Genomic DNA, 56,701 nt, shown 5'->3' on the forward strand with positions numbered 1-56,701 from the left:
CCTCGGGGTCGAGCGAGCAGGGCGGTAGCCCGGCGGCACCTCGGGTGCATCAGCAGTCTCTCAACTGCCGACAAGAGGATGGTGCACCAGTGAGCGAGACGCCGGGAGACGTACGGACCCTGGCGGGTGACGGCCACCGCGGCGGCACCGCCCGCCGGGGTGGGCTCGACGAGAGCTCGGGGGCGCCGGAGGGGGCGCCCCCGCCCTTCGTCCGCGACATCGGGATCGACACCGGGATCGGCGCCGAGATCGGGCCGTCCGCGCCGGAGGGCCGCCCGCCCTCCGGATCCGCCGGAGGCCGTTCGATCGTCACCCGCGGCCTGACCAAGCGGTTCCGCGGCGGCCAGGTGGCGGTGGACGGTCTTGACCTGGCCGTGCCCATCGGAGCGGTCTTCGGTTTCCTCGGGCCGAACGGCTCGGGCAAGACCACGACCATCCGCATGCTGCTCGGCCTGGTCGCGCCCACGGCGGGTACCTGGGAGCTGTTAGGCGCGCCGATGCCGGCCGGGCTGCCCGCCGTGCTGTCGCGGGTCGGCGCGCTGGTCGAGGGGCCGTCGTTCTACCCCTACCTGTCGGGTGAGGCCAATCTGCGCCGCTACGACGCGGCCGACCCCGCCGCCGACCCCCGCACCGTCACCGCCCGCGTCGGGCTCGCCCTGGACCGGGTGGGGCTGGCCGCCGCCGCCCGCAAGCGCTACCGCGCCTACTCGCTGGGCATGCGCCAGCGGCTGGCGATCGCCGCCGCGCTGCTGGGGCCGAGGGAACTGCTGATCCTCGATGAGCCGACCAACGGCCTGGACCCGCAGGGCACCCGCGAGGTCCGCGGGCTGGTCAAGGAGATCGCCGCCGAGGGGACCACCGTGTTCGTCTCCTCCCATCTGCTGGCCGAGGTGGAGCAGATGTGCTCCCACGTCGCCGTCATGCGGTCCGGGAGGCTGGTGGCCCAGGGGCCCATCGCCGAGCTCCGGGCGGGGGAGGCGGTCAGGGTCCGGGTGGAGACGCCGGACGTCGCGGAGGCGGCGGCCGTACTGGCCGGTCTGGGGCTCGCGGGGATCCGCGCCGACGGCGGCGGGGTCGGTGCCGAACTGGGCGCGGACGTCCCGGAACGGATCTGCGCGGCGCTGGTGACCGCGGGCGTCGCGGTGCGCGGCCTGGCCGTGCAGCGGCCGAGCCTGGAGGACGTGTTCGTGGGCCTGACCGGGGAGGGGTTCGATGTCGGCTGAGGTCCTGATCGCCCGGGGACGGGCGGTGAGCGCCCCCCGGGCGCTGCTCCGGCTGTTCGGATCGGAGACGGGGCTGACCTTCCGGCGCCCCAGGAACATCGCCATGCTGGCCGTGCTCGCCGCGGTTCCGGTGCTGATCGGTGTCGTGCTGCGGACGTTCGGCGGGCCGGGCGAGGACGAGGGCGCCCCCGCGATCTTCACCCAGGTCACCGGCAACGGGCTGTTCCTCACCTTCGCCGCGCTCTCGGTCCTGGTGCAGCTCATGCTGCCCGTCACCGTCGCGGTGGTCGCCGGGGACTCGGTGGCGGGGGAGGCCGGGGCCGGCACCCTGCGCTACCTGCTGACCGCTCCGGCCGGCCGGACCCGGCTGCTGGCCGTCAAGTACGCCAACGCGGTCGCCTTCTGCCTGGCGGCCGTCACCGCGGTCGCGCTGTCGGCGCTGCTCACCGGGCTGGTGCTGTTCCCGGCCGGGCCGATCACCCTGCTGTCGGGGGCGACGGTTCCTCTGCTCGACGGCCTGCTCAGGATCGGCCTCGTCGTGCTGTACGTCACGGCGGGCATGGCCGCCCTGGCGGCCCTCGCGCTGGCGCTCTCGACGCTGACCGAGGTGGCCGTCGGCGCCATCGCCACGACCGTGGTGCTGGTGATCGTCGCTCAGGTGCTCGGGGTCATCCCGCAGCTGTCCGAGCTCCGGCCGTACCTGCTGACGCACTGGTGGAACGGCTTCGACGGGGTGCTGCGCGACCCGGTCGCCGCCGGCGACATGGGACAGGGCCTGCTGGTCTTCGCCGCCTACACGGTGATCTGCGGCTCGTTCGCCTGGGCCCGCTTCACCGGAAAGGACGTCACCTGCTGACCCCGGGCCGGTGATCCGCGCGCCCTCACCAGCCGCGCCCGGCCGGCCGGGGGAGCGTCACGCGGGCGCCGTACCCGGTCGGCCGGTCCGAGGCCGTCCCTCGATTCTCTGCTGAGCCGTTTTACATAGGTTTCCGTAAGAGATACCTGAGTAGTGGCTTATTCATTAGGAAAATCCCCATATGTCCGCACCTTGCGTGCTTCGCGCAAGCGGCGAAGCGCCTGCTCCATGTGCTCCGCCCGGTCTCCCGTCTCACGCTGCCGGTAGGCCGATCCGGGGAAGTCGGGCGTGCGGGCGCGCTGCCGCACCTCGTTCGTCTCGGCGGGCGCCGGGACGGCGGATCGGGGCCGGGGCGCCCCGGCCTCCCGGCGGAGCTTGAGAATGGTCTCGGCGATGTGGTCGAGCAGGTCGTGTTCCCGCCTTCTCCGGAAACCCTCGGGGTGCATGCCGTACACCTCGGCGGCTCTTCTGCGGCGGCTCCGTCCCGGCCAGTGCCGGGTTCCCTCGACGAGTCCGAGGCTGTAGGCGACGGCGGTGGCGAGGTCGCCGTCGAGACGGGCGAGGACACGTTCCAGCAGCCTGGTGATGGAGGCCGGCAGCAGGGCCGGGTCGGCCGGCAGTCCCACCGCCTCGACCGACGCGCCCAGGGTCGGCAGCGGGACGTCGCGGAGCCTGAGCAGCCCGTTCTTTCGAACCACCTGCAGTTCGCGCACCAGGGCGTCGTGGCTTGGTTCCAAGGACTTTGGCATGTGATTATCGTTACATCTGATTAGCTCGATAGAAGCCTGTTTTGCGACCATTTGAGGTATGACTGGATCCAGTCTTGGACTGAAAGAATTAAGCGTCAGCGTTACTGGTTAATGTTTCTTGTGTATGACGCAGCAAAAACCATTTTGTTACCGCATGTCCGGTGCAATCCGGTACGAAAGTGGGCAGGATTTGGAACAGGACGATCCGGCGCCGCCGGGGGAGCCGGGCGGCGGGCGGTCGCCGGAGGGCGGCCCGGCTCCGGCGGACGGCCGGGATCGTTCCGGCGGCGGCCGGCTCGCCGCGCGGGCCGCCGGACGGGGCGGTGGTGGAGTCGGGGGGAAACGTCGGTGCCGCTGGAGACGATGGAGCCGTGAACACGATGTGAACGACCAACGGGGTGCCACCGGAGTCCCTCAGACCTCGGAGGACCCCGGGAGAGAGGCAAGCGATGCCGACCACGATGAGCGTGTCAGACCTGGCGCAGGTCCTCTTCGCCTCCGAGTTGCAGGCATCCGACGATCCCTCGCCGGATCGGGTGCGCGCGGCCATCGAAGACCGGCTGCGCGCCTGTCACGCGGACCTCACCGAGTGCGCGGCCTGCGTGGCGCAGGAGGCCGGTGACCACCCCGAGACATACGAGACCCGGATGCGCTGGGCGCTGAGCGCGGCCCACCGGGTCAACCCCGCCACCCTGGCCACGGCCTGACCGGCGAGGCGCGGCCCGCGGGGCGGCCACCCACGCCGGGCCCGGTGACGGAGAGGGCGGACCGCCGGACGGGACGGTCTCGCGGAAGCGCTTCCGCGAGACCGTCCCGTCCGTGTCCGGGGATCCGTTCAGGCGACGCTCCGGATATCGCGTCCCAAGCGGTCCCGGCAGGCCTCTCAGGAGGTACGGCCACCGCGGCGCAGACCGAGCACGCCGACCGCGACGCCGACGATCCCGGCCAGCAGTCCCGCGCCGCCGAGCAGGCGGGCGGTGCCGTCGGAGGCGCTCTCCCCGGCGGCGACCGGGGTCACCGACGGCGCGGCGTCGGTGGTCGAGGTGGCCGGGCCGTCGGAGGTGGCGGTGTCGTGTCCGTGGCCCTCGGCCGAGGCGGGCGTGAGCTTCAGGACCGGGGCCGGGTGCTCGGCCTCGGAGCCGTCGGCCCTGGGCTCGTCGGCCCACTTGACGACCTCCCCGCCGGTGTAGGTCTGGGCCGTGGGGAAGACGAGACGGTCGGTGTCCTTGGGCAGCATCCCCATGGACACCTCGAACTCCTGGAACTGACCCGGCTCGATCTTCCCGCCCGACCAGGTGACCTTCGTGACGGCCTCGGTGATCTCGCCGTACTCGGTGGTGATCGGCTTGGGCAGCTTGCTCTCGACCACCTTCACGTCCCAGCCGGGCACCGGCTTGACGGAGACGAACGGCAGCGGGTGGTCGACGGGAAAGGCCACCTCGACCTTGCTGGTCGAGGCGTTGTCGCGCTCGTTCGGAACGCGGAAGGCGACCTTGGTGAAGCCGCCCTGCTCGGCACTGCCGGGGTTGACGGTGACGTGCGCGAGGGCGGGAACGGCCAGCCCGAGGGTGAGCGCGGCGGCGCCGGCGGTGACGGCCACGGCGCGGCGGAGGGTTGAGGAGGCAGGGGAAAGGGACACGGGGGTTCTCCACTTCGAGTTCTGGGACCTGCGGTGACGGGGACGGCTCAGATGGCGGGAAGTGGAGGACCACGCCGGCTGACGGTATGACGGAGCAGACGCGCCGCCGGGATGACCATGACGGGGGGAAACGCCGTAGCCGGGGGAGCGAGGGGGAGCGCGGCGGGCAGGAGCAGGCAAAACAGTGCGCCCAGCCGTTCTCCCGCCGCCTGGAGGAGCGCCCACAGGGCCGCCTCGCCGCGAGCCAGCCACCAGCCGGTGATCAGCGTGGCGGTGAGGTGGGCGATGAGCATCCCCAGGCTCTCGCCCAGCCCCTGGCCGTGGGTGTGCACGGTCAGGGAGATCCCCGAGGGGTCGTCGAAGGCGAACAGCTCGTGCAGGAACAGCTGCATGGCCGCGAGTCCGACGCCGATCGTCACGGTGGACCGCTCGCGCCCGGCGAGCACCGCCGTCACGGCCATGACCGCCGCGCCACCGGCCGCCACCGCCCACGGCGCGGGCCCGGAGCCTCCGGCCCCCAGATGGCCGAGGGTGGCGAGCGTCACGCAGACGGCCGAGAAGGCGGCCGCGCGCGTGAGGCGTAACGGGAGACGGGCACGCATGACGCCCAACATGGTCTCACGCCCGCCCGACGGCTGTCCTGCCGGGTTTTTCGCGGCGGGAGGCGGCCGGGAAGATGTGGGGGCGGGCTCTTTACACGCCCGTGACTTTAACTGTACGTTGTTGATTAATCACCCTACGCATTCAAGGGATAGAGGTGAGCCATGCCCGACAACAGCGCAGAGCACGTGCCTGACCCCCGGGTGGCCTTCGCGGACACCGTGGTGGCCAACACCGGGGAGAGCGACGCGCGCCCCGGCACCGCCGACCGGATCGCCGCCGCGGCAAGCGCCGACGACCACCTGCCCCCGCTGGCGGACCAGCCGATCGACGCCCGTCCGCTGGTCCAGCGTTTCGCGGAATCGGAGGAGTAGACCATGCAGCTGCACTTCCGTAACCGCTACACCTCCAAGGTGTGGGTCGCGATCATGTTCTACAGCCCCGACGGCTGCCGTGACTACGGCCAGTGGGGCACCCGCGGCTGGTGGGCCATCGATCCGGGTGGTGAGGCGTATGTCCTCAACACCAACAACCGTTACGCGGCCTTCTACGCCGAGGCCGCCAACGGCGCCGTCTGGACCGGTCCCTACGGCCCGATCTACGTGTACCAGAACGCCTTCGACTCCTGCCTCAACATCGGCAGCACCGCGGCCAGGCTCGTCGGCACCCGGCTGGTCGACATGAACGGCTACTCCAAGTACTACGTCAATTTGGTCGCCTGACACCCGCTCTTTCTGTCCCCCGCATTTTCCCATGCGGCCCATGCCGGGGCCGCAGCCTCCGCGCCCGGTTCTGCGTTCCCTGACCGAGTAAACGGGTGAATCGGGCGCCATCCATCCAGGCCGGTGCCCTCGATTGACGAGGACAGACGGTGGTCCGTCCCCGCGACGTCCACCCCATCCCGCCACGCCCATCCGCGCGCACGATCCCCGCCCCCGGACGTGCGCCTCCCGCCGCCGACAATCGGAGTGCCCTCCGCCTGTCGCAGGACTCCCGGAGCGGTGCGTCCGTACCGTGCCCCGGGTCGGCGGCGGGAGAGGGTGAGATGGTGACGGGGCGGCGAAAAGGGCGTTCTGCTCAGAGGAGCGTGGCCCTTTGAGAGGCGTGACTCCTCCGGCGTGTCAGAGGGGCGTGCTTCCCCCGGTGTAGAGGCGGGCGACCACGTCCTCGATGGAGTCCTCGCCTGGGGCGGTGGCGCGCAGGTCGTCGAGGGTGCCGTCGAAGGTCAGACTCCCGTGGTCGATGACCATCACGCGGCGGCAGAGCTTCTCGATGTCCCCCAGATCGTGGGTGGTGAGCAGGACCGTGGTGCCCCGATCGGCGTTGAGGAGGCGGAGAAACTCGCGCATGGCGGCCTTGCTGACCACGTCCAGGCCGATGGTGGGCTCGTCGAGCACCAGTACGGCGGGGTCGTGCAGCAGGGCGGCGGTGATGTCGCCGCGCATCCGCTGACCGAGGCTGAGCTGCCGGACCGGGGTGTTCATGAACTCGGCCAGGCCGAGCAGGTCCGACAGTTCCTCCAGCCTCCGGTGGAAAACAACTCGATCTACTTTGTAAAGGTGCCGGACCAGTGTGAAACTGTCCCGGAGCGGCAGATCCCACCACAGGGTCGTCCGCTGACCGAAGACCACACCGATTCGGCGGGCGAGGGCCGTACGGCGCCGTGTCGGATCGAGCCCGGCCACCTGAATGCGGCCCGAGGTCGGGGCGAGGATGCCGGTGAGCATCTTTATGGTGGTGGACTTGCCCGCGCCGTTGGGGCCGAGATATCCGACGAACTCCCCGGCCTCGACGGTGAACGACAGATCCCGTACGGCATGCACCGTCGTGCGTGCGCGCCGGCGCCCCACGGTGAACGAACGGCCGACCCGGTCGACTTCGATCATGTCGTCAACTCCCCGTTGAGCGGTAGCGGCGGATCCCCGCCCGCCAGGCGAGCACGGCGACGGCGGTGAGGCCCAGAGCCGCGAGCGGCCCGGCGAAACGGAACCAGTACGGCAGGCCTATGGGGTCCGGCCGATCCAGCACGAACAGGCCGGGTTGCCAGTTGACGAACGCCAGTGGCACGACGAATGTGACGCCCCGGACGAGTTCGTCGCCGTAGACGCTCAGCGGATACTGGGTGAGCGTGCCGCCGCCGTAGGTGAAGGCGTTGGCCACCTCGGGCGCGTCGGTCAGCAGAAACTGCAGCGCGCCGCCGAGGGTGAAGATCGCGGTGAAGATGACGATCCCGCACAGGACCATCAGCGGGATCATCCACACCCTGCTCCAGGGCAGGTCGAGCCGGGACAGGGCGATGGCGAGCACGACCGTGGCCTGGGCGGCCCGGCCGAGGCGGTGCACGCCGAACCGGTCCACGGCCATCTGGACGAACGCGCTGACCGGGCGGATGAGCATGGTGTCGAAGGTGCCCGCCTTGATGTGCTGGCTGAGCCGGTCCACGTTCCCGAAGAGCATGTCGCTCAGCGCGAACGACAGGCCCGCGGTGCCGTAGAGGAACATCACCTCGGCCAGGCCGAACCCGGCCAGTGACCGGGTGTGCTCGAAGATGACCCAGATCGCCGCCACGTCCAGCGCGTTGACGGTGAACGACCCGATCGCCATCGTGATCATCGGTCCGGGATACTGTGCCGAGGCCCTCAGCCAGGTCCAGGCGAGCAGGAGATATGTTCTGATCATCGCTGGAGGTCCGCCCTACCTCCGGCCGGGACGTCCGTGCCGTCAGCCACCCTGGATCACGACCTTGCGGCGGGCGGCGAGGGTGACGAGGGCGCCCAGGGCCAGCAGCGCCGCCGCCCACGCGGCCTGGAAGCCCAGCGCGTCGAGCACGTCCCGCTTGCCGAGGTAGAGGTCGGCGGGGACCTGGACCATCGCCGACCAGGGGAGCACCTCGGCCAGGGCGCCGAGCCAGCCGGGGAACAGGTGCAGGGGCAGGACCATGCCGCTGAAGAAGAACGTCATCACCAGGGAGAGTGACTGCGTGCCCCTGTCGTCGACGACCCAGCAGGCGGACAGCGCCACGAGGTAGCGCCAGCCGAAGCTGACGATCACCCCGAGCGCGAAGCCGGCGGTGAAGGAGATCCAGGTCATCGGGTCGGCGGGGACGATGATGCCGAACAGCGCCGCGCCGATGGCCGTCGGCGGCAGGCTGCGCAGCAGAAACAGGTAGGCTGCCCGGCCGAGATCGTCGGCCAGACTCCACAGTTGCAGTGACGCCGGGCGGAGGAGGTCCACGGCGATGTTTCCGGTCCGTACCCGCCCGGACAGTTCCAGGCCACCGCCGAAGACCTGCATGGGGCCGATGAAGGCCTGGCTGAGGAAGCAGAAGGTCACGGCGTCGGTGATGTCGTAGCCGCCGAGCCCGGGGCGGGCCTCCCAGAGGGCGATCAGTATGTAGGCCCGGAGAACGCCGAAGACGGTGTTGGTGAAGGCGCCGGCGAGGGCGGCGGCACGGTAGGCGGAGTGGCGGCGGAAGCCGTACCCGGCGATGCGCGCGTAGAGCAGGAAGACGGCCTCCTGGGGGTGTTGGGGAGATTTTCTCATCGTGGTCGCCGGGCCGGGTCACGGCAACGGCTTTTCGGTGATCGGCCTGCCGGGGTCTCGCCGGTGGCGGGGTTCCGGACATCCGGTGATAGCGCAGGTGGCGTGGGGGAGGGGGCGTCATGGTCCCACGATCCCCACCGGAGGGCCATCCCATGAATGGAAGGATATTCTGTGGGAATCCTCCTATTTGGAGGCCCGCATGCACGATGAGATCGATGTGGACGTTTGCCCCGGTTACCCGGTGAGCTGGCAGGCCGCGGCGCTGAACACGGTGATGCGCGGCACCCTGAAACCGGTCTCCGGCCTGCTGCTGAGAACCGACACCGGTGTCCTGGCGGCCTCCCAACTCGTCGCGCTGGCCACCAGAGTGCCGTTCCGGCTGCCCGATCACGTCCGCCTGGCGCAGGATCGGGTGGGGGAGTGCTCCGGCGAGTGGATCCGCGCCGGTCAGGGGCTCGACGGAGAGGACGCCTCGGGGTTCGCCGGCGCGGCCGGGGACGGGGGCGGCGGGCGGGGGCCCGCTGGGCGCGGGGTGGTCGAGCAGGAAGTCGCCGGGCAGGGGGGCGCCGGTCGCGGGGCGGTTGAGCGGGGGACCGCCGGATACGGGGTGGCCGGGCAGGGGGGCGCCGGGAGCGGAGTCGCCGGGGGCGAGACCGCCGGGGGCGGGGCGGAGGAGTTCGACGAGAGCCGGGTGGTGCTCTACTTCCACGGCGGCGGTTACTTCATCTGCTCGCCGGCGACCCACCGGCCGATCACCTGGCGTCTGTCGGCCGCCGCAGGGTGCCCGGTGCTGGCCCTCGACTACCGGCAGGGCCCGGTTCACACGCCGGTCGAGTCTCTTCAGGACGCGATCGCGGCCTACCTGTGCCTGTTGGAGCGTGGTTACGACCCCGCCAGGATCGTGTTCGCGGGCGACTCCGCCGGCGGTCACCTCACCTTGGCCACGCTCCTGGCGCTCCGCGACCGGAACCTGCCCCGCCCCTCGGCCGCCGTCTGCCTGTCACCGTGGGCCGACCTCACCGACGGGCCGCGCAGGGTCAACCGCCTGCTCGACCCGCTGATCCCGGCGGGTCGCGTCGGCTGGCTGGCCCGCCGCTGGACCATCGGCCTTGACGCCCGCGACCCGCTGGTCTCCCCGGTTTTCGGCGACTACACCGGCCTGCCGCCGCTGATGGTCGTCACGGGCTCGACCGAGGTCCTGCGCGACGAGGGGCGCCGCGTCGCCGAGCGGGCCCGTGCCGGCGGGGTTCCGGTCAGGTACGAGGAGTGGCGCCGCATGCCCCACGTCTTCGCCCTCCTCGCCGACCTGGTTCCCGAGGCGCGCCAGGTCTTCTGGCACATAGCCCGGTTCCTCACGGCCACCCGTGCCCTGGCCGCGAGCGCCGGGCAGGGCCGTCCCGAGCGCTCCGAACGGGCGGCGGGGGAGCCGCTCACCGGACCCGGGTCTGCCGCCGCCTGACCAAAAGGGTTTTCATCATCGGATCCCTATATTTCTTACCAAAAGGCCCGCGGCCAGAGATTACTTACTCTACGGAACCATTCGCCTTACCTGCCATACCCCTTCTGACAGGTGGGGTGCGAAAGCCTGCCGAATCCCGCCACAGTGTGCTTCCCGTAATGTGTACACGAGAGGCTCAACCAGGATGGCGCGTGGCGGAACCGGTCCCGTGAACGGCCTGCCGCCCGGGGTGCGGCCACTGAGCACCGGAGACCCGGTCAGCATCGGCCGTTACCCGCTGCTCGGTCGGCTCGGCGTCGGCGGGATGGGGGTGGTTTACCTGGCCGAACATCCCCGGGGAGGTCTGGTAGCCCTCAAAACCCCGCATCCGTTACATCTTCACGATGCCACGCTTCGCACCCGTTTCGCGGAAGAAGTGGAATTTTCCCGGCGAGTGATTCCTTTCTGTACCGCTGCGGTGATCGAGGACGGCGTCGACAGGGACCAGCCCTACCTCGTCTCCGAATACATTCCCGGCCCCGAACTGTCGCAGGTCATGGCCGCGCGGGGTCCGCTCCCCCCCGGCCTCGCCTACGGCGTCGCCCTCGGCGTGGCCGCCGCGATGATGGCGGTGCACGAGGCCGGGCTGGTCCACCGCGATCTCAAGCCCGCCAACGTGCTGCTGTCCGACGCCGGACCCCGGCTGATCGACTTCGGTATCGCCAGGGACGTGGACACCCTCGTCGCGCACACCCGGGCCGGGCACGTCATGGGCAGCCCGGGCTGGGTCGCCCCGGAGCGGCTCACCGGCGATCCCGCGCTGCCCTCCTCCGACATCTTCTCCTGGGGCTGCCTGGTCGCCTACGCGGCCACCGGCCACCACCCCTTCGGCACGGGCGAGCTGGACGTGCTGACCCGGCGCATCCTGCTGGAGCCACCGCACGTCGCCTCGGTGCCCCCCCTGCTCCGCCCGGCGGTCGAAGCCTCCCTGGCCAAGGACCCCACCCTGCGGCCAGGGGCCGCCGATCTGCTCCGCGCCCTTCTCGCCGCCGGTGGCGTGGGTAACCCGCGAGACCTTCGCCAGGCGGTCGCCGACGTGCTGGCGAAGATCTGGACGCCGGTGCCCCACCCCCCGGAGACCGGCGGGGCGGGGCTCGCGGTGCCCTCGGCCCCGGCGAGCGGCCGGTATCCCGCACCCTTTCCCGCCCCCCTTCCGGGTTCCACCCCCGCGAAGGTCTCCCGAAGGACGCCGCGCAGGGGCGTTCATCTGTCACAGGCGAGCTTCGCGGCCCTCGCCACGGTCTCCATGGCGGCCGTCACGGTGGTCGCCGCCGCGAACGGCGGGGTCGGGGGGGACACCGGGCCCGGCACTCCCAACCGGGCGCCGACGGTGGCCCCGACCCCTGAGACCACCGGCGGTTCCCTCTTACGAGGCCCCCTTCCGCCGGCCGGCGGCCGGCGTACGGCGTCCCCGGTCGTGGCACCGTCGATCACGCCCGGCGCGGTGCGCAACCCCCCGCCCCGAACCGTTCCGCTGCCTCCGGTGAACGGCGAGCACGAGGAGCCTCAGCCCGCCCATCCGCAGGGGCCGGGCGGCCGGTCCCGCGAGGACGACCCGCGGACCTGCGCGGACGCGATGACGAAGGGGAACGGGGGAAAGGGCTGCCCGCCGGTGCCGGGCGACCCCAGGCCGTCCTTTCCCCGGGTCCCGCAGAACGGAGAGGGGGAGAGCCCGGCGCTGTCGCCCGCCCCGTCCTCGGCGGTGACCGGCCCGCAGCTTCCGCCGGGCGTGGACCCTCCCTCGCAGCCGGACAACTGATCACTCGGTTCCGCCGGGATTGAGGGGCCTCGTCCCGTCTCGGAGGTGGAGGCCGGATGGGGGAGAGCGGTTCCCTCCCCGGACTCCGGGGTCCTGATTCCCGGGCGAGGAGGCCGGGTCGGCACATCCGTTAGGGTGATCGGCGCGTGTCGAGTGGGAGGGGAACCCATGGGCGAGTCCGTGCCCGGTGTGGTGGAGTTGAGCGGTGTCGGCGTCCGGGTGGTCGGCCGGACCCTGCTGGCCGATGTCGATTGGCGGGTCGGGTACGGCGAGCACTGGGTGGTGCTCGGACCGAACGGGGCGGGCAAGACCACGCTGCTCTCGCTGGCGGCGGCCGTACGGCATCCCACCGAGGGCGCCGTCACCGTGCTGGGCCAGCGGCTCGGCCGGATGGATCTGCGTGAGCTCCGCCGGCACATCGGCCTGGTCGCCGCCAGCCAGCGGCTCGTCGACGAGGAGTTGCTGGAGGAGGAGGGCGCCACCGCGCACACGGTCGTGCTGACCGGTCACACCGGGACGAGCGCCCCGCTCTGGGATCGGTACGGCCCCGCCGAGCACGAGCGGGCTCACCGGCTCCTGGCGGACATGGGATGCAAGGATCTCGCGGACCGGCTCTTCCGGGTCTGTTCCCAGGGGGAGCGGGCCAGGATCCGGGTCGCCAGGGCGCTGATGGTCGATCCGGTGGTCCTGCTGCTGGACGAGCCGTTCGCCGGGCTCGACCTGCCCGCCCGCGAGGACCTGATAACCGCAGTCGAGGACCTCGCGGCGACCCGCCCGGTGCTGACCACGATCACCGTCACCCATCATCTGGAGGAGGTCCCGGCCACCACCACCCACGCCCTGCTGATGCGCGACTCCCGGATCCAGGCGGCGGGACCGGTCGCGGAGATCCTGACCGGTGAGAATCTGTCGGACTGCTTCGGCCGGCCGTTGCTGATCGAGGATCACGACGGTCGCTGGTCCGCCCGCGCCGTACGCCGCTGAGCCGCGCCGTCGCGTCACCGGATCATCACATCACCGGATCACCGGATCCAGCACCGGGCCCTGCTCGGCCGTGCGGGCCGGTGAGGGGTCTCAGTCCTTTTTGCGCTGGCGGATGAGGCCCATGAACCCGGGGCTCGGCTTGAACCTCGCCGTCCAGGTCTCGGCGATCTCCAGAGGTTCGCCGGTCTGCGGGTTGCGGCCGGTTCTGGCCGGTTTGTGGACGATCTCGAAGGATCCGAAGCCGGGGATCGCAACCTTGTCCTCGGCTGCCACCGCCGTCTGGATGGTCCCCAAAATGGCCTCCAGAGCGGCGGCGGTCTGCCGCCGGCTGAGCCCCGCCTCAGCCGCGGCCTTCTCGATCAGCTCGCGCTTGTTCATGGGCATAGTTAACGCCATTCCTGCCGGATTCATCGAGTCCCCGGCCTCCGTACGGCCCGGGGATCGTGCTCCGAGTCCACCGGGGACACACATCCGCCGGGAGGCCTCCACCTCCCCTGCGGCAGAGAGAAGGTAGGAGTACCCGCCGCCGTGCACACGGTGGCGGGCACTCCTCGCTGTTCAGCGGTCGGACTGGGCCACCAGCCGTTCCGCTTCCCCGTACAGGGCCTCGACGAGGATGAGCTCCAGCCGGAGATCTTCGTCGACGAGGCCGGCCAAAACTTCCATTCGGGCCTCCTGGTTACTCAGGACGTCTCAGAAGCCGCGAAAGTTCACACCGATCCCGAATCGGACGTGACAGTGCTTTAAGTCCGGTCACTTCCCAGGGGTCGAGGCCGCCCTCGCGGCCCTGTTCCGCGCCTATGTCGCGACGAGTTCGGCCAGGTCGACGTGCTCACCGACCTCCCGTACGTCCATGCAGTACGCCAGGAGCACCCGGCGGTCCCCGACCTGTCGGGTCACGCGCAGGCACGGAAGGTCGTGGAGCACGATCGCCTCGACCTCGATGCCGTCCGGCCCCTGCCAGATACCCATGGGGTCGAGGCTACGAAGAGTCGAGTAAGGCCGGGGTAACCAACCGGGCATATCGTGATGGTCCCCGCAAACTGCACGGTTTTCCCATGCTCCGGCAACGATTAGCCGGTTCGCTGTGGGTAACAGACCGTCGTAATCCAAGTAGTCAGGGAGAAAACAACATGGCTCTGCCCAAGCTAACCCCCGAACAGCGTCAGGCCGCCCTCGCCAAGGCCGCCGAGACTCGCACCGCCCGCGCCAAGCTTCTGGCCGAGGTCAAGGCCGGATCAGTCAGCTTTGAGCAACTGCTCGGCCGGGACGACGAGATCGCCAGGCGGATCAAGGTGGCGCAGGCGCTGCGCGCCCTGCCCGGGGTCGGCAGTGTGAAGGCCGCCCAGCTGATGGCGCGGGCCGACGTGGACGAGGCCCGGCGGCTCGGTGGCCTGGGCGTGCAGCAGCGGCGCAAGCTGATCGAGGTCGTCACGGGCTGAGGCGCCGGGCGCCGTGCCGTCCAGGTGGTGCCGGGGCTCCGGCGGGGGCCGTTAAAGGCGGAGGCCCCGCCGGACGGACTCGGGGGAGATCCGTACGGCGGGGCCTCGCTCCCGACCTGGTCGGCGGGCTCGCCTGGAGAAGCGGTCCCATGCCCTGGAAGCGTCCAGGCGAGCCCGGGTCGAAGGGGTTAGTGAGCCTTTTCGAACTGCTCCGCCTCCGTGGAGCCCTTGAGCGCCGTGGTGGAGGAGTCCGGCGCGATGGCCGTACTGACCAGGTCGAAGTATCCGGTGCCGACCTCGCGCTGGTGGCGGGTGGCGGTGTAGCCGCGCGACTCGGCGGCGAACTCGGCCTCCTGGAGTTCGACGTAGGCGGTCATGCCCTCCTCGGCGTAGCCGTGGGCCAGGTCGAACATGGAGTGGTTGAGCGAGTGGAAGCCGGCCAGCGTGATGAACTGGAACCGGTAGCCCATGTGGCCGAGCTCGCGCTGGAACTTGGCGATGGTGGAGTCGTCCAGGTGCTTCTTCCAGTTGAAGGAGGGCGAGCAGTTGTAGGACAGCATCTGGTCGGGGTACTTCGCCTTGATGGCCTCGGCGAACGCGCGGGCCACGTCCAGGTCGGGGGTGGAGGTCTCCATCCAGAGCAGGTCGGAGTGGGGAGCGTAGGCCAGGCCCCGCGCGATACAGGACTCGACGCCGTTGCGGACGCGGTAGAAGCCCTCCGCCGTGCGGTCGCCGGTGGTGAAGACGCGGTCGCGCGGGTCGACGTCGGTGGTCAGGAGGGTCGCGGCCTGGGCGTCGGTCCGCGCGATGACCACAGACGGGACCCCCGCCACGTCGGCCGCGAGACGGGCCGCGTTGAGGGTCTTGATGTGCTGGCCGGTCGGGATGAGGACCTTGCCTCCCAGGTGGCCGCACTTCTTCTCGGAGGCGAGCTGGTCCTCCCAGTGCACGCCCGCCGCACCCGCGGCGATCATGCCCTTCATCAGCTCGAAGGCGTTGAGCACGCCGCCGAAGCCGGCCTCGGCGTCGGCCACGATCGGTGCGAGCCAGTGCGGCGCGTCCTGGTCGCCCTCCGACCAGGTGATCTGGTCGGCGCGGAGCAGCGCGTTGTTGATGCGGCGCACGACGGCGGGGACCGAGTTGGCCGGGTAGAGGCTCTGGTCCGGGTAGGTCTGGGCGCCCAGGTTGGCGTCGGCCGCGACCTGCCAGCCGGACAGATAGATCGCCTTCAGGCCCGCCCTGACCTGCTGCACGGCCTGGTTGCCGGTCAGCGCGCCGAGGGCGTGCACGTAGTCCTCGGTGTTGAGCAGGTGCCAGAGCCGTTCGGCGCCGAGCTGGGCGAGGGTGTGCTCCTCCTGGACGGACCCCCGGAGCCGGATCACGTCCTCGGCCGTGTATGTCCGCTCGATGCCCGTCCAGCGGGGGTTGGTCTCCCAATCTCGCCGCAGCTCGTCTGCGGCTCCCTTGAGGCGATCGTTCATTTTTTCACTCCTTGTCGTCCCCTGGGTGCCTTGATCCGAGTCTGTGCCCCAACCGAATAGGCAAACAAGGTCGAACTTTGCGAAAAAACTTCACCTTTTCCTTTTAGGGCAATACTTGCAAGTATTCGGCAGGAAAGAAGTTAATAGTTTTCGCTATGGACTAGACCAATCCGGGTGGTCTGAGCCGCTGCCTCCCGGCAGCGCTGAAATATCCCCGGAAATTTCGTTTAGCATCGTGCTATGGCATCCCTGGTCGGTGAAGAACCGCTGTCCTTGACGCAGGAGCTTGACCTCATCGCGTTTGGTCAGCGCCTGAGACACCTGCGTAAACAGCGTGGGCTCACCCTCTCTGACCTGGGTGAACGCGTCGGCCGTGCGCCCAGCCAACTCTCCCTGCTGGAGAACGGCAAACGCGAGCCCAAGCTGTCCCTGCTGAAATCCCTCGCCACCGCGCTGAACGTGCCGGTCGAGGAACTGCTCCGCCGCCAGGCCCCCAGCCGGCGGGCACAGCTGGAGATGGCGCTGGAGGAGGCCCAGCGCGACCCGCTGTACGCGGGGCTTGGCCTGGCCAGACTCAAGGTCTCCGCCCGAGTCCCCAACGACGTGCTCGAACACATCCTCGGCCTCTACGGCGAGTTACGGTCCCGTCAGGCCAAGGGCACAGCCACCCCCGAGGAGGCGCGCGTCGCCAACGCCGAGCTCCGCCGCATGCAGCGTGAGCGGGGCAACTACTTCGAGGAGATCGAGAAGGCCGCGGCCGAGGCGCTCTCCGCGGTCGGCTACCGCGCCGGAGCGCTGTCACAGAGCACCGTGCAGGCGCTGGTCACCCACTTCGGCTACACCGTGCGGACGGTTCAGGATCTGCCCCGTACGGTGCGCTCCATCACCGACCTTCGCAATCGGCGCATCTACGTCAAGCACGAGCAACTCGGTATGCACACCCCGCGCACGATCCTGCTGCAGACCCTCGGCCACCTTGCCCTCGGCCACCACAAACCCCGCGACTTCGCCGACTTCCTGCGGCAGCGGACCGAGGCCAACTACTTCGCCGCCGCCGTCCTGGTGCCCGAGGCCACCGCCGTGCCGTACCTCAGGGAGGCCAAACAGGACCGGGCGCTCAGTGTGGAGGATCTGCGGGACGTGTTCGCCGTCTCCTACGAGATGGCCGCGCACCGCTTCACCAACCTGGCCACCCACTTCCTGGACCTGGTCTGCCACTTCGTCCGCAACAACGCCGGCGGGATCATCTACAAGGCGTACGAGAACGACGGCATCGTCTTCCCCGCCGACGAGCAGGGGGCCATCGAGGGCCAGCGAATGTGCCTGCAGTGGTCGGGGCGGCAGGTCTTCCGCTCCCCGGACCGCTTCTCCGTCTTCTACCAGTACTCCGACTCACCCACCGGCACCTACTTCTGTGTCGCCCACGTCGACCCCTCCCGGGAGAGGGACTTCGCCATCACCCTGGGCGTGCCGTACCGCGAGTCACGCTGGTTCCGCGGCAGGGAGACCACCAACCGCACCAAGTCCGGCTGCCCCACCGGCGACTGCTGCCGCCGCCCGCCCGCCGAGCTCACCCAGCGCTGGGAGGGCTACGCCTGGCCCTCGGCGCGCGGCAACTCCCACGTCCTGGCCGCCCTGCCGCCCGGATCGTTCCCCGGGGTGGACGAGGCCGACGTCTACACCTTCCTGGAACGTCACGCCCGGGAGTGACCCCGCGACAGCGTGAGCGCGGGGTGGCCGAAGAACCGGTAGGCGGGTGCCGTGGCGGGGGCCACACAGCGCAGCGAGCGCAGCACCTCGGCGGGGGGCTCGCCGTCGAGGGCGCGGCGGTAGAACTCCTCCACCAGGCCGTCCCCGACCGCCCTGAACGGGGCGACGGCCCCGCTCGCCCCGGCGAGCAGGAACGGCTGGCAGTCCCCCGGCTCGTCCAGGAAGACGAACGAACCGCCGCCCATGCCCCGGCCCAGCGTCTCGAACGCCGCCCCGCCGGTCGCGAGGTGCACCACGTCCGGCGGATCGCCGAGCAGCGCCAGCACGTCGCCGAGCACGGGATTCACCTGGACGGCGCCGTAGGCGGAGACCAGCGGGTGGGCCTGCGGCCCGCCGTACACGACCGCCATGCCGTCGCTCCCCGCCCGCACCGGCGGCGGCAGCTCGGGGCGCCTGCCACCCAGGGGCCAGCGGCCGGTCACCGCCTGGCAGTTCAGGAAGCCGGGGGCGGACTGGTCGAACGGGTGCTCCAGCACGGCCAGCTCCCAGGGGACGTGCGGCTCCTGGGAGAGGATCAGCACGCTTGGGCGGCGCGGCGCCACCCGGACGGCCACCGCGTTCAGCAGCTCCCAGAAGCCCCGCGGAACCCGCGCGGCGACCTGCCGCCCCACGTTCTCCAGCGAGATGGCCTGCCCGGCCAGCCGCCGCCCGAACTCCGAGGCCCGCATGCCCAGCTCACAGACCTCCGCCTGGTCGGGCGTGACGAAGTGCGGTGACCCGTAGGTCCACCACAGCCTCCCCGGCCGGTCGCCGTGGACGATGACCGCGGTCACATCCGGCGCCTCCCCGTCGTCGGCCGGCCGCACCCGGGTGCCCGCGACCGGGTGCGGGGCGTTCTCCTGGCCGAGCAGGCCGGGGGAGTCGAGGACGGCGAGCGCGCGCACTCCGAAGCCGGTCACCTGCCCCCGCACGGTGTAGACCGCTTGGATCTGCCGGGCGGTCACCGGCTGGTCCTGCGCGAGGGCCACCAGCCCGATCCTCGCCCTGGGGTACGGCGTGGCCGCGTCGAGGCGGAGCCGCACCCGCCATCCGCCGGGCGCCTCGAACCCCTCGGCGATGAGCTGAACGTCCAGATCGACCGGCTCGTGCCCGGACGGCGCCGCCGCCGTACCCTCCGGGACCTCCCCGGGCGACAGGCCGACCTGCACCTCCGCACCCCAGCCGGCCACCACCTCGCCGGGCGCCTCGATCAGCGGGAACGTCTCCGGGGCCGGTCCGGCCGGCACCGTTTCCCGTTCCTGGCGCCGTCTGCGGAAGGCTCCGGTCAGCCGGCCGATCATGGATGTGGCGCGTTCCCCGCCGGGCTCCCCGACAGGTCTCCTGACCTGTCCGCCGTGTCCGCCGTCCCCGCCGTGTCCGCTGTCGTGCTCTCCGCTGCGCGTCCGGCCGGATTCCTGGACGGTGGCCCGGTCGTCCGGGCCGAGCAGCAGGCAGAGCCGTTCCCAGGCCGGGCCGTACTGGACGACCAGCGACATGACGGCGTCGGCCAGCGGCCCCGGAGCCTGCCTGCCCTCCTCGGCCAGCAGCGGATCGAGCCGGTCCCGCAGTTCCCCGGAGGCTCCGCCCAGCAGGTGATCGAGTTCGTCGCGGACGGTGTGTGCCGCCCTCATCACGGCCCCCGGGTCCATATCCGCCCCTCCTCGCTCCGGTCTGAGCCGATCTTCCCACTACGCGGCGGGTACGAGAGCCGGTACCCGGCGAGAATCAGAGCCGCATAAGGTGATATTCGTGAACTCCTAGGTGCGGGAAAGGGTGGGCTGTGCTGCCTGAAGTGGAGGCATGGCTGCGTGAGCGCACCTCAACGTCGGACGACTGGTCGTTGCCGTGGCTGTTGCGGGCCAAGGGCGACACCACGGTCAGCGTCGTGCTGCCCGCGCGTGACGAGGGGGAGACGGTCGGGGAGATCGTCACGGCGATCCGGCGTGACCTGATGGAGAAGGTGCCGCTCGTCGATGAGATCGTGGTCATCGACTCCCGCTCCGTCGACGACACCGCCGTGCGCGCCGCGCAGGCCGGGGCCACGGTGATCGCGCAGGACGAGATCCTGCCTGATCTGAAACCGCTGGACGGCAAGGGGGAGGCACTGTGGAAGTCTCTCGCCGCGACCTCCGGTGACCTGCTCGTCTTCGTCGACGCCGATCTGCGCGAGTTCCACACGTCGTTCGTGACCGGACTGCTCGGCCCGCTGTTCGGCGACCCCGGCGTGGTCTACGTCAAGGGCTGTTACGACCGGCCCCTGCAGAAGGTGCAGAGCGGTGGCGGCCGGGTCACCGAGCTGGTCGCCCGCCCCCTGCTCAACCTGCACTGGCCACTGCTCGCCGGATTCGTGCAACCCCTCGCCGGTGAGTACGCCGGGCGCCGGGCGGTGCTGGAGCGGGTCCCGTTCGTCACCGGGTACGGTGTGGAACTGGCCCTGCTGATCGACCTGCTCGACCTCGTCGGACTCGACGCCCTCGCCCAGGTCGACCTGGGCCGCCGTCTCCACTCCCACCAGTCCGCCGAGGCCCTGGGCGGCATGGCCGCCCAGATCCTGCAGGCCGCCTGGTCGAGGCTGGAACGCCAGAACAAGATGGTCTCGCTGCACACGCCGTCTCCCCGCCTGGCCCAGTTCCGGCGGGGTCCGGGCGGCCACCAGGTGACCGTCCGCGACGTGGCCGTGGGCGAACGCCCCCCCATGGTCACCGTCACCGGAGAGAGCCCCCGCGCCGAGAGCCGCCCCCCGCCCCGGCCGCCGCGATAAGCCATGGCCTCGCTCGCGGCTCGCGCCTTGATCAGCCCTGGCCGGGGCGGGGGGCGGCGCCGCCGAGGTGGGTGGGGCCGTGCGGATCGGCGCAGTGCGCGTCGGCGCCCTCGATGGTGAGCAGCCCGGAAGGCGCGTGGTCGACCTGCATCGTGGTGTGCTCGATGCCGTACTCGTCGTGGACCATCCGCTCGGCCGCCAGGCGCACGGCGTGACAGTCGGCTCCCGGCTCGACCAGGATGTGCGCCGACAGCGCCGGGTAACCCGAGGTGACCTCCCAGATGTGCAGGTCGTGGACCTCGACGACCTGATCCAGCGAGGCGGCCTTCCTGCCGATGTCGGCGGGGTTCATCCCGGCGGGTGCCGCTTCCATGAAGACCCTGCCGGCGTCGCGGACCAGGCCCCAGCCGGCCTTGAACATCAGCGCCGCGACCACGAGGGCGGCGATGGCGTCGGCCCTGCTCCATCCCGTCAGCCAGATGACGAGCCCGGCGACGGTGGTGGCGACGAAGGCGTAGAGGTCGTTCAGGATGTGCTGGAAGGCGCCCTCGATGTTGAGGCTCGACCGGTTGGCCCTGCTGAGCAGCCAGGTCGCGGCGAGATTGACCACGATTCCGGCCAGGCCGGTCACCACGACGTACAGGCCCTCGACCTCCGGCGGCTCGATCAGCCGCCGGACGCCTTCGTAGACGAAGTAGACGCTGAGCAGCAGCAGCGTGATGCCGTTGATCTGCGCCGAGATGATCTCCGCCCGTTTGAGGCCGTAGGTGAACCCGCCCTGCGGAGGCCGCGCCGCGATCCGCATCGCGATCAGGGCGAAGACGATCGCGATGGCGTCGGTCAGCATGTGCCCGGCGTCGGAGATGAGCGCGAGCGACCGGGCGGTGATGCCGATGACCACCTCGACCGCCATGAACCCGATGATCAGGGCGAGCGCGCCGGTCAGATAGCGGCGGTCGGCCTCGGCGCTGACGCCGTGCCCGTGCCCGTGGCCCTGTCCCCGTCCGTGTTCGCGCCCCTGCTCCTGTCCCCGTCCGTGGTTCCGGTCCCGGTCTCCGCCCCGATCTCGGACGGCGCGGTCAGTCATCGTCGCGCCCGTTCGCGCCGTGCCCGATATGGGCGATGGCCAGATCGAAGAGCATCCGCACGTGCGAGTCCGCCAGGCTGTGATAGGCCATCCGCCCGGACCTGCGGACCTTCACCACCCGGTGCATGCGCAGAAGTCGCAGGGCGTGTGAGGCGGCCGACATGCTCTGCCCGGTCGCCGCGGCCAGGTCGCACACGCACATCTCGCCCCCTTCGAGCAGCGCCGCCATCAGGCGCAACCGCCCGGGGTCGGCCAGCAGCCCGAAGACCTCCGCGAGCTCCCGCATCGCCTCCTCGGGGGGCAGCGTCTCGCTCACGGAGGCCACCCGGCCGGCGTCGACGACCGGTGTCACACAGACGTCGGGCACTGTGGCGGCAACATTTGAATGGTTATTCATATATTCAAGTGTAGAGCGGCCGGGCGGCACGTCAAGACACCCCTCTTGATCGCCCGCAGGGGCCGGACGGGCCGGAGGTTCGCCCATCTCGTGTGGTGCGGGGCGGCGGATCCGCCGTGGGTGGCCGGAGGGCCGGGGTGACGTATGAATGGTTGCTCAACTTTTCCTTCCAGGAGGTTTCGGGGCGGCTACCGACGGTCATTAAAGGTAACGGCAGGTTACTTTCAAGGCAAAGAGGTGGTCATGGCCTGGGTGACCGACCGTTCCCGCCCTCGGATCCCCGCCACTCGGCCGCCGGACGCGCGCGGAGCGGCATGTCCGGCGGCGGGAGAACGATCGCCCGCTCCGGAAAGACGCGGGAGGCCGGCCCGGCCGGCTCCGCGTACCCCGGTTTCCTCCCACAGATCCGAAAGCACCGCGAATCCGAAAGCACCGCGAAGGGCTCGGTGAACAGACCGTGAGCGAAGGACACAGGAGGCACGACCCGGAGCACGCCCCCCTGGTCGTGGTCGCGGACATGTCCGCGATGGGGCGTGGCCCGGGCTTCCATGCCCCGGGAGGCGGGGTGCTGACCCCCGCCGACGTGCGCAACAAGGTGTTCACCACCGTTCGCCTCCGCGAGGGTTACGACCTGGCCGAGGTCGACACCTTTCTCGGCCAGGTCGAGATCGCCCTGCGCGGGGTTCTCCAGGAGAACGCCGACCTCAACGCCCGGCTGGCCGGCACCGACGCCCGTGCCGGCCAACCGGCGCCCCACTCGGCGGGCGACAGCGCGGCGCGGATCGTGGCACTTGCCAGGGAGGCCGCCGACCGGGAGATCTCCAGGGCGCAGGAGGAGGCCAGGAGGGTGGTCGCCGGAGCCTACGTCCAGGCCGAGGCGGTGGAACGGCAGGCCGTGGGCAGGGCCGAGGCCCTTGAGCGTGACGTGCGGGACAGGCACCGCGCGGCCCTGGAGTCCGTGGAGAGCCTTCAGACGGCCCGCGAGGACCTGTCCGCCGTCGTGCGAGAGTACGGCAGCCGCCTCGTGGGGAGCCTGGAGGAGCAGGTCCGTCAGGTGCGGAACCTGCTCCATGAGCTGGAGGGGCAGGCCGATCCCGGGGGGCAGGGCGGTCTGTCACCGGCCGGTTCCGTTTCCCGGACGGCACCAGTTCCCGTTCCGGTGACCTCCGCCTCCCGCGCGGCGGACGCCACGTTCTCCACGGCGAACTCCAGGGCCACGGCCGGTGTCACGGTCTCGCCGGCCGGCTCCACGACCAGCCCCGTGGTCCCGTCGGCCACTCCCGCGGCCGACTCCCCGGCCTCCCCGGCGCGTCACGCGGACATCGGGCGCCACGGCGGCGACATGCGCCCCCGAGGTATGTCGTGATCTCCGGCTGGGGGGCGTCTCCGTGGTATGTCGTGGTCCCTGACCTCCGAGGTCTCATCGACAAGGGGTGGTGACAATGCCGCTGGCGCATTGGGCACGGGCGGTTCCGGTGCTGGAGGACGGGCGGCCCCCCGGCTCCGGCACCTGGATCGCGGTGGCGCTGGTCTGCCTGGCCACCCTCGCGGGGGCGTGGCTGGCACGGTCCAACGCCCGGCATGTGGCGGGCTGGCTGACGGTCGCCTCCGTGGTGATGCTGATCACCGCCGTGACGGACATGCTTCCGGACGCGTGGCACGACGCGGTCGAGGTCGGAGTGCCCCTGTGGGGCCTCGGGGGCGCGGTGGCGGTCGGCTTCCTGGTGGTCACCTATTTCACCCGCAGGGCGTGCGGGCACGGCCACGAGGAGAGGCGGGCCGCCGGAAACCACGCCCCCGGCCGTCACCGCCGGGTCAACGAGATGGTCGGGGCCGCCCTGTACGGCGGGATGGGAACCGCGGCCGCGCTGACCGTTCACCGGGCGATCGAGGGGGCGACGCTGGCGCTGAGCACCTCCGCCGTGGTCGTGATAGCGCTGGCCGTGCACTCCGCCAGCGAGGGGCTGGCACTCACCGCTCTGCTCGACATGGCCAAGCAGTCCTTGACCCCGTGGCTGGTGGTGTCGTGCGCGAGTCCTGGGATCGGGGTCCTGATCGCCACCGCCGGCCCCCTGCCGAAGGGTGCTGTGCCTCTGCTGCTCGGTGTGGTGACCGGAATCATGCTGCGCACGGCGCTGGTCGGCATGAGACTCGCGGCCCGCAACCAGGAGGGCGGCCTGTCACGGTGGCAGCTGACCTTCGCGGCGGTCGCCGCCGTCACGATCGGCACGTTCATGATGTTCGCCCACTGAGGCCCTCCGACTCCGGCGCCGGCCACGCCGGAGTCAGCGATCGACGTCGGCCGGGCGAACGCCGGCCGACCAGCGTTGCTCGATGCGGCCCAGATGCCACACCGTGAGCGCGATGATCCAGGTGGCCACGAACAGGGCGACGCCGCCGTAGCCGACGTAGTTGAGGTCAAGGGCGGCGATGGCCCCCAGGGGGCCGGACCGGATGCCGAGTTTCTCGGAGAGCAGGCCGATCAGCTCGATCGCTCCGATGATCATCGCGACGGCGACGGACAGCGCGGTGATGGTGATGTTGTAGTAGACCTTGCGCACGGGTTTGGAGAAGGCCCAGCCGTAGGCGAAGTTCATGAAGCAGCCGTCCATGGTGTCCAGCAGGCTCATCCCGGCGGCGAACAGCACGGGCAGGGTCAGGATCGCGTACCACGGCAGGGCGAACGCGGCGGCCCCGCCCGCCAGCACGAGCAGGGAGATCTCGGTGGCGGTGTCGAAGCCGAGGCCGAACAGCACGCCGACCGGATACATGTGCCAGGGCTTGCGCACGGCCTTGGTCGCTCCGCCGAGGACGCGGTTCATGAGGCCCCGCCTGTTGAGCTGCTCCTCCAGTGCGGCCTCGTCGTAGGCGCCGCGGCGCATCTGCCGGAAGACCTTGACGATCTGCCACAGGATCACGGCGTTGATCGCCGCGATGACCATGAGGAAGATGCCGGAGACCAGGGTGCCGATCAGGCCGGTGACGGTCTGCAGCGGGGATGCCCGGTTCTCGACCTGGCCGGCCAGGGTGCGGACGCCGACGCCGAGCAGGAGGCACAGCGCGAAGACGATGGTGGAGTGGCCCAGAGAGAACCAGAAGCCCACCGAGACCGGGCGCCGGCCGTCGGCCATGAGCTTGCGGGTGGTGTTGTCGATGGCCGCGATGTGGTCGGCGTCGAAGGCGTGCCGCATGCCCAGGACGTAGGCGGTGACGCCCAGCCCGACAGTGAAGGCCCCCGCCTGGCCCAGCCGGTAGTTGTGCGGGGCGACCAGGACGATCAGGGAGAGCCAGCCCGCGATGTGCAGTGCCGCGATGACGAGGGCCATCCCCGCGATGCGGCTCCACTCCCCGCCGGAGAGGGGGCGCCTGCGCGCGGAGCCCGAGATGGCGGCGGGTGAACTCATAGGGCCGCTCCGACGGAGACGGACAAATACCCTACAAACCTAACTTCACTGCAAAAGAGGTGCAATAGCGATATATATGCTTAAAGGTCATGATACTTGCTGGTGTTGGTACGGAGAGATTGCCAAAGGCGCGGCGCGGCGACTCAGCGCCGCCACGACAGAGCGGCAGTAGCGAGGATCGAGGATGCGGTAACGGCGGGACCGCGGGCCGGTTCCGCACCTGCCCGTCATCCTCCACAGCTCCGCGGTGCCGGGGTCCATAATCACGGGCGGAAGCGTTGAGCCGTACCGTTCACCCGAAAACGCGGGGCCGCGAGACCTCCTGCGGGTATCCCAGGACCGGTGTGCCCCGGACCGGAACGGCACTCTCATGACCGGCTTGAAGTGCGGGCCGGGTAGGAGGGTGCCGTTCGTCACGGCTGCGGGTGACCTACTACGGCTTGCGGGCGACGCCGCAGAACTGGGACACCTCGTTGGGCTCGCCCCACGGGGTGGGTTCGTGACGCCAGCGGGAACAGGACACCACGCCGGGCTCAAGCAGTTCCAGGCCGTCGAAGAAACCGGCGAGCTGGGCGCGGTCACGGGCCACGATCGGGGTGCCGCCGCGTTCCATGAACCGCCGCATCGCCTCGTGCATGGCATCGCCGTGAACCTCGGCGGTGGCGTGCGCGATCGCCAGATAGCTGCCGGAGGGGATGGCGTCGATCAGGTCCCGTACGACCCCCAGGGCCTCGTCGTCGTCCACGAGGTGGTGCAGGATCCCCAGCAGCATCAGCCCCACCGGCTTGGTGAAGTCGAGGGTCTCCGCGGCGACCTCCAGAATGTGACGGGGGTTTCGTAGGTCGGCGTCGATGTAGTTGGTCAAACCCTCGGGAGTGCTGACGAGCAGGGCGCGGGCGTGGGTCAGGACCAGCGGGTCGTTGTCGACGTAGACGATCCGGCACTCCGGCGCGATCCGCTGGGCGACCTCGTGGGTGTTGTCGGCGGTGGGCAGGCCAGTGCCGATGTCCAGGAACTGACGGATCCCGGCGTCGGCGACCAGGTGGGTGACGCAGCGGCCCAGGAACGCCCGGTCGGCACGTGCCGAGTCGGCTATGCCGGGGATGAGCTGCTCGACCATGGTCCCTGCGTCGCGGTCGGCCGGGTAGTTGTCCTTGCCGCCCAGCCAGTAGTTCCAGATGCGGGCCGAGTGTGGCCGGTCGAAACCGAGGTCGATGGGTTGGCCTGGGTCACGGGGGGTGCTCATGGGCGCTTCCGTTCATGCGGTATTCGCACCGGATATGGTCAGCCTAGTTGATCACGCACACCGTGATCGCGGCAAACCTCGCCCGCTTCCCGCCTTCCGCCGTCTTCTCAGGTACGTGTCCCGATAGGGCCGGGACACCGTGACCGAGACTCGCACGGAGCCGGTGTCACCCACATCGAAGTCGGCATCGGCGCGGCCTGACCACCGGCGTTGCCAAAACTGTGCATTGTCCCGCACGTCGCTCAGATGGTTCGCGCACCCGCGAACCAGACTGTGGTCATGAGCGAGCGTGACGCGGGCGTGGCAGCGGCGCGGGCCGAGTACGCGGGCGCCGTGTACGGCTCGCTGCTGGCCGCCTCCGTGGTCGCGGGCAGCACCGTCGAGGGCGGGCCGCCTTCGGCGGCGGACCTGGTGATCCTGCTGATCTGTACGGGGGTCGTGTTCTGGATCACCCACGTGTACGCCCAGCTCGTCAGCCGGGGATACCCGACACGGGCCTTCACCTGGGCGAACGTCCACGGGATCGCCAGGCAGGAATGGCCGCTGGCCCAGGCGTCCTTCCCTCCGGCCATCGCCGCCGCCTTCGCCTCGGCGTTGGGGGCGTCGGACGCGGTGGCGGCCTGGGTGGCGCTGTGCGTGGCGGTCGCCGGCCAGGTCACCTGGGCGGTCGTCGCCGCGCTGAAGACCCGCTGGACCACGGGCGTCGTGGTGGTCTCCGGGATCGCCAACCTGATCCTCGGGCTGGCCATCATCGTGCTCAAGACCCTGGTCTCCGCCCACTGAGCGCGTGGACCCGGCCAACAAGAAGATCACGATCGAGCATGTGCTTCCGGAGACCTCCACTCTGGAGTGGCTGGGGCAGCCGGCGGCAAGGAGGTCGAGCTGCCGCACAGACAGCCCGTTCACACCCTTGGCGACCTGACGCTGAGCGGCTATGACTCCGCTCTGGGCAATGTCCCGTTCGGCAGGAGGCGGGACCTGCCGGCGCAGAACGGGATCGCGATGAACCAGGAGATCTCCGTGCGGACGCGGTGGAGCAAGTGCGGTGCCCTCGTGCTCACGTCGCGAGGGTCAGACGACGCTGGTGAAACTCCTCTACGTCTTTCATGCCGGGATAGCGCGCGGTAAGGACCTCGTCGAGGTAGGCGGCACGGGAGTGGACACGTTCGACTATCCGGGGTGACTCCAGGGCTTGGGAGGCCATTGTGATGGCCTCGTCGGGGGAGCCAAGTCCGGCGAGGGCAATGCCGAGATCGATTCGAGCGATCGCTTCGCGGCTGGGGGATCGGATCTCGATCGGCTTCGACTCGTGTGTGGCGACCGCTGCCTCCGCACGCTGACGTGCCTTCTCGAAGTCACCCAGCGAGATGTAGGCCGCCGCCGGATAGTCGGTCATCGTGTGCCCTGCAGCCAGAGCGCCCATGTCGATTCCGAAGCGTCCTGCCGCACGTGCGGGTAGCCGCCCGTATATTTCCTCGGCCGAGTGAAGTAGCGACTCACACTCTGCTCGCTGTCCAAGGTGGGCGTGCGCCCGGGCTGCTTGGACGCTCAGCCGTAGGGTCAGTACATGATCGGCGGGCGTTTTGGTCATGCCTCTTCGTGCGGCTGAAATGGCGAGATCCGGTCGCCTGGCATTCATCGAGATGGAGGCCGTGACGTTGGCCGCCCAGGCATACAGCTCGTCGTGTCCGGCCTGGTCTGCATACTCGAAGGAGTCGATGGCATATGCGCGAGCGGCAACAGGGTTGCTTAGCTCATAAGCCAGCCAGGCGAGGGTCTCCGACAGCCACCCGGCATAGACGAACAGCTCACGACCCTCCTTGAGTGTGTGCGGGCTGCGGATGAGCTGGTCCACCCGCTGACGGTAGGCACGGGCAACAGCGAACACGTCGGCCGGTGACCGTCGGTGGAAGCCTCCGACGATGTCGGTCACCGCGACCTCAAGATGATCGAGAGTCGCGCGGCCGACGGCGGTTTGGCCGGCGCGGCGGGTGAACTCCATGGCCTCTTCGGCGGCGTCGCCCAGCACCCGGCCCATGGCGGTGGCCAGGCCGACCTTGAGCGCATCACGGCGGTTCGTGGGATCACCTGCTCCCTCATGATGCTCGGGGGATCGGCCCCCATTGTCCGTTGTGCCGTCGTATGGGCTCAAGGTGCGCTCGGGTGCGAACAGGATGGCCTCGGGGATGCCCATCGCCCGGCTGAACAGCAACCGGTAGCGCTCCGACAGCATCGCGATCACACCGGACTCCCACCGGCGGATCGTGCGCACCAGCGACTCGTGATCGGGCAGGTCACGACCGGCATCCCCGGCCGCCGCCCGCAACCGCCGCGCCGTGGTGTGCACATCCCAGCCCAGCGTCTTGCGCTCGGCACGCACCCGCACCGCCCACGCGGGAAACACGCCGTCTCCGGCCACCGCCATCACCTCTTGAATTGACCCCGTCGGGAACACCCGCCACACCCATTGTCACTCTCCGAAATCGACCGTGCGCGATATCGGAGACACCGGTGTGGCCGGTGGCCGAAAGAGGACACGACGCGTGGTCGCATCGGCGGAGACGGGATCCGTCCGTGGTTGTTAATCGATCGGCTCTGAGTGGGGGGCGTTCAGGGGCAGAGTGCACTCGGGGGTGCGCCACGCCGACTGCCTGTCGAGTGTTATTGGGTTGATATGAGATGTTTTGGGGTGTTTTAGGACCTCGGTCGTCAAGGAAACAATTAGACCTGCCGGGTAAGTCCGGCTCCCGGCGTCCTCCGGCGTCCTCCGGCGTCCTCCGGCGTCCTCCGGCGTCCTCCGGCGTCCTCCGGCGTCCTCCGGCGTCCTCCGGCGTCCTCCGGCGGCCCCGCGGTTCTCCGGTCCTGCCGTGTTCCGCCGGTCGAGGCCGAAGAACACGCGGGGACAGCCGATGTGATCGGCGTCGTCGCCCGTTGCCACCCTCCGTGATCAGCCTCCCCCGTCTTCTACTGGCGTCGATGGATTCGGTGACCGGAGGTGGGCGCGCGGTGGACGAGCGAACGGAGGGAAACGTGGTGGCGGGATGGGAACTGGCCCGGCGGCTGCCGTGGTGGACGGTCTGGTACGGCGAGCACACCGGGAGTTTCTGGGCGGTTCCCCGGGCCGGGCACCTGTCGGCCGTACCGCACATCGAGGCGGCGACCCCGCAGGAGCTGGAGCGCGCGGCCAGGCACATCGAGCATGTCGTCGCCCGGCGGGGAGCGCCGCCGTACGGCGAGCCGTCCGCCGGGGAGGCAGCCCCTTTCGGAAGGGAGGCGCGGGGCGGGCCACCGGGAGCCGGGAGTCCACCGCCGGGCCGTACGCCCCGGGGATCCCGGTGACCGTGGAGAGGGCGCTCGGCGAGCTCCGCCGTGAACTGCACGTTCTCGGGGTGCCGACCGAGGAGCGGGACGTTTTCTGGATGCGCTCCGGGGATCCGATGCTCAGTCTCGCGCCGGGCCTGGTCGTCTGGGTGGGTGCCGAGTGGTTCCGGTGGATCGGTGAGAGGTGCAGGTGGCGCTACCACGCGGTCGGCGACCCGGCCGGAGCGGCCCGTCTGATCCACCGAATCCACAGGCATCCCCGGGAGGAGCCGCCGGGAGGCGGCGGCGCCGCACAGCGGTGATCTCCCCGGGCTCGTCAATCCCGCTGCCTCCGGCCCGATGTTCGTCCGCGAGCACAGGGGCGCGGTGTCGCACCGCTCGGACTGAGACGTCTCGGGCGGACGTCAGGAGGGTCAGGCGGGGGAGGATGTCAAGGGAGCGGACGGTTTCCCGCTCGTCGCCTCGGCGCGGTGCCTGGCGACGAGGGCCGCGTGGGTGGGGCCGTCCGGCGCGTGGAAGAGGCGGTTGGAGGCGAACTCCTTACGCAGGACCGGCACCACCTCCTCGCCGAGGAAGTCGATCTGCTCAAGTACGGTCTTCAGTGGCAGCCCGGCGTGGTCCACCAGGAACAGCTGGCGCTGATAGTCGCCGAAGGAGTCCCGGAAGGTGAGGGTCTTGTCGATGACCTCCTGGGGGCTGCCCACGGTGAGGGGGGTCCTCTCGGTGAACTCCTCCAGTGACGGACCGTGGCCGTAGACGGGCGCGTTGTCGAAGTAGGGGCGGAACTCGCGTACCGCGTCCTGAGAGTTGCGCCGGATGAAGACGTGGCCGCCGAGTCCGACGACGGCCTGTTCGGGGGTGCCGTGCCCGTGGTGCGCGAAGCGCTCCCGGTACAGCTCGATCAGGCGCATGAAGTGCTCTCTCGGCCAGAAGATGTTGTTGGCGAAGAACCCGTCGCCGTAGCGGGCGGCCTGTTCGGCGATCTCCGGGCTGCGGATCGAGCCGTGCCAGACGAACGGCGGAACCCCGTCCAGCGGCCGGGGCGTCGAGGTGAACGCCTGAAGCGGTGTGCGGAAACGCCCCTCCCAGTCCACCACGTCCTTGTGCCACAGCTCGTGTAGCAGCGCGTAGTTCTCGATGGCCAGCGGGATGCCCTGACGGATGTCCTGCCCGAACCACGGGTAGACCGGCGCGGTGTTGCCGCGGCCCAGCATCAGGTCGACGCGTCCGCCGGCCAGGTGCTGCAGCATCGCGAAGTCCTCGGCGATCTTGACCGGGTCGTTCGTGGTGATCAGGGTCGTGGATGTGGAGAGGATGAGCCGCTCGGTCCGCGCGGCGAGGTAGCCGAGCATGGTCGTCGGCGACGACGGCACAAAGGGCGGATTGTGATGCTCGCCGGTCGCGAAGACGTCGAGATCGACCTCCTCGGTCTTGAGGGCGATGGCGACCATCGCCTTGATCCGCTCGTGTTCGGTCGGCGCCCGGCCGGTGGTGGGGTCGACGGTGACGTCGCCCACCGTGAAGATCCCGAACTGCATCGTGCTCGTCCTCCTCACTGCCAAAAACTGTTGAGCGTTCAGCCACTCCTGGTATTGCGAAGATCAACCCTATTCCCGCCTCCCGTCCGTCCCCCGTTCGCATCCGCCGTCGCGGAGCCGCAGCGGGGCATCCGGTCGTGCGTGGAGACCATGTCGCCTGGCACGGCGGGGAGGTCTTCAAGGGCCGCGCCTTGGCCGCGGCTTGGCCGCGGCTTGAGGGGCCGTCCGTGACGGCGCCGGGGACGCGAGGTGTGTCACCGTCCGGGGTGTGCCCGGTGACCTCGCCGGAGGGACGGCACCCGCCCCCGCCGGAACACCGATGTCACCTCCGGTGGGAAGGACGAGGGTGGGTGAGCCACCGGTAGACGGCCGCGGTGGTCAGTCCGTAGACCAGGTGCGGGACGGCGTCGGCGACCCAGGAGGACGCCTCCCAGTCGCGCGGGTCGGTCAGCCCGAGCGCGGTGAGCGGGGTGTCGGAGGCGGACATCGCGGCCACGGACAGCCCGAGGGCGGCCACCGGCAGGGACGGGCGCCGGTCACGGGAGAGCAGGCCGTACAGCGCCCCGACCCCCAGACCCGTGGCGTATCCGAGCAGCGCGCCCAGGCCGTCACGGCGGTTCTCACCGACGCCACCGGAGCCGAGGTCGACGCCGAGGCGCCCGGCGAGGTCGTCGGCGGCCTCGCCGGGCAGTTCGCTGGCCGGACGGCCGCGCACGGTCATGTCCAGGTAGGTGACGACGTTCAGCGCGGTGGTGCCCGCCGCGGCCGCGACGACCCCGGCCACCACATTCCGTCCGCATGACATGCGTGTTCCCCCCGAACGATCCCCGCCGCCCCTCGGACCCGCCTCCGAGGCGGTGACCAGGTGGATATTCCCGCCGATGCCATGACCAACCGCCGTCGTCCGCCGTCTCCGGTGACCCGCCCCGCGCTCCGTTACCGTCCCACGTCCCCTGTTACCGGCCCGCGTTCCGTGATCGGTTCCGTGCCCGGTGATCAGCCGCCGGGCACGGCGCGCCGCCGTTCCTCGTACAGCAGGCCGAGCCGGTCGATCCGCCAGAGCTGGGCGAGCACGACGAGCGTCATGCCGAAGACGGTCGGCCAGACGAGGAGGGCGATCAGGCCCCAGACCAGCAGCGCGAACCCGGCGACGCCCAGGGGAATCAGCAGCCGCAAGATCCCCCGATGCCCCTGCGGCACCTGATCGGGCTTGAGCAACCACAGTTTCTCGCCGTAGATCCCCCTGGCGGCCCAGCCTCGCGGGGTCTCGATCGGCGGGAACACGTGCGGGTTCAGCCAGAGCCAGACGATCACGGCGGCGATCGGAAGCAGCGACCACCAGCCGATCCAGGTCCGGCTCCAGATGGCGAGGATCATCGCGGGGATCGCGGCGAAGCGTGTGTAGACGCTCCACGGGTTGGCGTGCCGCTTCCACGCCTCATCGGTCATACGGAAGGTGTCGGCCACCACGGTCAGTGGTTTCATGCCGGCCTCCAGGGGAGTGAGGGGCCGTGGGCCTGGTGAGGCCCACGGCGAGGGTACGGATGGTGGCCTCCAGCACCTCTCCGTAGGTGGCGCCGTAGTCCTCGCGATGCGCGACCACGAGCCCCACCGTCCGGAGCACGCTGATGAGGATCTCGGGCGCGAGGTCGTCCACGATGAGACCCTGACGTTGGCCGGAGCGGAGGAAATCGACCAGCGGTGCGACGACGTACGGGTTCACTCTGGCGACCTCGGCCTCACCCACCCGCCTGCTGACCGCGCGCAGCTCGTCGGGGTGGCTGAGCAGGCGCCGGTAGAAGGGGTCGTTCGACAGCAGGTCGGTCAGTGCCCGCATCACCTCCACCAGGGCCTCGGTGTCGGGGCGCCGGTCGGCCGCCCTGGCCAGGGAGGCTCCGATGAGGGGGGCTCGGCGGACCATCACCTCCAGGTAGAGCGCCTCCTTGGAGTCGAAGAACGCGTAAAAGCTGCTCTTGGCGATGCCCGCCGGAGCCACCAGCTCCTCCAGTGAGGTCTTCTTCACCCCGTGCGCGGCGAAGAGCCGCTCGGCGGTCTCCAGCAGGCACGCGGTGATGCGCTCGCGGTCTTCCGCGTCGAAGGCGATGGCCATGCTCTCCTCGTTAAAGCTATGAACGAATCGTTTTTATGTTCATAGCTCACCCTACGGCAACCCCCGCGGTCTGTCGACGAGAACGTCGGCGGACGGATCCGTTTGGGGGACGGGGGAGGCGGAAGTCCCCTGTGGTGGGGACTTTCGGCGGCTGCGCCGCCCGGCGGGGAATGATCGTATGAGAGATGACAATCACGGAGGTCGATATGACGGCACATGTAGTGGTGGGTACCGACGGTTCGTCCCCGGCGAACGCGGCGGTCGAGTGGGCGGCCGACGAGGCGGCCCGGCGCGGGTGCGCGCTGAGAATCGTTCATGTGCGCGAGCCGTGGGTCTACGACTCCTCGCACCGGACCGCGTCCGGTTTCCGTGACTCCCTGACGGAGCAGTCCCGGGCCGTGCTGGACGCCGCGGCGCGTCTGGCGGGTGAGCGGGTCCCGGGCCTCGCGGTGGACACGTCGATGGAGACCGGCCGGGTGGCCGAGGTCATGCGGCGCGAGGCCGAGGGCGCCGAGCTGGTCGTGGTGGGCAGCCGCGGGCGAGGCGGGTTCGCCGGGCTGCTGCTCGGCTCCGTATCCCTCGCGCTGGCCGGGCACGTGACCACGCCGGTCGTGGTCGTCAGAGGAGAGCCCAAGCAGGTGTACGGCGAGGTCGTCGTGGGGTTCGACCAGTCCCCGGAGTCGGAGGCCGCACTGCGGTACGCCTTCCAGGAGGCCGTCCGCCGTGGTGCGCGGCTGCGTGCGATCCACTCCTGGGAGTTGCCCGTCCTGGCGGCGGGTGCCACCGCCTACACGCCGCTGGTCGAGGATGTCTTCGAGGCCGAGCGACGTCTGGCCGCGGACACCCTCGTTCCGTGGCGGGAGAGGTATCCGCGGGTCGAGGTGGAGGAGACGGTGCTCTACGGGCACCCGGTCCGCGACATCTGCGAGGCCTCGGCCGCCGCGGACCTCGTCGTGGTCGGGTCACGCGGACTGGGCGGGTTCGGCTCGGCCGTACTGGGTTCGGTGAGTCACGGGGTGCTGCACCACGCCGGCTGTCCCGTCGCCGTGGTGCGCGCCGGGAAGGACGAGTGATCGGACGTCCGGAGGGGGCCCGCGAGTCCGCGAGCCCGGAAGAAGGTGCGGCCGGGGAGGTGCTTCGCGGGGGACGTGACGGGGGTGTGCCGCAGGGGACGTGACCGGACGTTCATCTGCAGGATGGCTGCTTTCGGATAGGTGGCCACTGTCCTGGACAATTAGGACGAAAGTCCTCTTCGGCGAGGCCTGCCGGCCCTACGGCGGGCCTCCGGCGGTCCGAGATTCTTACGAGGACATCACTTGTGAGACGGAGCGCCCATGGACGTCTTGGACCTGTCACGCTGGCAGTTCGGGATAACGACGGTCTACCATTTTCTTTTCGTCCCGTTGACGATCGGCCTGTCGGTCATCGTGGCCGGACTGCAGACCGCCTGGTATCGCACCGGCAAGCCCGCCTACCTGCGGCTGACGAAGTTCTGGGGAAAGCTCTTTCTGATCAACTTCGCGATGGGCGTGGTCACCGGCATCGTGCAGGAGTTCCAGTTTGGGATGAACTGGAGTGACTACTCCCGTTTCGTGGGTGATGTGTTCGGTGCCCCCCTGGCGATGGAGGGCCTGATGGCCTTCTTCCTGGAGTCCACCTTCCTCGGACTGTGGATCTTCGGCTGGGACAGGCTGTCGCCCAGGCTGCACCTGGCGACGATCTGGGCGGTGGCGATCGGCACCAACCTGTCGGCCTACTTCATCCTGGCGGCCAACTCGTGGATGCAGCACCCGGTCGGCTACCGGCTCAACCCCGAGACCGGCCGGGCCGAGCTCACCGACATCTGGGCGGTGCTCACCAACTCCACCGCCCTGGTCACCCTCCCGCACGTCATCTTCGGCGCGTTCATCACCGCCGGGGCGTTCATCACCGGTGTCAGCGCCTGGCAGCTCCTGAAGAAGCGGCACATCGAGCTGTTCCGCACCTCGGCGCGGATGGCGATGGCCGTCACCCTGGTCGCCTCGGTGGGCGTCGCCTTCAGCGGCCACTGGCAGGCGCAGATCATGACCGAGCAGCAGCCGATGAAGATGGCCGCGGCCGAGGCGCTCTGGGAGGACGAGTCCTCCGCGGGCTTCTCGATCTTCGCCGTCGGTGACGTCGCCCGTGGCCGCAACCACATCAACCTGCAGATCCCCTACGGTCTCAGCCTGCTGTCCACCAACACCCTGGACGGCCGGGTCGAGGGCATCAACGACGTCCAGGCCCGTTACGAGGCCCTGTACGGCCCCGGCGACTACCGGCCGATCATCGGCGTGGCCTACTGGTCCTTCCGGCTGATGATCGGGTTCGGTGTGCTGGCCGCGCTGCTCGCGGCGGCGGGTCTCTGGCTCACCCGGCGTGGCAGGCTCCCGGAGAATCCGTGGTTCCACCGGATCGCGATCTGGGGCATCGGCCTGCCGTTCCTGGCCAACTCCCTGGGGTGGATCTTCACCGAGATGGGCCGCCAGCCGTGGACCGTCTTCGGTGTCATGCGCACCGCGGCCGCGGTCTCGCCGGGTGTCGACATCCCCGAGGTCGCGATAACCCTGGTCGGCTTCACCCTGCTCTACGGCGTGCTCGCGGCGATCGAGGTCCGGCTGCTGCTGAAGTTCATCCGGATCGGTCCCGAGGACGAGCCCGGTCAGGAGTCCGCGGACGTCGCCCCCGCCCTTTCCTACTAAACCTTCCTTAATCGTGTTAAGGATTTCTACCAAGGACCGTTCATGGAACTCACCACCGTCTGGTTCCTGCTCATCGCCGTACTGTGGACCGGCTACTTCGTCCTGGAGGGCTTCGACTTCGGCGTCGGCGTCCTGCTGCCCTTCCTCGGCAGGGACGAGACCGACCGGCGGACGATCCTGGCCACCATCGGACCCGTCTGGGACGGCAACGAGGTCTGGCTGATAGTCGCCGGAGGCGCCACCTTCGCCGCCTTCCCCGAGTGGTACGCCACCCTGTTCTCCGGCTTCTACCTGCCGCTCTTCGCGATCCTGGTCGCGCTCATCCTGCGCGGGGTCGCCATCGAGTATCGAGGTAAGAGCGACAACCCGCGTGGCTGGGACCGCTCCATGTTCTTCGGCTCGCTGCTGCCGGCCTTCCTGTGGGGCGTGGCGTTCGCCAACATCGTCCGGGGCGTCCCGCTGGACGCCGACCACGAGTACACCGGTTCGCTGCTCACGCTGCTCAACCCGTACGCGCTACTGGGCGGCCTGGCCACGCTCACACTGTTCACCCTGCACGGCGCGCTTTTCCTGACGCTGCGCACCGAGGGTGACCTACGGGCGCGCGCCGCCACCCTGAGCAAACTGCTGGCCCTGGCCGCATTGGCCGTGGGCGGCGCCTTCCTGGTGATCACTCAGCTCACCGTGGGCAGGCCGGCCACCTGGGTCGTGGCCGGGATCGCCGCGGCGGGGATCGGGGCGTCGCTGCCCGCCACCCTGCGCGGCCGGGACGGCTGGGCGTTCACCGCCAGCGCGGTGGCGATCGTCGCGGTCACCGTCACCCTCTTCGGCAACCTCTGGCCCAACGTGATGCCCGCACTGGATCCGGCCAACAGCCTGACCGTCGACAATGCCTCCTCCACCCCCTACACGCTGGCGGTGATGACCTGGGTCGCGGTCGTCTTCACCCCGCTCGTGCTGGCCTACCAGGGCTGGACCTACTGGATCTTCCGCCGCCGGCTCACCCGGAGCAGGTCTTAGCCGGTCCGCGGAGGGTGCCGTCGTGTCTCCGGCGCCCTCCGCCGGTGCCGGACCCGGCAGGCGGTGCGGGGTGGACCATCTCCGTCTCCGGCGTCTTCCCTGATCGGGATCCGGCTCCCGGCCCGGTTCCGCGATCGGGGAAGACGGGCTCTAGCAGCAGACCCGGATGCCGGCCATCTGGTCGGTGCGGACGGTGATGAAGTGGTCGCGGCCGTCGGGCATCCACGGAATCAGCGGAAGTCTCGACAGCCGTGCGACCTCCTTGGGAGCGTGGACCGCCCGCGCGTGCCCGACCACGGTGACCGACCAGCCGCTACGCATCGCGGCGTCGAAGTCGTCGGCCTCGAAGGCCACCACGGCGTCGATCGCCGCCGTGGCCAGCTTCGAGCCCGCCGTCGTGCGGATCACGATCTCCGTACCGTCCAGGCAGAAGGCCACGGGCTGGACCGCGGGCAGAGCGCGATCGGTGAAGACGATTCGTCCGATCGGGACGGAGGAGAGGAGCTCTCCGCACTCCAGGCGGGAGAGCGTCTGCGAACAGGTGGAGTCCAGCTTCATATTTCCAGCCTGCCCGAGGTGGGGAGGGCTGTTCAGGGCCGAAGGTCCCGTCATTCGTGACGATCTGCCTTCATCCGGGCCGCCAGCGCCGCCACCTGGGTACGGCGCTGCATGCTGAGCTTGGCCAGCAGGTTCGAGACGTAGTTCTTGACGGTCTTCTCCGCCAGGAACATCCGCTCGCCGATCTGCCGGTTGGTCATGCCCTCGCCGATCAGCTCCAGGATGAGGCGCTCCTGGTCCGACAGGGCCGCGAGCGGATCCTTCACGCTCGCCTGGTCGCGCAGGCGCCGAAGCATGCTGGAGGTGGTCTGCGGGTCCAGCAGCGACTGGCCGGTGGCCACCGTCCGCACCGCCCCGACCAGGTCCGAGCCGTGGATCTGCTTGAGCACGTATCCCGCGGCGCCCGCCATCACCGCGTTGAACAGGGCCTCGTCGTCGGCGAACGAGGTCAGCATCAGGCAGGCCAGCTCCGGCATCTTGGACCGGACCTCGCGGCACACGTCCACGCCGCTGCCGTCGGGCAGCCGCACGTCCAGGACCGCCACGTCCGGCCGGAGCGCCGGGATGCGGGCCACCGCCGACTCCACGGTCCCGGCCTCACCGATGACCTCGATGTCGTTCTCCGACTCCAGCAGCGCGGCCACGCCTCGCCGTACCACCTCGTGATCGTCTACCAGGAAAACGCGAATCATGTTCCGCACGCTATTGCCTTTCCGGCCCGAGTGGGTAGAGGGCCGGCTCCCCGCCCGATGAGACCCGGCCCCGTCCACGCCCGTGACCCGGATCACAAGGATGACGCGGTTCGGCCGGTGAAGCGGGCGGCGTGGACCGTGGCGGCTCCGCCTTCTTACCGGGATCGCCGGTTGCCGCCGGTGGCGTGGAGGCGGTGAAGGTCGAGGATCGGCTGCAGGAACCAGAGGCAGCCGGCGGTCAGAGCCACCGCGCCGCCTAAGAGCACGGCGGGCAGGTTGCCGACGGCGATCTCCATGACCAGCGCGATCGCACTGGTCATGGAGATCACCAGGGCGACCATGCCGACGGTGCCGATCCGGTTGGCCCGGCGGAGCATCTTCTCCTTCAACGGGGTTCGGAAGAGCAGTAGATGCTGGGCCGCGGGGGTGATGAAGCACACCGAGGTCAGGGCGCTGCTGAGCAGCGCGAGGAGGAACAGCCACCGGCCGGCCGGGGTGACCTTCGGGAAACCGGCCTGGAAGGGAAGGGTGAGCAGGAAGGCGAACAGCACCTGGACCCCGGTGACGGAGACGCGCAACCCCTGGAGGAGCTCGCCCAGCTCCCGGTCTATCCGCGCCTTGCCGCTCTCACCGGGCGCGGGGGCCTCATCCCCAGAGGGGCTCCTGTTCACCTGATCTGTCCAGAACACATGGAACGCGACCTTCGGCCTTGTCGTGTCGATGATGCGCCGAGGCGTGGAGTCCGGGCAACCCGGCGCGCGTCAAGGGGCCTCGGCGGGATGGCCCTCCGTCTCCGGCGGCCCCACCACCCCTGGGCGCACTACTGCCCGGTTGACGGGGCGCACATCCCGAGCCGGGGTGAGCGGGGACTGCCGGAGACCCTCACGAGGGGCCGGTCGGACGGCCGGTCAGAGCTTCACCGGTAGCTGTTCCAGCCGCCACGAGGCGGGTATCGGCTGGCGCCGCAGATCCGCGGGGGCGACGGCGAGGGCGAGATCGGGGAAGCGGCGCAGCAGTGCCCCCAGTGCGACCTCACCCTCCTGGCGGGCCAGCGCCGCGCCCAGGCAGTAGTGCAGGCCGTACCCGAACCCGAGGTGGTTCTCCCGGCGACCGTCCGGCTCCCGGGTGATGTCGAGCCGCTCCGGGGCGTCGAACTCGCGCGGGTCGTAGTTGGCGCTCACCAGTATCGCCATCACGGGCTCACCCTGCCGCACGCGCATACCGCCGATCTCGACGTCCTCGGACGCGTAACGGAGCTGCGTCCCCTGGACGGGGCCGCACCAGCGCATGAGCTCGTGGACGGCGCGGGGGGTCAACGCCGGATCGCTCCGGAGCAGGGCGAGCTGATCGGGGTGCGTGAGCAGGGCGGCGACACCGTTGCCGATCAGGTGGGCGGTGGTCTCGTGCCCCGCCAGGATCAGGGTCAGGACCATGGTGATCATCTCAGCGTCGCTGAGCCGGTCACCGTCCTCGTCGTGGGTGCGGATCAGCCCGGTGAGCAGATCGTCGGTGGGGGTGACGCGTCGCCGTTCGATCAGCGCGTCTATCCCCTCGACGAGGCTCCGCAGCGTGGCCGCGAACTCCTCCGGCTCCATGGTCATCAGGGATTTGCCCCACTCCCGCCACCGCGGGCGGTCCTCTTCGGGGATGCCGACCAGTTCGCAGATGACGGTGATCGGCAGAGGGTAGGCGAAGTGCTCGATCAGGTCGACGACGCCGTCCTGGGCCATGCCTTCGAGCCGGTCGAGGAGATTCTCGGTGATCTCCTCGACCCGTGGCCGAAGCTCCATGACCCGGCGCGCGGTGAACGTGCGGGACACGAGTTTACGGAGCCGGATGTGGTCGGCGCCGTCGGCGGCGAGGACGCTCTTCGTCACGTACGGCATGTACTCCTCAGGGACCCCGCGAGCCCGAAGCTGCCTGTCACGGGTGCTCCGCACGTCCAGTCCCGGCACGTTCGCCGGGTCGTTGACGAACCGGGGGTCGCTCAGCACCCGCTTGACGTCGTCGTACCGGGTCACCAGCCAGATCGGCGCCTCGGGGTCGAAGAGGACGCTCCGGACCAGGGGCGCCCTCTCACGCATCGTGGAGTACTCCCCGAAGGGATCCTCCAGCAGACCGGGGTCCATGAGGTTCACCGGGGCGAGGGCGCCGGTCGTGTCGGACTCCGTCGAAGCGCTCATTGTTTCCCTCCTCGGGGCATCAGGTGAGTTTCCACCTGTTGACTTCCGCGTGTTCTCTGCTGCGTTCCCGTACATTCTCGTGCGCCGGATCCGGCGTGCGTCCCGGTGGCCCGCCGCATTCCGTGTCCGGCCCGTCGTGCCCGATTAACCGCGCCTGTCCTGTTATGCCACCATACGCGCTGGTTCTGTATTCCCGAGTGATCGTGCCCACTTTCGCCGCCCCCGGAAACCTCATTTGCTGTTCGCCGAAAAAGGAAGTCGGTGGCGGATCCCCGGCCGATTCCGGTGACGGCCTGGACTGGGGCTTGCTGTGGCGGGGTTTCCGTTACGACGTGGTACGGCAGTCGCTTCAGGGGGTGGCGGAGCGTCGGCGGGCGGGCCGGCCCTGGAACGGCGTCGCCCGGGCAGACCCGGCGAGAGCGGTACCTTTCGGTGCCTTCGGGGCGGGGAATACGAATGGTTCCGGCGTGGCCTCGATCACCGGCGCGCCTGGTGGGCCCGGGGGAATCGGCGGCCGGAGGTCAAGTTCTGCCGGATAAGGACTGGAATCCTGAAATTATGGCAGGATTCAGGCGTTTCATTGGATATTTCGTTTATTCAAACCATCTGTGATTGGCTGGTTTCGACTCGCTGGCCGGTCAAGCCGGCCGAGGGGCGCGGCGAAGGTGTGAGGGACGTGTCACCGAGTCGACGCGGTCCCGGGCGCGACGCCGCCCCTGATTGTCGGTGACGGGCGTTAGCGTTCCGCGCGTCATGGTCGCAGGCGTCAAACCCCTGCGACGTCGGCGATCCGCGCGTGACGAGAGGATGGGACCGTTGGGTTGGCTGTCGGCGGGTGACGGGTATGAGGTCGCCCTGGTGGAGGGCCGGGTGGTGGCGAGGGCCACCGCGGGCCGGGCGGCGGGACGACGGCTGAAGTCGCTGCCGAAACAGGTGCGGGAGCATCCCGAGGTGGAGCGGCTGCGCCGCTTCGCCGAGTGGCTTGACCGGCACGCCGCGGCCTGTGTGGCACAGGTCGACACCTGGATGGTGTCCTCCCTGCCCGTCCCCACCGGGCTGGTAGCCGAGGTCTGGGCGGACGAGGCGTGGCGGTCGGTGCTGCGTGACCTCGTGGTGGTCGGTGACGATCCGGAGGAGGCGGGCTTCCTGCGGGACGTCACCCCTTCCGGCGAGCTACGGGTGGTGAACCTGGACGGTGAGACCGTCCGGCTCTCCCCGGTGGCCGTGACGCTGCCGCACCCCGTGCTCCTGCCCGGCCTGCAGGAGCTGCGGGAGTTCGCCGCGGAGCTGGGGGTGGTCCAGCGGGTCGAGCAGATCCACCGGGCGACCTGGATCAGACCGGCCGAGCCCGCGGAGAGCGCGGACGAGGTGGCGGAGTTCGCCGGGGGAAGGTTCGACTCCCGGTTCGGTCTCGCGGCCCGGGCCACCTCCCTCGGCTACCGGGTGTCGGGAGGCTACGCCACCTGCGCGGCGCGTGACGCGGGAGGCGCCACCGAGGCGCTGGTGTGGATCGGCGAACCCTACTGGGACGGCGACACCGAGACCGGAAACCTGACCTGGAACGGTCTGGGCGGCGAGCGGCTGCCGCTGCGGCAGGTCGGCCCGGTCTCCTGGTCCGAGGGGATGCGGATGGCCTCGGCGCTGTACGCCGGACGGACGGTCGAAGAAGGAAGGGACGTATGAACGGCGCCATGCCGTCGGCGGAGGCCGGAGCACGGGAACTGCTCGAAGCAGGGGCGGTGCTCGCCCCGGGCACGGAGGGCGGCGGTGAGCGGGCGGTGCCGCTGACCGCGCGGGCCTACCGGCACCCGGGGCTGGACGGCCGGACAGTGGTGCGCCTCGTCGCCGGGGAACTGGGCGCGGCCGAGGACGCGGCGGCGGGCTTCCTCGGCCTGGAGCCGGCCCGGGAGCCGGTCGTGGTCGGGCTGGGGCTGCGGCGCTCGCTCGGCTTCCCGGAGTGGGTGCTGGTGCACCACCCGCACGACGGCCATCACGCGCTCGCCGTGGTGCCGGAGCTGGAGCGCACGGCCAGGCAGGCGAAGACCCGGCCGAAGGCCGCCCTGGACGCCTACCAGCGGCTCGCCGCGCAGCTCGCCGCGTCCGTCCCGCACTTCCTGCCCACGTTCTTCGAGCAGGCGGGCCGGCTGTTCCTCACGGTGGACAATCCCACCTACGCGGCCCAGATGTTCACCCAGGCGCGCAGGGCGGAGGCGGAGCACGGTCTGCCCGTCGACGAGGAGCGGCTCGACGCGGTGTTCCTGGAGTTCGCGCTCGCCGGGGCGCTGCCGGTCAAGGCGCTGTCCGGGTACGCCAGGGAGCTGGCCGCCCGGGTGCCCGCGGACGAGGCCCTGCGCAGGTTCCGTGGGCTGTGCGCGCGCCGTACGGCGGGCGGTCTGTCGCCGTCGGCGCGGATGGCCGACGACCTGCGCCGCCTGGCCAGGGCCGCGGGCCGGGACGCGAACGCCGAGGAACAATCCTACCTGGTCGAGCTGCTCGGTCTGCCCGCCACTCTCGGCGCGCCGCTCGGCTGGTGGAAGGCGCACCGAGTGGCCCTGGTCGCGCTGGGCCGCCGGGATCCTGCGGTCCGCGGGACACTGCTGAACCTGATGCCCCGCGGCGGCGACGACGAGATGCCCGCCTTCTGGCTGGAACTGCTGGAGGAGTCGGGTGCCGCCGCGGGGCTGGGCGAAGGGGAGGTGCCCGAGCCGGAGCGATCCGCCGACGGCACGGCCGGCTGGCTTGAGCGCTTCCTGCAGATCTGGAGTCCCAGCTGGCGGGGCGAGTCACGGCTGCCCGGTCTGTACGCGCTGGTGGAGCGGGTGGCCGGACGGCTGCGCACCGAGCTCGCCGAGTCGGGCCGGGCCGTGACGGCCCCCACCGAGGTCGAACTGCTTGACCTGCTGCTGGCGCTTGACGTGCCGGTGGCCGACCCCGGCGCGGACGCGTGGCTGCTGCTGGAGTCGTGGGCGCGGAGCCAGGGCGGCCGCGACCTGCTCGCCCTGGCCGCCACCCCCGGGTTCCGGCCGGCCTTCCACCGTGCCGCCGACCGGTTCGCCGCCGACGAGGACGGCCGGCGGGCCGTACGACGCCTGGCCGCGTCTCCCGGCGGCAGGCCGATGCTGGCGGAGTGGATGAGGACGGTCGCCCGGCGCTCGTCCGCCACGGGGCTGCCGGGGCTGCCCGACGCTCTCAGACGGCTGACCTGGCTGCCCGCCGAGGCGCTGGTCCTCGCCGCGGAGGAGGTCGCCGAGGCCGCCCGGGCCGACCTCGCCTCCGAGCTCGCCAGGACACTGCGCGGCGGGCTCCTCGACGAGCTGGGCTGGCCGGCCTGGGAGGAGGCGGTCGCCGCGCTCGTCAGGCCGAAGGACCTCGGAGAGATCGAGGTCGCCGACGCGTGGCCGAACCTGATCGTCTCGGGGCCTGCCCAGGTGAGGGTCATCGGCGTCGAGGGCACCGTGCTCACCCACGACCTGCGCAGGCCACCGGACGACGTCTACGGCCCCCCCGGCTTTCACCACGTGGACGGCGAACTGCTCGTCTACTGGCGCTCCTCCGGCGCGGGCGACTCGCTCCGCGGCTACTGGCACTCCTCCGCCGGGACCTTCCGGCCGCTGGAGGCGCCGGACAGCACGTGGATGCTCCGTACCGACACGGTCACCCTGCCGCTGCCCGGCGGCGGCCGGACCACGGGCGCCGGGGTGCTGCACCCGGGGGACGCCACCGTGCCCACCCGGGCCCGGCTGATCGGCGACGGGACCTCGTTCTGGGTGTGGGACCAGCAGCGTGAGGGCTGGCGGGAGTACGACCCGTCCAGCATGTCGTACGGCCGGCTGAGCATGCCCGGTTTCCTCGCCGACGCGCCCCTCTCGGCTCCGGCGGGCAGCGCCTTCCACAGCGGGTGGCTGCTGCCCGCCGGGACCGATGAGGCCACCCCGGTGGGCGTCCCGGTGAACGGCCTGCTCGGCTGGCGGGTGGTCCGGCTGCCCGACGGATCGCTGCGCGGTGACGATCTCGCCGGGCGCACCGTCACCCTGGACGGTGGCCCGGACGGGCCCGGCCTGCCGGCGTGCGCCGTGACCTTTCCCGGTGACGACCGGCCACGCACCCTCATTCAGAACCACCGCCAGGTCAAGCTGATCGACCCCTCGGGGGTCGTCGTCGGGACGGCCACCATGGAGAGTGCCCCCGGGGCGTTCGCGGCGGGCACCACGACGCTGCCGCCGCCGCGTTACTGGTGGTGCCTGCGACCCCGCGACCCGGCGGGTTCCGCGGCTCTGCGCGGGATCGACGGGGAGACGGCGGCCGCTCTGCTGAAGGCCGCCGTCTGGGTGGAGTCCGAGCACTCCGGGCGGCCGGCCCACTCTCCGGAGCCTCAGCGGTCCACCCCCCGGGCCCAGGCCGTACCGCCCGCGCACCCCGGCCGGTCCGCGCGGGAGGAGTTGCGGGGGCTCGTCCGGGCTCTGCTGCCCCAGGTCCGCGATGACGCGTTGATCGCCGGGATCGCCGGGGTTGCGCGGTTCGCCGCAGCCCAGCGAATCACCCTGGACACCGTGGCGGCCCGGCTTACCCACGCCCTCGCCGGAGGGCAGGAGGAACAGTGGGAGGCCGGCCCCTCCGACCAGTTGCTCACCCGCGCGCTCAGCGGTCTCGGCGTCTCCGGCCCATGGTGGTACGGCCAGGCGTGCCACAACGCCTTTCAGCAGATACGTGTGATCACCCAGGCGCTGCGGGCCGCCTCACAGCACGCGGCGCACGCGGCCTCGGGCCCGGTGGCCCGTCTCCACTTCGACGGACCGCGGCTGCCGAACACCTCGCTGGAGTGGGAGCCGCTGCTCGACCGGTGCGCGGCGGTCGCCTACCGGGTGGCGTCGCCGGCGTTCGAGCCGGAGCACGCGGACGCGCTGCGCGAGCTGCTGCACGAGCTCGACGCGCTCGGGCTGACCTCGGCCGCCGAGCCCGCCCGGTGGCGCCGCCTGTCGCTGCACCTCGACGACAGTCTGCTCGTCGATGCCGGAGGAGACCGGCGGGACGGCAGCTGGTGTGGGGTGCTTCCACTGCCCGGCGGCGCGTTCATCGTCTTCCAGGACGCCAAGACGGAGAGTGGCGGCTGCCGGTTCGCCGCCCTCTTCCACGACCCGGCTCGCCGGTTCGACGTTCCCCACCCCTACACCGTGCGCTCCTCGGGCCCGGTCGGCGAGGGGCGGGGGATGGGGTGGCTCGCGGAGTTCCTGACCCTCCGCGCCGAACACGGCCCGGCTCCCTGGCGCCCGGAGGCGGCCGGGGAGTTCGCCCGGCTCACCGGGGTGACCCCGACGGCCGCCCGGCTGATCGTGGCGGGCCTGCCGTACGTGGACGGTCATGAACGGGCCTTCCTGCCCGCCGGATCGCGGACCGCGCTCGGGGTGAAGGCGGCCGACGCCGCCGTCGCCAGGGACGAACTGCGCGATGTGGACGCCGACATCCGGCGGGAGGTCGTCGCGGCGCTGCTGCCCGTGCGCCCGGCCGCGCTCTGGACGGACGGCCCGGACATCGCGGCCGCCGCACGGGTGTGGAACACCCGGGTCGGCCGGCGGGCCGCCGTTCCCGAATGGATCGTCGCGGAGGCGGCCCGTGCGGTACGGACGTCGTGGGAGCCGGGCCGGGCCCTGCCCGCCCTGATCGACCCCGCCGCGGCGCCGGAACTGAGCCGGGATCTGCGCTGGAGGGTGCACCGCGACCGCGTCTCCCCGGCCGAGGACGGCGCCACCGGGTTCACCGAGTCCACGCTGGTCGGGGTCGCCGCCCTGACGTCCTGGCTGGCTCACCGGCTCCCGGCCGGAGACCCCGTGCGGGCCGTACTGCCCGCGGCGCTGGCCGCGGTCCGGGACCGGCTGGCCAACCCTGACCTGATGCTCAGCCTGGGCCGCTACGTCAACCTCCCAGGCTTCCGTCAGGTCGCCGGGGCTCCCACCGAGGTCGCCGAGGGCTGGGAGCGCTACGGTGCCGTGATCATGGCCACCCATGACGACCAGCCGGCGCCGGGCATCCGCATGGCTCTGCTGGGCGACTTCGGGGACGACCCCTACCTGCCCGCCCTGCGCGCCCTGGCAGGGGACGCGGGAGAGCCGTTCCCGGTGGAGTTGGCCCTGCGCACGGTCCGTGCCCCGGGTTTCGCGGCACTCCTCGCCGACCCCGGTGATCCGGTGGCGGGGGAGCGGGCGGCCGACGGCACCTGGTGGCCACAGGACCCCGGCCGCTCCGTGCCCGCGCTGGTCGCCCAGGTCGCCCAGGAGTACGGTCTCGGCCAGGACGCCGCCGCACTCTACCTGGTGCTGCTCGCGATGCCGGACCCCACCGACAGGAACGTCACCCGGTGGACGGGCTGGAAGGCCGCCCGGTTCAAGACGGCCCGCGCCGAACTGGCCGCCACCGATCTGGTGGTCGAGGCCAGCCGGATCCGGGCGGGCCGCTCGCTCTTCCTCCCGGGGGCCTGGCTGGACCTCAAGGCTCCGCGTATCCCGTTGGAGGAGTGGAAGGTCCCCCTGTTCGACCTGATCAGTGAGAGGACCGCGCAGCTGGGGGTGATCGTGCCCACCGAGCCGGTCGCCGCTCTTTACACCAGGGCATGGCGGCGGGTCCGCGACGGTGACATTCCCCGGCTCGAAGAGCTCCGGGTGCGGCGCGGCAGACGTCGCTGATCCGGACGCCTCCGGGACACGGGTGCGGCGCCGTCCCGTCCGCCGCCGCACCCGCCTGGATCCTCCGGTCCTCCGGCGGACTTTCCCCGCCCCGTCTTCCCCCGGCAGGTCCGCCGCCGCACGGGCAGACTCCCGACCGAACAGTTCTCCCGGTTTCAGCGGTCTTTTACTCCAGTGGTCTTCTAATGGTCCCAGCAACTTTTCCCGATCTTGATAGGCACGACCCGGCAGGCACGACTCCAGTGGGTACGGCTCGGCGGCCACACCGAGCCCGTAGCGGACCGGGGCAGCGGCCCCAGAGACAGAAGGACTTCTCCCTTGACATTCCCTCCACGGCCGAAGCCGGGAGACTCCACCCCTCACGGGGTGGGTCGCCCGCTTCGTCTCCGGCGGCCCTCCCGGCTCACGCCGCCGGGCGCTCACCCCGGCTCCACAGCCGCCTCGCCCCTCCGCCGATCCGGCGGCGAGCGCGCCGGGGCGCACCCGTCCGGTGGTGAGCGCGCCGGGTCACGCGCGTTCGGAAGCGCGCGCGCCGGGGCCCATGCGCCCGGCGATCCGGTCGTGACCGCCGGGCACATCGCCGAACCGTCCGGCGCCCCGTCGCGTTTCCCTTCCTGGGCCGGACCCCGGGGGCTCCACGCCGGAGGTATTCGATGACCACGATGGAACAGGCGACCCCCTCGATCCCACCCAACCGGCAGGCCCTGCCAGCGGAGGAGCGGCACACCGTCGAACTCGCCTTCCTCGCCGCCCACGACGACGGTCCCCGCCCACCCGGCTGGACGCTGACCCCGCGCGCGGTGGTCACGTTCATCTGCGGCAGCGGCGGCGAGGCCCTGGAACTCTCCGGAACCCGGCCCGTGACGGCCGGCGGCGACCCCGAACTCCCGGCCCGGCTCGTGGTGACCTCCAAGTTCGTCGGCGAGCGCGCCCTGGTGGAACGCTGCGTGGTCACCCTCGCCGGAGAGCGCGGTCTGCTGCTGGTCGGCGAACCCGGCACCGCCAAGTCGATGCTCTCCGAACTGCTCGCCGCCGCCGTCTCCGGAACGAGCGCGCTCACCGTGCAGGGCACCGCGGGCACCACCGAGGACGCCTTCCGCTACGGCTGGAACTACGCCCTGCTGCTCGCCCAGGGGCCGAGCCGCCAGGCGCTGGTCGACTCCCCGGTGCTGGCCGCCATGCGCGCCGGTCTCGTCGCCCGGATCGAGGAGATCACCCGTTGCCTGCCGGAGGTGCAGGACGCACTGGTGTCGATCCTGTCCGATCGGCGCGTCAACGTGCCCGAACTCGCGGGCACCGTCGACGCCCTGGTGGCCGCCGCCCCCGGCTTCACCGTGATCGCCACCGCCAACCTGCGTGACCGGGGCGTCTCGGAGATGTCGGCCGCGCTCAAACGCCGGTTCAACTTCGAGACCGTTCACCCCATCGCCGACCCCGCGGCCGAGACCGCCCTGGTGCGCGATCAGGCCACCGCCGTGGTGCAGCGCGCCGGCGCCGCCTTCGGCGTGGACGACGCCGTGCTCGACGCGCTGGTCACCGTCTTCCGTGACCTGCGCTCCGGACGGTCGGCCGAGGGCTGGGACGTGGAGCGCCCCGGAACGGTGATGTCCACCGCCGAGGCGGTACAGGTCGCCGCCTCCCTCGGCGTGGCGGCGGCCTACCTGCCCGCCGGGGACGTCCTCGACCTGATGCCAGGTCACCTGCTGGGCGTGGTGCGCAAGGACGACCCGGCCGACCACTCGCGGCTGCTCGGCTACTGGGACGGCCCGGTGCGCCGCCGCGCCGAAGAAGGCTCCGCGATGTGGCGTCGGCTCTGGGACCTGCGGGAGAACCTCCGTTGACAGACGATTGGGAAACGTCTTCCCGTGGTGCGCGTTCACGGGAGGCGGTCGCCTGGGGTACCTCCTTTCCGGAACGCGGGATGTTGGGACGGCGGTGCTGAGAACGTGGATCCTCGACACATGAGCACTCGGGACACGGGCCTCCTTGACGTGGCCGTTCGTGGCCTGAGTGCTCGTGACGCGAACGATCGGAGCGTGGACGACCGGGGGGTGAGTGATCAGGTGGCGGGTTCCGCCACCGGTGATCCCCGCGAGATCGTGGACGCCCTCGCCGGGGCCGGCCGGCCGTACCTGCTGGGGGTGCGTCACCACAGCCCGGCGCTGGCGGTCGCCGTTCCGGCACTGCTGGACGCCGCCGGGGCCGAGGTGGTCTGCGTCGAACTGCCCGCCGACTTCCAGCCGTGGCTGGCGCACCTGGCGAATCCGGCCACGGTCACCCCGATCGCCCTTGCCGGGACGGACGAGGAGGGGCGGCTCGGGTTCTACCCCTTCGCCGACTTCTCCCCGGAACTCGCCGCCGTCCGCTGGGCCAGGGAACGCGGCGCCGAGGTGATCTGCTGCGACCTGCCGCTGTCCGCCCCGGCCTGGTCCGAGGAGAACCCGGCGCGGACTCCCTCCGACCGGCCGGATCTGTCGGCGGCCGAACACCCTCAGCCGGGGTCGCCTCAGGCGGAGCCGTCACCGGCGGAACACTTCTCCCGCACCGAACCCCCTCGCACGGGCCACCCCCGCACCGGACAGGCCCGGCCGGTGGTGGCCTTCGGTGAGCCGTACCGCGCGGAGCCGGTCAAGGGTGGGCAGGTCTCCGACGACTCATCTCAGGTGGAGTTGGCTCGCATCGAACGGCTTCCCGCCGAAGCGGCCCTGACAGGGCAGGCTCCGGTGGACACGGCGGCCCCGGCGGCCCCGGTCATTTCAGTGGACACGGTGATCCCGGTGGGGAACGTCTTCGCCGACGGTCTCGCCGCCTCCTGCACCGGGCGGGACGGGGACGACATGTGGGATCGCGCCGTGGAGGTGCTCGCTCCAGGGTGCCCGCCCGAGGCGGTGCGCCGGGCCGCGCTTGGCGTGGGCTGGGCGTTGCGCCAGGACGCGGAGATCTCGGGTGGTGTGCCGTCCAGGGATCTGGCCCGTGAGGCGCACATGCGTGAGGTGATCGCCGGCGCCGCCGCCGGTGGTCGCAGGGTCGCCGCCGTGGTCGGAGCCTTCCACGCCCCCGCACTGGTCATATCGGTGGACGAGGCCGCCGAGGGGGCGGCGCCGTCGATCCCGGCCGGCCCCGCCGGAGGGTGCCCGACCGAGATGGCCGTGGCAACCTCACCCGGTGGCGGTGGCGGTGGCGGTGGCGGTGGCGGTGGCGGTGGCGGTGGCGGTGGCGGTGGCGGTGGCGGTTCCTTGTCCGCCACGTCGCTCGTCCCGTACGCCTTCGACCTGCTCGACTCCCGGTCCGGCTATCCGGCGGGCATCCGGGATCCACGCTGGCAGCAGGCGGTCTTCGCCGCCGCGGGTGATCCTGGAAAGGTCAGGGACGCCGCCGCCCGCGCGATCACCGACCTGTGCCGGGAGCTGCGCGCGGCCGGGCACACCGCGGGCACCGGGGAGGCCGTGGAAAGCCTGCGGCTCGCCTGCGATCTGGCCCGGTTGCGAGGGCTACCCGCGCCGGGCCGGGGCGAGTTGCTGGAGGCCGTGACGACCGTGCTCGGCCAGGGGGAGCCCCTCGGGCGTGGCCGGGCGCTCGCCCGTGCCCTCGAAACCGTTCTCGTCGGCACCGACCGTGGCAGGACCGCGCCAGGTACACCGCGTTCCGGGCTCGGCCCCGCGGTCGAGGCCGAGCTGGCGGTCTCGCGGCTACCCTGTCCGGAGAACCCCGGCTCCCGCGAGATCCGCCTCGACCCGCTCCGCTCCGCCCTGGACCGCCGCCGTGAGATCTTGCTGCAGCGCCTGCTGGCGTGCGGTGTCGGGTACGGCCAGCCGATCGAGGTGGCCGCGACGGGGGACGCGACCGCGCTCACCACCCGGTGGCGGCTCTCATGGACCCCCTCCGTCGCCGCCCTGCTCGACCTGGCGGGCGTGCGGGGGGTCACCGCGGCCCTGGCAGCCGCCGGGACGCTGAGCGAGACCTTCCGTCGCGAGTCCGCCGAAGGGGGCGCCACCTGCGAGTTCATCCTCGCGGGCCTGCGTGCCGCGGCGGTCTGTGATCTGCCGGACCTGGTCGCCGACCGCCTCGCGGACGCCACCGCCGTACTTCCGGCCACCGCGGGTCTCCCCGACCTTCTCCAGGCCCTCGACCTGCTGGAGGCGCTGCGCCGGGAGCACCTTCCCGGCACCACACCGGCAACCCGGCGGCAGGCCGCGGAACTGGCCGACACACTGCTGGAGGCCGCGGTCCGCGCGCTGCCCGGCCTGGTCGGCAGTGACCGGCGGGAGGACGCCTCCGCTCTGGTCGCGCTCGTCATCCGGGTGGGCGAACAGCGGCTGGGCATCCGCATGGACGACGCGCTCGACGCCCTCGTGCGCGCCGGCTCCGCGCTCATGCAGGGAGCCGCGCTGGCGGCCCGTGTCCTGCTCGACCTGGACGTTCCACGCACTCTCGGTGCTCGCGCCGCAGGGTGGATCGACACCGCCACCTGCCCGGACGGGCGTCACCGTCTGTCTCGCCTGCTCACCGGTCTGCTCACCGCCGCGGGCCCGCTCCTGCAGTCGGCCACGGCGGCGCTCGATCCGGTGCTGGACCGCGTCGACGGGCTGACCGACCAGAGTTTTCTGGACCGGTTGCCGGCTCTGCGCGGTGGTTTTGACACGCTCGCCCCGGCGGGACGCGACCGGCTGCTACGGGTCGTGACCGACCGCCTCGGTGATCGGATCGATCTGGCGTTGAGCGCTCCGCCGGAACTCCTGGCCCTCTGGGCCGACGCCGACGCCGCCGGACTGGCCGCCCTGAACGCCCTGGGACGCTTCACGCCCGGACTCTCCGTTCTCTCATCAGGGGTGCGCGAGGCACCTGACGCGGGGCCTCGCGCGGTGTCCGCCGCATCCGAGACGGCTGGGTTCGGCCGGCAGGCCGTGAAGTCGGAGGGGGCCGTGAAGTCTGGGGAGGCCGGGAAGCCGGAGCAGGCCGAGACGACGGTGGGGGCGGGGGGTGCCGGGCGGCGGCTGGCTCCCGCCGATCGGTGGCGGTTGCTGCTCGGCAGGGAGACCGAGTACCTTCCCGCCGACGCCCGGCGCTACGCGCACGCCCTGGACGAGCTGTACGGCGCGGGCCGCGGAGAGGGGGTGGGCGATGTCGGATCAGGGCGGGGCGCCCGGCAGGGGGGCGGCGGCGGTGGTCAAGGGGCCTCCTTCCCCACCGCCCGAGAGTGGGCGGTGGAGCTCGACGCCCTGTTCGGCGCCGAGGTACGTGAGGAGGTGCTGGCCAGGGCGGCCCACACCGGGCGGACCGATGTGCTCGCCGTACTCGACCCCGAAGCGGTGCGCCCGTCGATCGACCTGCTGACCTCGGTTCTCTCCCTGGCGGGTGGCCTGCCGGAGCAGCAGCTCTCCCGGCTGCGACCGCTCGTCCGCCGCCTGGTCGCCGAACTCGCCCGCGAGCTCGCCACCCGGCTGCGTCCGGCACTGACCGGGCTCGCGACGCCACGCCCGACCCGCCGCCCCGGCGGTCGCCTCAACCTGTCCGCCACCCTCAGGGCCAACCTGGCGCACACACGCCGGACCGGCGACGGCAGGTTTCTCGTCGTCCCGGAGCGGCCGGTCTTCGACACCCGGGTACGGAACGAGGCCGACTGGCGGCTGATCTTCGTGGTCGACGTGTCCGGCTCGATGGAGGCCTCGGTGATCTGGTCCGCGCTCACCGCGGCCGTCCTGGGGGGTGTCCCCACCCTCTCGACCCACTTTCTCGCCTTCTCCACCCAGGTGCTCGACCTGACGGACCAGGTCACCGACCCGCTGTCCCTGCTGCTTGAGGTACAGGTCGGCGGCGGCACCCATATCGCCGCCGGACTCGCTCACGCCCGCTCCCTGGTCACCGTGCCGAGCCGTACGCTCGCCGTGGTGGTCAGCGACTTCGAGGAGGGCTGTCCGATGGGAGGGTTGCTCGGAGAGGTTCGCTCCCTCGTCTCCTCCGGTGTGCATCTGCTGGGCTGCGCGGCCTTGGACGACACCGGCGCGCCGCGCTACTCAGTGCCCGTCGCCCAGCAACTCGTCGCGGCGGGAATGCCCGTCGCCGCGCTCAGCCCGCTCGCTCTCGCCCGCTGGGTGGGCGACCGCCTCCGAGGAGAAGCCCGTTGAATCTCCCCGTCCCGGCCTCTGCCCCCGGCCTCGCCCCGGCCTCCGGCTCCGCGATTCCGTCGCCCGCACAGTTGCCGCCGGTGGAACCTCATCTGGCCGCCACGGCCGTGGAGGATCTCACACCCCGCCTGCGCAAGAAGCTGGATGCGGCGATCGAACGCTGTGCCGGGTTGCCCGTCACCGTCGACGGACAGACCGTCTCCGTCAGCTGGGGGGAGGACGCGGTGGTCACCCTCACGCCGGGATCGCCGGGACCGGTCACCGATCCCGGCGAGGTACGGTGCAGTTGCCTGCTGGCGCCACGCTGCCTGCATCGCGCGGCCGTTCTCAACGCCTGTCCGGTCGCGGGTATGGGAGCGGGCCCGGACCTGATCTCGGATGGGGGCCCGGACACCGGCACGATTGTGGCCGCGAGAGCTCTGCGGGATTTCGACCCTCCGGCCCCCACCGCCGGACAGGTGGCCGCCGCGGCCGGGGTGTGGAACGCGGCCGTGGCGGTGCTCGTGGCCGGGGTGCCGGGGGCGGGAGCGGTGCTCCAGGCCGAACTGCTCCGCGCGGCCCACACCGCCCGGCTGGCCGGTCTGCCCAGAGCCGAGGCCGCGGCTCTGGGTGTCGTGCGCGGCCTGCGCGCCGCCCGGGCACGTCACGACGACCACCGCTTAGCCGACCTGGTCTCCGCGCTTCGGGAACTGCTGCTGACCTCGGGCAGGCTGGCGGCGGCCGACCCCGACCCGACCCTGGTGGGAATCGCGCGCCGCGCCTACCGGCCGGGCGGCGCGCTACGGGTTTACGGGGTCTGCCGGGAACCGGTGATCAGCGCCACCGGCTATGCCGGGGTGGTCACCCACCTCCTTACCGAGGACGGGCGCTGGTTCTCCGTCGCCGACGTCAAGCCCGGAGGGCCGGCCCGCGCCCGGGGCGCCGCCACCGCGGCGGTCGCGCTCGGTACGACCGGCATGAGCCACGCCCAGCTCGCCCGGAGGGGGCTGCTGATCTCCGGGGCGACGGTCTCCCCCGGAGGTCGTCTCGGGGCTGGACGAGGGGTGCGGGCCACGCCCGTCCCCGGGATGTCCTGGTCGGAGGGGCCGCTGGCCGCGCTGTTCGCCCGCCCGCTCGACGAGGTGGCCGACGCGCTGCTGTCCGGCGGAGCCTGGAGTGATCCGCAGACCGCGGAGGAGATGGAGCGGCCGGTCGGATGCGATCTGGTGATCGTCGGTGCCGAGGGAGATCGGCTGCTCGCGCGCCGGTTGCCCGCCGCCGACGGTTCCACCGGTTCCGGAGCCGGGGGAGCCTCGGCCAGCCGGGCGGAGGGGACGGCGGAGGGGCCACTGGTCCGGCTCGTGCCGGCCAGCTCCCACCCCGACCTGGCTCACATCGCCAATCTGCGGCAGCTCGCCTCCCTGCCGGGGCTGCGGGTGCGGGTGCTCGGTCGGCTGGATCCCGGCCGGGCCGCCACCCTGCGCCCGCTCGCGGTCGGGCCGGTGCCGGGGGAGGGGCCGACGCTCCGTCTGCCCGCCGAGTGGCTGGGCCACGCCGACGTCGGTTACGACCACCTGCAGGGCTCCCACCTGCCACCCCGTGACGTGTGTCCGCCGTCGGCGGAGGAGGCCGCGGCGGCCGTTGACCCGGTGACGGGCTCGCCTCTCTGGCGGGTGCGCCGCCTGGTCGAGCTGGCCGTCTCCGGTGGGCGGCGAGCGGTCGCCGAGTCGGCGCGCGGCGGTGACTCCCTTACCCAGCGGGCCTCGCTCCGCCGTGCGGGGTTCGAGACCGCCGCCGAGCTGGTCGGTGTGCTGACCGTGGAGGCCGACCGCCGCTCCCGTGACGTGTTCGGCCGTCTGGTGGACGCCGACGGGGACCGGTACGCCTGGTCGTGGCTGGCCGCCGCCCTCCACCTCACGGTCACCGAGCGGGCACTGGTCCAGGCGTCCTGGCGCGACCACCGGAGTCGCTGAGGTCGTCTCCGGCAGGTGAACCGCTGCCCCTCGCTGTTGCCCCTTTGCCGCTGATTTTTATGTGTTTGCTTACCGGTCGGTCGGCAAGTACGGTAACTGGCCGGCCGGTAAGTTGGTTCGGATGGGGAAGGGAACACAGTGGCGTCGCAGGACGGTACGCAAGACGCGGGGGCCCCGTCGGCCTCGGTGACGGGTGAGACGGTTCCGGGGGACGGAACAGGGCTGGGGTTCAGTCACCGCCAGATCCTGGTCACGATGAGCGGCCTGGTCATCGCCATGCTGCTGGCGATGCTGGACAACATGATCGTCGCCCCGGCGTTGCCGACGATCGTCGGCGAACTGGGCGGCCTGAACCATCTGGCCTGGGTGGCCACGGGATACATTCTGGCCTCCACGGTGTCCACGCCGATCTGGGGCAAGCTCGGCGACCTCTACGGCCGCCGGATCATCTTCGTCTCCGCCGTGGCGATCTTCCTGATCGGCTCGGCGCTCTGCGGCATGTCCCAGGACATGGCGCAACTGATCGGTTTTCGCGCGGTCCAGGGCCTGGGCGCGGGCGGTCTGATGGTCGGCGTGATGTCGATCATCGGTGAGATGATCCCGCCGCGGGACCGCAGTAAGTATCAGGGCCTGATGATGGCCGTCATGCCGGTTTCGATGATCGGTGGCCCGCTCATCGGCGGCTTCATCACCGACAACCTCGACTGGCGCTGGGCCTTCTACGTCAACCTGCCGCTCGGCGTGGTCACCCTGGTGGTCTGCTGGATCACCCTCGGCAAACTGCCGAGGGGCACCGGCAAGGCCCGTATCGACTGGCTGGGCGCCGGGCTGCTCACCGTGTGGATCACCGCACTGGTGCTGATCACCAGCTGGGGCGGCTCCCAGTACGACTGGGACTCGGCGCAGATCCTCGGGCTCGCGGCGCTGACGGTGGTCTCGTTCGCCGCCTTCATGATCGTCCAGCGGCGGGCGGCCGAGCCGATCATGCCCCTCCGGGTCTTCGGCAGCCGTAACTTCTCCCTGGCTGGAGCGCTCGCCTTCGTCTCGGGCTTCGCGATGTTCGGAGCCATGGGGTTCCTGCCGCAGTTCCAGCAGTTCGTCCAGGGCTCCTCCGCCACCAACAGCGGCCTGCTGCTGACACCCATGATGATCTCCGCGATGATCGTCAGCCTGGGCGGCGGTGTGCTGATCAGCAGGACCGGTCACTACAAGTCCCTGCCGATCATCGGCTCCATCCTCGTCGCCGCCGGCCTGGCCCTGTTCGCCACCGTGGACGTCGGCACCTCCACGACGCTCTCCGGCCTCTACATGGTGGTCCTGGGCGCCGGCATGGGCGCGCTGATGCAGACCAGCACCCTCATCGCCCAGAACAGCATCGAGCTGCGCG

The 56,701-nt window shown here is 71.0% G+C and carries 48 protein-coding genes (1 of these 48 cut by a window edge); 25 read left to right on the forward strand and 23 right to left on the reverse strand.

Going from position 1 to position 56,701, the window contains the following annotated elements:
- Positions 1-89: 89 nt before the first annotated feature.
- Together ABZ194_RS22410 and ABZ194_RS22415 are read left to right on the forward strand one after the other, a co-directional pair.
- Complete coding sequence (locus ABZ194_RS22410) at positions 90-1,223, forward strand: ABC transporter ATP-binding protein (RefSeq protein WP_355598941.1); 1,134 nt, start codon at positions 90-92, stop codon at positions 1,221-1,223.
- Positions 1,213-2,079: an ABC transporter permease gene (locus ABZ194_RS22415; protein ID WP_355598942.1), complete on the forward strand. Its 867-nt coding sequence runs from the start codon at positions 1,213-1,215 to the stop codon at positions 2,077-2,079. The genes ABZ194_RS22410 and ABZ194_RS22415 overlap by 11 nt, the downstream gene beginning before the upstream one ends.
- Before the next feature lie 158 nt (positions 2,080-2,237).
- On the opposite strand, the gene ABZ194_RS22420 is transcribed toward ABZ194_RS22415, so the two are convergent.
- The gene (locus ABZ194_RS22420; protein WP_355598943.1) at positions 2,238-2,828 is read right to left on the reverse strand and encodes a hypothetical protein; all 591 of its coding nucleotides are present in this window, start codon (positions 2,826-2,828) and stop codon (positions 2,238-2,240) included.
- 449 nt (positions 2,829-3,277) lie between these two features.
- Between ABZ194_RS22420 and ABZ194_RS22425 the strand changes: the two genes are divergently transcribed.
- Complete coding sequence (locus tag ABZ194_RS22425; protein ID WP_355598944.1) at positions 3,278-3,535, forward strand: hypothetical protein; 258 nt, start codon at positions 3,278-3,280, stop codon at positions 3,533-3,535.
- 176 nt (positions 3,536-3,711) lie between these two features.
- On the opposite strand, the gene ABZ194_RS22430 is transcribed toward ABZ194_RS22425, so the two are convergent.
- Together ABZ194_RS22430 and ABZ194_RS22435 are read right to left on the reverse strand one after the other, a co-directional pair.
- Positions 3,712-4,467, reverse strand: a complete 756-nt coding sequence (locus ABZ194_RS22430) for a YcnI family protein (protein ID WP_355598945.1) — start codon at positions 4,465-4,467, stop codon at positions 3,712-3,714.
- Between the two features lie 47 nt (positions 4,468-4,514).
- Positions 4,515-5,069 carry an MFS transporter gene (locus ABZ194_RS22435; protein WP_355598946.1) on the reverse strand — a complete coding sequence of 185 codons (555 nt, stop codon included), beginning with the start codon at positions 5,067-5,069 and terminating at the stop codon, positions 4,515-4,517.
- Between the two features lie 162 nt (positions 5,070-5,231).
- Between ABZ194_RS22435 and ABZ194_RS22440 the strand changes: the two genes are divergently transcribed.
- Positions 5,232-5,441, forward strand: a complete 210-nt coding sequence (locus ABZ194_RS22440) for a hypothetical protein (RefSeq protein WP_355598947.1) — start codon at positions 5,232-5,234, stop codon at positions 5,439-5,441.
- Between the two features lie 3 nt (positions 5,442-5,444).
- Entirely contained in the window at positions 5,445-5,789 is a 345-nt protein-coding gene (locus tag ABZ194_RS22445; protein WP_355598948.1) for a DUF1036 domain-containing protein, read from the forward strand.
- Between the two features lie 399 nt (positions 5,790-6,188).
- Here the strand turns inward: ABZ194_RS22445 and ABZ194_RS22450 are convergent, their stop codons facing one another.
- From ABZ194_RS22450 to ABZ194_RS22460, 3 genes are read right to left on the reverse strand one after another with little or no spacing between them, the layout of a single operon-like run.
- Positions 6,189-6,953: an ATP-binding cassette domain-containing protein gene (locus tag ABZ194_RS22450; RefSeq protein WP_355598949.1), complete on the reverse strand. Its 765-nt coding sequence runs from the start codon at positions 6,951-6,953 to the stop codon at positions 6,189-6,191.
- Positions 6,954-6,957: 4 nt separating this feature from the next.
- The gene (locus ABZ194_RS22455; protein ID WP_355598950.1) at positions 6,958-7,746 is read right to left on the reverse strand and encodes an ABC-2 family transporter protein; all 789 of its coding nucleotides are present in this window, start codon (positions 7,744-7,746) and stop codon (positions 6,958-6,960) included.
- Between the two features lie 42 nt (positions 7,747-7,788).
- Complete coding sequence (locus tag ABZ194_RS22460; RefSeq protein ID WP_355598951.1) at positions 7,789-8,610, reverse strand: ABC-2 family transporter protein; 822 nt, start codon at positions 8,608-8,610, stop codon at positions 7,789-7,791.
- Between the two features lie 199 nt (positions 8,611-8,809).
- On the opposite strand from ABZ194_RS22460, the gene ABZ194_RS22465 reads away from it, so the two are divergent.
- From ABZ194_RS22465 to ABZ194_RS22475, 3 genes are all read left to right on the forward strand, one after another.
- Positions 8,810-10,069, forward strand: coding sequence for an alpha/beta hydrolase (locus ABZ194_RS22465; RefSeq protein ID WP_355598952.1), 1,260 nt, complete (start codon positions 8,810-8,812; stop codon positions 10,067-10,069).
- A gap of 184 nt (positions 10,070-10,253) precedes the next feature.
- A complete protein-coding gene (locus tag ABZ194_RS22470; protein ID WP_355598953.1) occupies positions 10,254-11,867 on the forward strand; it encodes a protein kinase in 1,614 nt (537 codons plus the stop codon).
- Between the two features lie 168 nt (positions 11,868-12,035).
- The gene (locus ABZ194_RS22475; RefSeq protein WP_355598954.1) at positions 12,036-12,851 is read left to right on the forward strand and encodes an ATP-binding cassette domain-containing protein; all 816 of its coding nucleotides are present in this window, start codon (positions 12,036-12,038) and stop codon (positions 12,849-12,851) included.
- Between the two features lie 90 nt (positions 12,852-12,941).
- On the opposite strand, the gene ABZ194_RS22480 is transcribed toward ABZ194_RS22475, so the two are convergent.
- On the reverse strand, positions 12,942-13,229 hold the full coding sequence (locus ABZ194_RS22480) for an HU family DNA-binding protein (RefSeq protein ID WP_271217174.1): 288 nt from the start codon (positions 13,227-13,229) through the stop codon (positions 12,942-12,944).
- A gap of 420 nt (positions 13,230-13,649) precedes the next feature.
- Entirely contained in the window at positions 13,650-13,823 is a 174-nt protein-coding gene (locus tag ABZ194_RS22485; RefSeq protein ID WP_355598955.1) for a hypothetical protein, read from the reverse strand.
- A 161-nt stretch (positions 13,824-13,984) separates the two neighbouring features.
- Here ABZ194_RS22485 and mihF point away from each other — a divergent pair, with 161 nt between their 5' ends.
- A complete protein-coding gene (gene mihF / locus ABZ194_RS22490) occupies positions 13,985-14,293 on the forward strand; it encodes an integration host factor, actinobacterial type (RefSeq protein WP_355598956.1) in 309 nt (102 codons plus the stop codon).
- A gap of 188 nt (positions 14,294-14,481) precedes the next feature.
- Here the strand turns inward: mihF and aceA are convergent, their stop codons facing one another.
- On the reverse strand, positions 14,482-15,774 hold the full coding sequence (gene aceA, locus ABZ194_RS22495; protein ID WP_355598957.1) for an isocitrate lyase: 1,293 nt from the start codon (positions 15,772-15,774) through the stop codon (positions 14,482-14,484).
- Positions 15,775-16,047: 273 nt separating this feature from the next.
- Between aceA and ABZ194_RS22500 the strand changes: the two genes are divergently transcribed.
- Positions 16,048-17,484 carry a helix-turn-helix domain-containing protein gene (locus ABZ194_RS22500; protein WP_355598996.1) on the forward strand — a complete coding sequence of 479 codons (1,437 nt, stop codon included), beginning with the start codon at positions 16,048-16,050 and terminating at the stop codon, positions 17,482-17,484.
- On the opposite strand, the gene ABZ194_RS22505 is transcribed toward ABZ194_RS22500, so the two are convergent.
- Positions 17,469-19,172, reverse strand: coding sequence for a hypothetical protein (locus tag ABZ194_RS22505; RefSeq protein ID WP_355598958.1), 1,704 nt, complete (start codon positions 19,170-19,172; stop codon positions 17,469-17,471). The genes ABZ194_RS22500 and ABZ194_RS22505 overlap by 16 nt on opposite strands.
- Before the next feature lie 131 nt (positions 19,173-19,303).
- On the opposite strand from ABZ194_RS22505, the gene ABZ194_RS22510 reads away from it, so the two are divergent.
- Positions 19,304-20,284, forward strand: coding sequence for a glucosyl-3-phosphoglycerate synthase (locus ABZ194_RS22510; protein WP_355598959.1), 981 nt, complete (start codon positions 19,304-19,306; stop codon positions 20,282-20,284).
- A 31-nt stretch (positions 20,285-20,315) separates the two neighbouring features.
- Here ABZ194_RS22510 and ABZ194_RS22515 read toward each other — a convergent pair whose 3' ends face one another.
- Together ABZ194_RS22515 and ABZ194_RS22520 are read right to left on the reverse strand one after the other, a co-directional pair.
- Complete coding sequence (locus ABZ194_RS22515) at positions 20,316-21,371, reverse strand: cation diffusion facilitator family transporter (protein WP_355598960.1); 1,056 nt, start codon at positions 21,369-21,371, stop codon at positions 20,316-20,318.
- Positions 21,364-21,768, reverse strand: a complete 405-nt coding sequence (locus ABZ194_RS22520; RefSeq protein WP_355598961.1) for a metalloregulator ArsR/SmtB family transcription factor — start codon at positions 21,766-21,768, stop codon at positions 21,364-21,366. Before ABZ194_RS22520 ends, ABZ194_RS22515 begins: the two co-directional genes overlap by 8 nt.
- A 457-nt stretch (positions 21,769-22,225) precedes the next feature.
- On the opposite strand from ABZ194_RS22520, the gene ABZ194_RS22525 reads away from it, so the two are divergent.
- Positions 22,226-23,134: a DivIVA domain-containing protein gene (locus ABZ194_RS22525; protein ID WP_355598962.1), complete on the forward strand. Its 909-nt coding sequence runs from the start codon at positions 22,226-22,228 to the stop codon at positions 23,132-23,134.
- Positions 23,135-23,210: 76 nt separating this feature from the next.
- The gene (locus tag ABZ194_RS22530) at positions 23,211-24,020 is read left to right on the forward strand and encodes a hypothetical protein (RefSeq protein WP_355598963.1); all 810 of its coding nucleotides are present in this window, start codon (positions 23,211-23,213) and stop codon (positions 24,018-24,020) included.
- Positions 24,021-24,053: 33 nt separating this feature from the next.
- Here ABZ194_RS22530 and ABZ194_RS22535 read toward each other — a convergent pair whose 3' ends face one another.
- Positions 24,054-25,172: a HoxN/HupN/NixA family nickel/cobalt transporter gene (locus tag ABZ194_RS22535; protein ID WP_355598964.1), complete on the reverse strand. Its 1,119-nt coding sequence runs from the start codon at positions 25,170-25,172 to the stop codon at positions 24,054-24,056.
- 433 nt (positions 25,173-25,605) lie between these two features.
- Positions 25,606-26,418 carry an SAM-dependent methyltransferase gene (locus tag ABZ194_RS22540; protein WP_355598965.1) on the reverse strand — a complete coding sequence of 271 codons (813 nt, stop codon included), beginning with the start codon at positions 26,416-26,418 and terminating at the stop codon, positions 25,606-25,608.
- A 279-nt stretch (positions 26,419-26,697) separates the two neighbouring features.
- Between ABZ194_RS22540 and ABZ194_RS22545 the strand changes: the two genes are divergently transcribed.
- Positions 26,698-27,201, forward strand: coding sequence for a hypothetical protein (locus tag ABZ194_RS22545; protein ID WP_355598966.1), 504 nt, complete (start codon positions 26,698-26,700; stop codon positions 27,199-27,201).
- A 274-nt stretch (positions 27,202-27,475) separates the two neighbouring features.
- Here the strand turns inward: ABZ194_RS22545 and ABZ194_RS22550 are convergent, their stop codons facing one another.
- On the reverse strand, positions 27,476-28,837 hold the full coding sequence (locus ABZ194_RS22550) for a hypothetical protein (protein ID WP_355598967.1): 1,362 nt from the start codon (positions 28,835-28,837) through the stop codon (positions 27,476-27,478).
- A 587-nt stretch (positions 28,838-29,424) separates the two neighbouring features.
- On the opposite strand from ABZ194_RS22550, the gene ABZ194_RS22555 reads away from it, so the two are divergent.
- Both ABZ194_RS22555 and ABZ194_RS22560 read left to right on the forward strand, forming a co-directional pair.
- Complete coding sequence (locus tag ABZ194_RS22555) at positions 29,425-29,757, forward strand: hypothetical protein (protein WP_355598968.1); 333 nt, start codon at positions 29,425-29,427, stop codon at positions 29,755-29,757.
- Positions 29,754-30,041: a hypothetical protein gene (locus ABZ194_RS22560; RefSeq protein ID WP_355598969.1), complete on the forward strand. Its 288-nt coding sequence runs from the start codon at positions 29,754-29,756 to the stop codon at positions 30,039-30,041. Before ABZ194_RS22555 ends, ABZ194_RS22560 begins: the two co-directional genes overlap by 4 nt.
- A 111-nt stretch (positions 30,042-30,152) precedes the next feature.
- Here the strand turns inward: ABZ194_RS22560 and ABZ194_RS22565 are convergent, their stop codons facing one another.
- The 4 genes from ABZ194_RS22565 to ABZ194_RS22580 form a co-directional block, all read right to left on the reverse strand.
- On the reverse strand, positions 30,153-31,277 hold the full coding sequence (locus tag ABZ194_RS22565; protein WP_355598970.1) for an LLM class flavin-dependent oxidoreductase: 1,125 nt from the start codon (positions 31,275-31,277) through the stop codon (positions 30,153-30,155).
- 322 nt (positions 31,278-31,599) lie between these two features.
- Positions 31,600-32,082 carry a hypothetical protein gene (locus ABZ194_RS22570; protein ID WP_355598971.1) on the reverse strand — a complete coding sequence of 161 codons (483 nt, stop codon included), beginning with the start codon at positions 32,080-32,082 and terminating at the stop codon, positions 31,600-31,602.
- A gap of 191 nt (positions 32,083-32,273) precedes the next feature.
- Complete coding sequence (locus ABZ194_RS22575; RefSeq protein WP_355598972.1) at positions 32,274-32,762, reverse strand: DUF6653 family protein; 489 nt, start codon at positions 32,760-32,762, stop codon at positions 32,274-32,276.
- Complete coding sequence (locus ABZ194_RS22580; RefSeq protein WP_355598973.1) at positions 32,716-33,387, reverse strand: TetR/AcrR family transcriptional regulator; 672 nt, start codon at positions 33,385-33,387, stop codon at positions 32,716-32,718. The genes ABZ194_RS22575 and ABZ194_RS22580 overlap by 47 nt, the downstream gene beginning before the upstream one ends.
- Before the next feature lie 206 nt (positions 33,388-33,593).
- Between ABZ194_RS22580 and ABZ194_RS22585 the strand changes: the two genes are divergently transcribed.
- The 3 genes from ABZ194_RS22585 (at position 33,594) to cydB (ending at position 37,127) form a co-directional block, all read left to right on the forward strand.
- Entirely contained in the window at positions 33,594-34,460 is an 867-nt protein-coding gene (locus ABZ194_RS22585) for a universal stress protein (protein WP_355598974.1), read from the forward strand.
- Between the two features lie 261 nt (positions 34,461-34,721).
- Positions 34,722-36,107: a cytochrome ubiquinol oxidase subunit I gene (locus ABZ194_RS22590; protein WP_355598975.1), complete on the forward strand. Its 1,386-nt coding sequence runs from the start codon at positions 34,722-34,724 to the stop codon at positions 36,105-36,107.
- 42 nt (positions 36,108-36,149) lie between these two features.
- Positions 36,150-37,127, forward strand: coding sequence for a cytochrome d ubiquinol oxidase subunit II (gene cydB / locus ABZ194_RS22595; protein ID WP_355598976.1), 978 nt, complete (start codon positions 36,150-36,152; stop codon positions 37,125-37,127).
- 150 nt (positions 37,128-37,277) lie between these two features.
- On the opposite strand, the gene ABZ194_RS22600 is transcribed toward cydB, so the two are convergent.
- From ABZ194_RS22600 to ABZ194_RS22615, 4 genes are all read right to left on the reverse strand, one after another.
- Entirely contained in the window at positions 37,278-37,685 is a 408-nt protein-coding gene (locus ABZ194_RS22600; RefSeq protein ID WP_355598977.1) for a pyridoxamine 5'-phosphate oxidase family protein, read from the reverse strand.
- Between the two features lie 50 nt (positions 37,686-37,735).
- A complete protein-coding gene (locus tag ABZ194_RS22605; RefSeq protein WP_355598978.1) occupies positions 37,736-38,377 on the reverse strand; it encodes a response regulator transcription factor in 642 nt (213 codons plus the stop codon).
- 155 nt (positions 38,378-38,532) lie between these two features.
- Complete coding sequence (locus tag ABZ194_RS22610) at positions 38,533-39,048, reverse strand: DUF6328 family protein (protein ID WP_355598979.1); 516 nt, start codon at positions 39,046-39,048, stop codon at positions 38,533-38,535.
- Positions 39,049-39,285: 237 nt separating this feature from the next.
- Positions 39,286-40,560 (reverse strand): cytochrome P450, encoded by a 1,275-nt coding sequence (locus tag ABZ194_RS22615; protein ID WP_355598980.1) that lies wholly within the window; start codon positions 40,558-40,560, stop codon positions 39,286-39,288.
- An 816-nt stretch (positions 40,561-41,376) separates the two neighbouring features.
- Between ABZ194_RS22615 and ABZ194_RS22620 the strand changes: the two genes are divergently transcribed.
- From ABZ194_RS22620 to ABZ194_RS22645, 6 genes are all read left to right on the forward strand, one after another.
- Entirely contained in the window at positions 41,377-42,243 is an 867-nt protein-coding gene (locus tag ABZ194_RS22620; protein WP_355598981.1) for a DUF4132 domain-containing protein, read from the forward strand.
- Positions 42,240-47,237, forward strand: coding sequence for a DNA-binding protein (locus ABZ194_RS22625; protein ID WP_355598982.1), 4,998 nt, complete (start codon positions 42,240-42,242; stop codon positions 47,235-47,237). The genes ABZ194_RS22620 and ABZ194_RS22625 overlap by 4 nt, the downstream gene beginning before the upstream one ends.
- Positions 47,238-47,890: 653 nt before the next feature.
- On the forward strand, positions 47,891-49,078 hold the full coding sequence (locus ABZ194_RS22630; RefSeq protein WP_355598983.1) for an AAA family ATPase: 1,188 nt from the start codon (positions 47,891-47,893) through the stop codon (positions 49,076-49,078).
- A 120-nt stretch (positions 49,079-49,198) separates the two neighbouring features.
- Entirely contained in the window at positions 49,199-53,362 is a 4,164-nt protein-coding gene (locus ABZ194_RS22635; RefSeq protein WP_355598984.1) for a DUF5682 family protein, read from the forward strand.
- Positions 53,363-53,442: 80 nt separating this feature from the next.
- Entirely contained in the window at positions 53,443-55,314 is a 1,872-nt protein-coding gene (locus ABZ194_RS22640; protein ID WP_355598985.1) for a hypothetical protein, read from the forward strand.
- 255 nt (positions 55,315-55,569) lie between these two features.
- On the forward strand, positions 55,570-56,701 hold the 5' portion of the coding sequence (locus ABZ194_RS22645; protein ID WP_355598986.1) for an MDR family MFS transporter. The gene runs 371 nt beyond the window's last position; the window shows 1,132 of its 1,503 coding nt (coding positions 1-1,132); it begins with the start codon at positions 55,570-55,572; its stop codon lies beyond the right edge, outside the window.

Origin of the sequence: Streptosporangium sp. NPDC006007, assembly GCF_040614315.1 — a bacterium.
GTDB lineage: Bacteria > Actinomycetota > Actinomycetes > Streptosporangiales > Streptosporangiaceae > Streptosporangium.

Bases quoted from the DNA above. Each gene is read 5' to 3' on its own strand.
- cydB (WP_355598976.1), top strand. From the start codon at position 36,150: ATGGAACTCACCACCGTCTGGTTCCTGCTCATCGCCGTACTGTGGACC.
- ABZ194_RS22625 (WP_355598982.1), top strand. From the start codon at position 42,240: ATGAACGGCGCCATGCCGTCGGCGGAGGCCGGAGCACGGGAACTGCTC.
- ABZ194_RS22540 (WP_355598965.1), bottom strand. From the start codon at position 26,418: ATGAGCACCCCCCGTGACCCAGGCCAACCCATCGACCTCGGTTTCGAC.
- ABZ194_RS22520 (WP_355598961.1), bottom strand. From the start codon at position 21,768: ATGAATAACCATTCAAATGTTGCCGCCACAGTGCCCGACGTCTGTGTG.
- ABZ194_RS22570 (WP_355598971.1), bottom strand. From the start codon at position 32,082: ATGTCATGCGGACGGAATGTGGTGGCCGGGGTCGTCGCGGCCGCGGCG.
- ABZ194_RS22455 (WP_355598950.1), bottom strand. From the start codon at position 7,746: ATGATCAGAACATATCTCCTGCTCGCCTGGACCTGGCTGAGGGCCTCG.
- ABZ194_RS22565 (WP_355598970.1), bottom strand. From the start codon at position 31,277: ATGCAGTTCGGGATCTTCACGGTGGGCGACGTCACCGTCGACCCCACC.
- ABZ194_RS22420 (WP_355598943.1), bottom strand. From the start codon at position 2,828: ATGCCAAAGTCCTTGGAACCAAGCCACGACGCCCTGGTGCGCGAACTG.
- ABZ194_RS22425 (WP_355598944.1), top strand. From the start codon at position 3,278: ATGCCGACCACGATGAGCGTGTCAGACCTGGCGCAGGTCCTCTTCGCC.
- ABZ194_RS22415 (WP_355598942.1), top strand. From the start codon at position 1,213: ATGTCGGCTGAGGTCCTGATCGCCCGGGGACGGGCGGTGAGCGCCCCC.
- ABZ194_RS22535 (WP_355598964.1), bottom strand. From the start codon at position 25,172: ATGAGTTCACCCGCCGCCATCTCGGGCTCCGCGCGCAGGCGCCCCCTC.
- ABZ194_RS22590 (WP_355598975.1), top strand. From the start codon at position 34,722: ATGGACGTCTTGGACCTGTCACGCTGGCAGTTCGGGATAACGACGGTC.
- ABZ194_RS22485 (WP_355598955.1), bottom strand. From the start codon at position 13,823: ATGGGTATCTGGCAGGGGCCGGACGGCATCGAGGTCGAGGCGATCGTG.
- ABZ194_RS22505 (WP_355598958.1), bottom strand. From the start codon at position 19,172: ATGGACCCGGGGGCCGTGATGAGGGCGGCACACACCGTCCGCGACGAA.
- ABZ194_RS22445 (WP_355598948.1), top strand. From the start codon at position 5,445: ATGCAGCTGCACTTCCGTAACCGCTACACCTCCAAGGTGTGGGTCGCG.
- ABZ194_RS22460 (WP_355598951.1), bottom strand. From the start codon at position 8,610: ATGAGAAAATCTCCCCAACACCCCCAGGAGGCCGTCTTCCTGCTCTAC.
- ABZ194_RS22575 (WP_355598972.1), bottom strand. From the start codon at position 32,762: ATGAAACCACTGACCGTGGTGGCCGACACCTTCCGTATGACCGATGAG.
- ABZ194_RS22515 (WP_355598960.1), bottom strand. From the start codon at position 21,371: ATGACTGACCGCGCCGTCCGAGATCGGGGCGGAGACCGGGACCGGAAC.
- ABZ194_RS22440 (WP_355598947.1), top strand. From the start codon at position 5,232: ATGCCCGACAACAGCGCAGAGCACGTGCCTGACCCCCGGGTGGCCTTC.
- ABZ194_RS22630 (WP_355598983.1), top strand. From the start codon at position 47,891: ATGACCACGATGGAACAGGCGACCCCCTCGATCCCACCCAACCGGCAG.
- ABZ194_RS22635 (WP_355598984.1), top strand. From the start codon at position 49,199: ATGAGCACTCGGGACACGGGCCTCCTTGACGTGGCCGTTCGTGGCCTG.
- ABZ194_RS22450 (WP_355598949.1), bottom strand. From the start codon at position 6,953: ATGATCGAAGTCGACCGGGTCGGCCGTTCGTTCACCGTGGGGCGCCGG.
- ABZ194_RS22615 (WP_355598980.1), bottom strand. From the start codon at position 40,560: ATGAGCGCTTCGACGGAGTCCGACACGACCGGCGCCCTCGCCCCGGTG.
- aceA (WP_355598957.1), bottom strand. From the start codon at position 15,774: ATGAACGATCGCCTCAAGGGAGCCGCAGACGAGCTGCGGCGAGATTGG.
- ABZ194_RS22475 (WP_355598954.1), top strand. From the start codon at position 12,036: ATGGGCGAGTCCGTGCCCGGTGTGGTGGAGTTGAGCGGTGTCGGCGTC.
- ABZ194_RS22435 (WP_355598946.1), bottom strand. From the start codon at position 5,069: ATGCGTGCCCGTCTCCCGTTACGCCTCACGCGCGCGGCCGCCTTCTCG.
- ABZ194_RS22545 (WP_355598966.1), top strand. From the start codon at position 26,698: ATGAGCGAGCGTGACGCGGGCGTGGCAGCGGCGCGGGCCGAGTACGCG.
- ABZ194_RS22470 (WP_355598953.1), top strand. From the start codon at position 10,254: ATGGCGCGTGGCGGAACCGGTCCCGTGAACGGCCTGCCGCCCGGGGTG.
- ABZ194_RS22465 (WP_355598952.1), top strand. From the start codon at position 8,810: ATGCACGATGAGATCGATGTGGACGTTTGCCCCGGTTACCCGGTGAGC.
- ABZ194_RS22480 (WP_271217174.1), bottom strand. From the start codon at position 13,229: ATGAACAAGCGCGAGCTGATCGAGAAGGCCGCGGCTGAGGCGGGGCTC.
- ABZ194_RS22600 (WP_355598977.1), bottom strand. From the start codon at position 37,685: ATGAAGCTGGACTCCACCTGTTCGCAGACGCTCTCCCGCCTGGAGTGC.
- ABZ194_RS22585 (WP_355598974.1), top strand. From the start codon at position 33,594: ATGACGGCACATGTAGTGGTGGGTACCGACGGTTCGTCCCCGGCGAAC.
- mihF (WP_355598956.1), top strand. From the start codon at position 13,985: ATGGCTCTGCCCAAGCTAACCCCCGAACAGCGTCAGGCCGCCCTCGCC.
- ABZ194_RS22580 (WP_355598973.1), bottom strand. From the start codon at position 33,387: ATGGCCATCGCCTTCGACGCGGAAGACCGCGAGCGCATCACCGCGTGC.
- ABZ194_RS22605 (WP_355598978.1), bottom strand. From the start codon at position 38,377: ATGATTCGCGTTTTCCTGGTAGACGATCACGAGGTGGTACGGCGAGGC.
- ABZ194_RS22530 (WP_355598963.1), top strand. From the start codon at position 23,211: ATGCCGCTGGCGCATTGGGCACGGGCGGTTCCGGTGCTGGAGGACGGG.